The 57,671-nt window shown below is 34.6% G+C and carries 36 protein-coding genes (2 of these 36 running past the window's edge); 21 read left to right on the top strand and 15 right to left on the bottom strand.

The window, feature by feature from the left end:
* The 10 genes from Q0X14_RS03910 to Q0X14_RS03865 all read right to left on the bottom strand — a co-directional run.
* Positions 1-818: the 5' portion of an endonuclease/exonuclease/phosphatase family protein gene (locus Q0X14_RS03910; protein WP_297842699.1), read on the bottom strand. Its footprint begins 655 nt before the window's first position; only the first 818 of its 1,473 coding nucleotides appear in the window; the start codon lies at positions 816-818; its stop codon lies off the left edge, out of view.
* An 8-nt stretch (positions 819-826) separates the two neighbouring features.
* Positions 827-2,356 (bottom strand): hypothetical protein, encoded by a 1,530-nt coding sequence (locus tag Q0X14_RS03905; protein WP_297842696.1) that lies wholly within the window; start codon positions 2,354-2,356, stop codon positions 827-829.
* On the bottom strand, positions 2,357-5,779 hold the full coding sequence (locus Q0X14_RS03900; protein ID WP_297842693.1) for a hypothetical protein: 3,423 nt from the start codon (positions 5,777-5,779) through the stop codon (positions 2,357-2,359). It lies immediately after the preceding gene.
* A 14-nt stretch (positions 5,780-5,793) separates the two neighbouring features.
* Positions 5,794-8,457, bottom strand: coding sequence for a choice-of-anchor J domain-containing protein (locus Q0X14_RS03895; RefSeq protein WP_297842690.1), 2,664 nt, complete (start codon positions 8,455-8,457; stop codon positions 5,794-5,796).
* A complete protein-coding gene (locus Q0X14_RS03890) occupies positions 8,454-11,555 on the bottom strand; it encodes a reprolysin-like metallopeptidase (RefSeq protein ID WP_297842686.1) in 3,102 nt (1,033 codons plus the stop codon). Before Q0X14_RS03890 ends, Q0X14_RS03895 begins: the two co-directional genes overlap by 4 nt.
* Before the next feature lie 170 nt (positions 11,556-11,725).
* Complete coding sequence (locus tag Q0X14_RS03885) at positions 11,726-12,802, bottom strand: T9SS type A sorting domain-containing protein (protein WP_297842684.1); 1,077 nt, start codon at positions 12,800-12,802, stop codon at positions 11,726-11,728.
* Positions 12,803-12,870: 68 nt separating this feature from the next.
* Positions 12,871-15,435, bottom strand: coding sequence for a choice-of-anchor D domain-containing protein (locus tag Q0X14_RS03880; RefSeq protein ID WP_297842679.1), 2,565 nt, complete (start codon positions 15,433-15,435; stop codon positions 12,871-12,873).
* Between the two features lie 99 nt (positions 15,436-15,534).
* Complete coding sequence (locus Q0X14_RS03875) at positions 15,535-20,919, bottom strand: choice-of-anchor J domain-containing protein (protein ID WP_297842677.1); 5,385 nt, start codon at positions 20,917-20,919, stop codon at positions 15,535-15,537.
* A gap of 718 nt (positions 20,920-21,637) precedes the next feature.
* Positions 21,638-23,092, bottom strand: a complete 1,455-nt coding sequence (locus Q0X14_RS03870; RefSeq protein WP_297842674.1) for a T9SS type A sorting domain-containing protein — start codon at positions 23,090-23,092, stop codon at positions 21,638-21,640.
* Between the two features lie 72 nt (positions 23,093-23,164).
* Positions 23,165-29,407 carry a choice-of-anchor J domain-containing protein gene (locus Q0X14_RS03865; RefSeq protein ID WP_297842672.1) on the bottom strand — a complete coding sequence of 2,081 codons (6,243 nt, stop codon included), beginning with the start codon at positions 29,405-29,407 and terminating at the stop codon, positions 23,165-23,167.
* A 639-nt stretch (positions 29,408-30,046) separates the two neighbouring features.
* Between Q0X14_RS03865 and Q0X14_RS03860 the strand changes: the two genes are divergently transcribed.
* Genes Q0X14_RS03860 through Q0X14_RS03845 form a run of 4 tightly spaced genes read left to right on the top strand, consistent with a single transcriptional unit; the run spans position 30,047 to position 34,033 of the window.
* Entirely contained in the window at positions 30,047-31,702 is a 1,656-nt protein-coding gene (locus Q0X14_RS03860) for an OmpA family protein (RefSeq protein WP_297842668.1), read from the top strand.
* Between the two features lie 41 nt (positions 31,703-31,743).
* Positions 31,744-32,436: a cobalamin-dependent protein gene (locus Q0X14_RS03855; protein WP_297842665.1), complete on the top strand. Its 693-nt coding sequence runs from the start codon at positions 31,744-31,746 to the stop codon at positions 32,434-32,436.
* Positions 32,433-33,128: a vitamin B12 dependent-methionine synthase activation domain-containing protein gene (locus Q0X14_RS03850; protein WP_297842662.1), complete on the top strand. Its 696-nt coding sequence runs from the start codon at positions 32,433-32,435 to the stop codon at positions 33,126-33,128. The genes Q0X14_RS03855 and Q0X14_RS03850 overlap by 4 nt, the downstream gene beginning before the upstream one ends.
* A gap of 11 nt (positions 33,129-33,139) precedes the next feature.
* Complete coding sequence (locus tag Q0X14_RS03845) at positions 33,140-34,033, top strand: homocysteine S-methyltransferase family protein (RefSeq protein WP_297842659.1); 894 nt, start codon at positions 33,140-33,142, stop codon at positions 34,031-34,033.
* On the opposite strand, the gene Q0X14_RS03840 is transcribed toward Q0X14_RS03845, so the two are convergent.
* Positions 34,027-35,058 (bottom strand): uroporphyrinogen decarboxylase family protein, encoded by a 1,032-nt coding sequence (locus Q0X14_RS03840; RefSeq protein WP_297842657.1) that lies wholly within the window; start codon positions 35,056-35,058, stop codon positions 34,027-34,029. The two genes, Q0X14_RS03845 and Q0X14_RS03840, sit on opposite strands and share 7 nt — an antisense overlap.
* A 115-nt stretch (positions 35,059-35,173) precedes the next feature.
* Here Q0X14_RS03840 and Q0X14_RS03835 point away from each other — a divergent pair, with 115 nt between their 5' ends.
* From Q0X14_RS03835 to Q0X14_RS03825, 3 genes are all read left to right on the top strand, one after another.
* Positions 35,174-35,407, top strand: a complete 234-nt coding sequence (locus Q0X14_RS03835; RefSeq protein WP_297842655.1) for a hypothetical protein — start codon at positions 35,174-35,176, stop codon at positions 35,405-35,407.
* 121 nt (positions 35,408-35,528) lie between these two features.
* Complete coding sequence (locus tag Q0X14_RS03830; protein WP_297842653.1) at positions 35,529-35,930, top strand: HEAT repeat domain-containing protein; 402 nt, start codon at positions 35,529-35,531, stop codon at positions 35,928-35,930.
* Between the two features lie 107 nt (positions 35,931-36,037).
* Positions 36,038-37,387: an MATE family efflux transporter gene (locus Q0X14_RS03825; protein WP_297842650.1), complete on the top strand. Its 1,350-nt coding sequence runs from the start codon at positions 36,038-36,040 to the stop codon at positions 37,385-37,387.
* 74 nt (positions 37,388-37,461) lie between these two features.
* Here Q0X14_RS03825 and Q0X14_RS03820 read toward each other — a convergent pair whose 3' ends face one another.
* The 3 genes from Q0X14_RS03820 to Q0X14_RS03810 are packed head-to-tail and all read right to left on the bottom strand — an operon-like array spanning position 37,462 to position 40,223.
* A complete protein-coding gene (locus Q0X14_RS03820; RefSeq protein WP_297842646.1) occupies positions 37,462-38,250 on the bottom strand; it encodes a hypothetical protein in 789 nt (262 codons plus the stop codon).
* A gap of 5 nt (positions 38,251-38,255) precedes the next feature.
* The gene (locus tag Q0X14_RS03815; RefSeq protein ID WP_297842644.1) at positions 38,256-39,968 is read right to left on the bottom strand and encodes an exonuclease domain-containing protein; all 1,713 of its coding nucleotides are present in this window, start codon (positions 39,966-39,968) and stop codon (positions 38,256-38,258) included.
* Between the two features lie 15 nt (positions 39,969-39,983).
* Positions 39,984-40,223 (bottom strand): DUF2283 domain-containing protein, encoded by a 240-nt coding sequence (locus Q0X14_RS03810; protein ID WP_297842641.1) that lies wholly within the window; start codon positions 40,221-40,223, stop codon positions 39,984-39,986.
* An 86-nt stretch (positions 40,224-40,309) separates the two neighbouring features.
* On the opposite strand from Q0X14_RS03810, the gene Q0X14_RS03805 reads away from it, so the two are divergent.
* From Q0X14_RS03805 to aroA, 7 genes are all read left to right on the top strand, one after another.
* Positions 40,310-41,146 carry a TIGR00282 family metallophosphoesterase gene (locus Q0X14_RS03805; RefSeq protein ID WP_297842638.1) on the top strand — a complete coding sequence of 279 codons (837 nt, stop codon included), beginning with the start codon at positions 40,310-40,312 and terminating at the stop codon, positions 41,144-41,146.
* Complete coding sequence (locus Q0X14_RS03800) at positions 41,118-42,098, top strand: site-specific DNA-methyltransferase (protein ID WP_297842635.1); 981 nt, start codon at positions 41,118-41,120, stop codon at positions 42,096-42,098. The genes Q0X14_RS03805 and Q0X14_RS03800 overlap by 29 nt, the downstream gene beginning before the upstream one ends.
* 11 nt (positions 42,099-42,109) lie before the next feature.
* Positions 42,110-42,988: a bifunctional methylenetetrahydrofolate dehydrogenase/methenyltetrahydrofolate cyclohydrolase FolD gene (folD, locus tag Q0X14_RS03795; protein WP_297842633.1), complete on the top strand. Its 879-nt coding sequence runs from the start codon at positions 42,110-42,112 to the stop codon at positions 42,986-42,988.
* Positions 42,989-43,109: 121 nt separating this feature from the next.
* Entirely contained in the window at positions 43,110-43,763 is a 654-nt protein-coding gene (deoC, locus tag Q0X14_RS03790; RefSeq protein ID WP_366522796.1) for a deoxyribose-phosphate aldolase, read from the top strand.
* Positions 43,763-43,987, top strand: coding sequence for a hypothetical protein (locus Q0X14_RS03785; RefSeq protein ID WP_297842629.1), 225 nt, complete (start codon positions 43,763-43,765; stop codon positions 43,985-43,987). The genes deoC and Q0X14_RS03785 overlap by 1 nt, the downstream gene beginning before the upstream one ends.
* Positions 43,988-44,029: 42 nt before the next feature.
* A complete protein-coding gene (locus Q0X14_RS03780; RefSeq protein ID WP_297842626.1) occupies positions 44,030-44,620 on the top strand; it encodes an RNA methyltransferase in 591 nt (196 codons plus the stop codon).
* Positions 44,617-45,894, top strand: a complete 1,278-nt coding sequence (gene aroA, locus Q0X14_RS03775) for a 3-phosphoshikimate 1-carboxyvinyltransferase (protein ID WP_297842624.1) — start codon at positions 44,617-44,619, stop codon at positions 45,892-45,894. Before Q0X14_RS03780 ends, aroA begins: the two co-directional genes overlap by 4 nt.
* A gap of 16 nt (positions 45,895-45,910) precedes the next feature.
* Here the strand turns inward: aroA and bshC are convergent, their stop codons facing one another.
* A complete protein-coding gene (gene bshC / locus Q0X14_RS03770; RefSeq protein WP_297842622.1) occupies positions 45,911-47,539 on the bottom strand; it encodes a bacillithiol biosynthesis cysteine-adding enzyme BshC in 1,629 nt (542 codons plus the stop codon).
* Positions 47,540-47,678: 139 nt separating this feature from the next.
* Between bshC and Q0X14_RS03765 the strand changes: the two genes are divergently transcribed.
* The 7 genes from Q0X14_RS03765 to Q0X14_RS03735 all read left to right on the top strand — a co-directional run.
* Positions 47,679-48,695: a radical SAM protein gene (locus tag Q0X14_RS03765; RefSeq protein WP_297842620.1), complete on the top strand. Its 1,017-nt coding sequence runs from the start codon at positions 47,679-47,681 to the stop codon at positions 48,693-48,695.
* A complete protein-coding gene (locus tag Q0X14_RS03760; protein WP_297842617.1) occupies positions 48,692-49,681 on the top strand; it encodes a lysylphosphatidylglycerol synthase transmembrane domain-containing protein in 990 nt (329 codons plus the stop codon). Before Q0X14_RS03765 ends, Q0X14_RS03760 begins: the two co-directional genes overlap by 4 nt.
* Positions 49,674-50,810 (top strand): glycosyltransferase, encoded by a 1,137-nt coding sequence (locus Q0X14_RS03755; protein ID WP_297842615.1) that lies wholly within the window; start codon positions 49,674-49,676, stop codon positions 50,808-50,810. Before Q0X14_RS03760 ends, Q0X14_RS03755 begins: the two co-directional genes overlap by 8 nt.
* Before the next feature lie 125 nt (positions 50,811-50,935).
* On the top strand, positions 50,936-52,309 hold the full coding sequence (locus tag Q0X14_RS03750; protein ID WP_297842613.1) for a DUF6600 domain-containing protein: 1,374 nt from the start codon (positions 50,936-50,938) through the stop codon (positions 52,307-52,309).
* 102 nt (positions 52,310-52,411) lie between these two features.
* Positions 52,412-53,170 (top strand): queuosine precursor transporter, encoded by a 759-nt coding sequence (locus Q0X14_RS03745; protein WP_297842610.1) that lies wholly within the window; start codon positions 52,412-52,414, stop codon positions 53,168-53,170.
* A 205-nt stretch (positions 53,171-53,375) separates the two neighbouring features.
* Positions 53,376-55,646 carry a phosphate acetyltransferase gene (gene pta, locus Q0X14_RS03740; protein WP_297842607.1) on the top strand — a complete coding sequence of 757 codons (2,271 nt, stop codon included), beginning with the start codon at positions 53,376-53,378 and terminating at the stop codon, positions 55,644-55,646.
* Positions 55,647-55,766: 120 nt separating this feature from the next.
* Positions 55,767-57,671: the 5' portion of an adenylate/guanylate cyclase domain-containing protein gene (locus Q0X14_RS03735; RefSeq protein ID WP_297842603.1), read on the top strand. The gene runs 39 nt beyond the window's last position; 1,905 of the gene's 1,944 nt are visible here — the first part of the coding sequence; the start codon lies at positions 55,767-55,769; its stop codon lies beyond the right edge, outside the window.

Below are 57,671 nucleotides of genomic sequence, written 5' to 3'. Positions count from 1 at the left end.
CCATCATTACCGTATGCTGCATAAGAACCAGGAATAAATTGTATTCCACCTGAATCCATTACTGCTTGTGACATTAGAATCATATCAAACCTGTCATCAAGTCCACCTGGAGTACCATCACCGAATTGTCTTGTTCTTGTAGATTGTGTATGATGAATTGAGTAAGCAGAATTGTTCCAGGTTCCAACAAGTGTCAATGGGTCAAGCACATAACCGCTCGAACTCTGATCAAGCAATTTTTGATATGCAAGCTCTCCCGATCTGTAAATATTAAAATCACCGAGTACAATAAAATTTGTATTTGGCGGAAGCGAGTTAGTTCTTTGTCTTAAGCTATCAACTTCGGCGGCTCTAAGTAATTCATTTTGCAGTGAATCACTTGCTTTAAGATGTACTGAGTAAATAATAATTGTATCGCCGGTGAGATTATAAACAAGTTTAAATTCATTGATATCACGTAATGCAGTTCTTATTGGAGTATTACTTATAAAAGTGAACAAATTCGATTTGAAGAAAATAGCATTGTCTGTATCAAAGCCATCAATAAAAGTTCCTGCCTGATATGTCGGATTATTTGGAAGTAAAATTTTATTTAAAAATGCATTTACACCTTGCTGCGAAATCATTTCCTGCACTACAAGAATATCAGGTTGAATGTTTGCAAAGATTGTTCTGAAATAAGGATTACGGGAAGTAGTATCGGTAATCGGATAATTAAGAATATTATAAGTCATAATTGTATGCTGATTCTGTGCGATTAAAATCAGGCTTGAGATTAAAAATATCAGAATGATTTTATTTAATAATTTGTTCAACATTTATTTTCTTATCTTTCTGAAACAGGTGATTGAGGAGTTATTTTTTGAACGCCCATTAAATTATTAACAAACACTTGATGTAAATCGTAGATTTCTGTTAATAAATCATTATTTAAATCAGTATTAGAATATCCTGAAATTCCGTTCACATTGTCCAAATAAACTAAATTCACATCCGTTGAATTGACAAATCCATCCTGATTTACATCGCCGCTGTAAATACACCATTTACCATTGATAAGTTTCAGATTATTTCCATATGCTTTTGATTGAGAATCGGTAAAATCATAAGTAAGCTGATTTCCTGAAAAAGTCAGTGGGGAAGAACTCCAGGTTTCAATCGAATTACGGTGTTTTATAACAATGTAATATGGAACACTGTTCTGAAGCCCATAAAATCTTGCGCTGGCTTCGCCATTAGAATTTAATACTACTTTTGTTTGCTCAATTAGTGCGAAAGGTGAAGTAGAAATTCTTATCTCAACTGTTATTGTGTCAGGAGTGATGCTTGTTCCATTGAAAGAACCCTCCAACAAAACTTTTAATGAAGTCAAATCGAATACATTAAAGTAAGGTGATTCAAGTTTATAAAATCCATTTCCCTGAGCAGCAAAATGTGTCATTGAATCAACTATAACATACTGATAATTTGTTGAGCTTATTGGAATTTGTGTCCAGGTTAAACCTCCGTCTTTGGTTCGCCAGCTGGTGTTGCAGGAATAACAACCTGCGATAACATGATTTCCGTTATCCGGTTGAGTGTGAACTCCCCACATATTTATTCCATTGAACAACGGCTGAGGTTGCCAGGTTTCACCATAATCAGTTGATTTAAGAAAACCTCCTCCGCCACCCCATTTCGTAGCCCAGGCAGTTCCGGGATTTGTAAAATCAATTGCGATTGTTGGAATTTCTCCGCTAGTAGAAAATTTTTGTGACCACGTAAATCCACCATCAGTGCTTTTAAAAATTCCTGTGCCGTTATCACCAATCAGAATTATGTTCGTGTCCGGAAATACCTCAATATCACAAGGTGCATTGATTGGACCAAAGTTAGTTGCAATTGTTGTCCAGCTGCTTCCGAAGTCAGTTGATTTTTTGAATTTAGTATCAATCATCATATAAAGTATATCAGGATTTGAGGGATCTTGAGTAACAGGAATGCCAAAATATGACATTTGTCCTTCGTCATTAGTTAAAATCCAGGTATTTCCATCATCAGTGGTTTTATATACCTTATCATTTGGTGAGGATTCAATGGCAACTATAAAAGTACCTGGATTGTAATCATCCAGAATTATACATTTTATTTTTGATGCACCAGGGACAGTTGTTCCTGTTACAAAAAAATTCTCACCTCTGTTTGTGCTTTTGTAAATTGTATTATTTGAACCGTAATAAACTATATTTGAATTGAAGCGATTAAAATCAATTGGTCCACCCAAACTGCTGCCAGATTGCTTCAGCGTCCATTGATATGAAGTTTGAGAATAAATAAATGAAGTGAATATCAATAAACTTATCAGTGTATTTATCATTTATTCTCCAGTAATATTTGTTGATGGAAATCCAGTTGGTCTTTTGACCTGGATATTCGATGAATAATTAATAAATGCAATAACCAAATCTTTAATTTCAGTATAACCATCGCCGGTTAAATCAGTTGAAGAATAACCGAAATTACCTGTGATGTTATTTGAGTAAACTAAATTCACATCCGTTGAATTGACAAATCCATCCTGATTTACATCACCGCTGTAAATACACCACTTACCATTGATAAGTTTCAGATTATTACCGTAAGCTTTACTTTGTGCTGAAGTAAAATCATAGTTTAATATTCCTGATGTAAACTGAACTGAAGTTGAACTCCAGGTTTCAATAGAGTTGCGGTGTTTTATTATCAGATAATATGGTGTTGCTTCAGAAACATTATTTAAAGTTGTCGTTGCTATTCCGTTCTGATCCAGAAAAACTTTTTTGGATTCTACAAGTGAATAAGGAGAAGTTATGTTTCTGAATTCAACAGTAACCGAGTCTGAATTCATAACTGTTCCATTAAATAGTCCTTCTATAAGAACAGTGAGATTTAAAGTTTTTGTTTGAGGGACTAAATCTCTCATCAAATATCTTACGCTGTTCTCAATTAGATTTTTTGCAACATTTTGATCAGCGAATTGAGCGATAGCAAAAGAGTAAAAAATATTTTTGCAAACATTCGTATCACCATTTGGATTGTAGATAAATATTCCTCCGTTAGCTGCATTGCCACCACTCCAATTGGCAATTCGACTAATTCCGGTTACACCGGGCAGTACAGTCATTTCATCTCTGGCACCGTATCCTGATGTTCCTCCATTATTCACTGCAATAGGAGTTGGGATAGAATTTGGTGTCGTAAAGATTGAGTGATTTACGGTAGCAATTTGTAAACTCGCACCGCTGCGATCACTTACCCAGTTGCTGTCTAAAAGTAAATTTCGTCTGAAGTTAATATCAACTTCAGTAGTTTGTTTTCGGTAGATGTAACCAACTTCTCCGCCTTCAACTAAAAACTTACCACCATTTGCAGTGAAGTTAACTAATGCTGTTCTCTTTGTTGCATCATTAAAAATTGATGATTCTTTAACGCCGGCAGATAATATTACCACATCGTAATTTGAGAGAGTTGATGTATTAAGTGCAGAAAAGCTAACCTGATCAACTGTGTATCCTCGTTCTGTCAAAGCAGTACTAAATAAATTTGCTGATGCACCAAGTGGTATATTATATTCTCCGTATGAAATCTTTTCTTTTGAAACTCTATCTTCCAACGAAACATCATCATCAACAACAAGAATATTTCCAAGCGAAGGAATAATGTTGAAAGAATAATATCCTGAAGAAGGACTATATGAAATATTATTTTGTTGTGAGATGTCTGTAGCTTTAATTCGGTATTCAATTACATCGCCGGGATCTACAATTATTGAAGGAAAATTCCCTGAATAAGTATTGCCTGAAGTTAAATTCAAATTAAAAGAACTTAATGAGCCACCATTCTTTCTGTATTCACAGATAACTGACTGAATTCCAAGGTTATCTGTGATAGTCGCAGTGACGGTTGGCGGAAATCTCGATGGTGGAATATTTGATAATGGAGTATGTACAATAGTAGGTGGAGTGTTATCTATAAAAGTTTGAAATGAATAATAGCTTATTGGTGCATTAAAAGGTGATGTTGCTTTAAGTCCCTGGTTATCAGTTGCTGATATGTAGTAGTTATAGGTCGTTGCAGTTCCGTTACCAGGAATATTTGCAACATAATTGTTCCCACCAGTATTCGTCATAGTAATACTATCCGAAATCACACCAACTCCTCGTCCCCAATAAACTTTTATTGATGATGCTACAAGAGGATTCACAGAAGTGATTGTCGCATTAACTGTGTAAGGACCATTCAGGTTTTCTGTATTCGTCAAAGGAGTATGAATGATTGAAGGTCCAAAAGAAACTATTGTTGACCATGCCTGATAATTTCCGGTTCGATCTTCTGCCCATACAGGATATGCTTTACCGTTTCCAGCAGTTATTCCGATATAGTCACCCTGATACCCTGAAGCTAAACCTGAAATTGGTTTTGGTTTAAAGTTTGCATCGCTTACCTGAAAATTATCGAAAGTAACTCCACCATCAAATGAAGTTGCCATCCAAACACCAGAACTATCAGCAGTTGTATTTCTGTTATCATAGAAAACAATATGTAAAGCTCCATTTGATTGATCGACTGTACACCAGGGATAGTATTGGTCTTTACCGTTATTTAGTGCATCATTATTTACTCTTACTGGTGAGCTCCAGGTAGTTCCACCGTTAGTTGAACGAATTAAAACAATATCAGGATCACTACCGGCAGGAGAAACTCCTCTTTGTGCCCAAACAATATAAATGTATCCATTCCTTGGTCCACCTGATCGATCAACAGCCATTGAAGGAAAAGAAGATACTCTGATGTTTGTTGATTTTAAATTACCTCTTATTCCAAAATTTGGTGCAGAATAGATTCGTGCTTTAGTAAATGAAACACCACCATTTGTTGATTTGGCAAAACCAATTGCATCTTCGCCATAAACCCCTGTGCCCCAATTATCATAAATTGCAAATGCTGCATAAACTTCTCCATTTGGTCCGGTAGATATATTAACTCCCTGAGCATGACTTCCGGGTGAGAGTGATGCAGACAAATCAACAAAACTACTCCAGCTAACGCCGTTATTTGTAGAATAAATTAAGACAACCTGATTATCGCTTGGACTGCCTGTGACGAAATGTGTCCATGCATCATAAACTCGATTTACATAAGGACTTGTTGATTGTTTGTCAACCCAAAGATGATTTTTATCCAGCAAATCTCCGGAAGATGGATCGGCAGCCGCAACATAATTTGACCAGCTCGTACCATTATTTGTAGAAACTGAAACTCCCTGACCACCACCACTTCGAATGTAACCAATATAAAAATTTCCATTCGGTCCGATTACAGCAGCCGGATCTCCACTATTCGAACCAATTGGTGGGTTATCATAACCGGTCCAGTTTGTTCCTCCATTTGTTGACCAATATAAACCGGTGCCATATAAAGTAGTTACAGGCCAGTTTGTTGAGTTCGCACTTGCAAATAAAATATTTGGATTTGTTGGATGAATATCGACACTAATTTCAGATTGAGTAGAATTTGAAGAAGGAAGAATTCTGAAATTTGGATTTACAACTGCTTCAATGTCATTACTTAACTTATATATTTGAGTAAAATGGTTTTCGATGTATCTATAGTTTTCATCAATTGGTATGAAAAAGTCCGGATTGAGGTTTACCCGTGTCCATCTTTTATCTTCTTCCGACAAATTCTGTGAGAATATTCTTAATGAACCAGAAGTAATCAGAATTGAAATAATTATAAATATTTTCAAATAGTTTTTCATTTTATTGTAAACCTTTATTTGATTAAAATCATTTTCTTAACAGAGCTAAATTCTCCAGCTGTTAATTTGTAGAAATAAATTCCGCTTGTTATCTGTTTATTCAGAAATGATGAATTAGAAATATTCCCATTCCCAACAGTGAATTCCACTTCATATCTTCCGGCAGGTTTCTCTTCATTAACAAGTGTTGCTACTTCATTCCCAAGCAAATCATATACTTTCAATTGAACAAATTCTCTACTGCTTATTGAATATTGAATTTTCGTAGTTGGGTTAAATGGATTAGGATAATTTTGTTCAAGTGTAAATTCATCAGGAATCAATTGATTAGAAATAAATATTTTTTTTATGGATGGATTATCAATTACTATTTCACCATCAGAATTGAGATAGTTATTCAAATTATTTCCATTCTCATCCGTTAAAAACAGAGAAGGATCAGATAATTTAATTTTAACAGGAAAATCAACTGCCTGAAGTTGAATTACAGACTTAGCAGAGAGAGTTTCGACAAGTCTGTTAGAAGAAAATCTAATATCAAAAATGTCAGAAAAGGGAAGAGGAGGAAGTTCGAAGAAATCAAAATTAATTTTTTCATCAGTAAGATAAAGAGTTTTTAATCTTTGCAGATTATCAGTGATAATTATCTTATCAGAAAATTTTTCTAAATAAAATTCCTCATCAACATCTTTTTGCATTGAAGGAGAAAATACAATCTTTCCTGCAGTATTAAACTTAATAAAATATCCTCTACCTGGCTGTAAAGTATTAGTTGAATAAAATCCGGAAAAAATATCATAACCATAAGCATAACTGGAAATTATATTGGGCGGAGATGTAATATTTGAATTAATGAAAAGAGGAGTTTGATAAACTCCAATAATATTCCAACCTGTTGTAACATTGATTGGAAGATTCGGAGCTGAGAGCAAACCGCTGCCCGGCCATTCATCTCCGGTATTATAAATTCTATTGCCACTATGTTTAAGCCAGTATCCTTTACCGGTTGTAACTTCAGTAGTCGTTTGATATCGGTTGTTTGTTAATTCATAAACATTTGTTGATAAATCACGATACTGCCACCAGGTATTTATATTTTGATTATTTGGATGAGCACCAGGTACGGAAACTAAATTCCAGCCATTATTAATATTTTGAGTGAAAGAAAATGTAGTTGGAACAGGAATATGAACTGCTCTCATTATCCACGCTCTTTCACTCCCTGCGACGATTAATGGATACCAGAGTGTTGTGTCTGTGCTGCTTTGATAATAGCTATGAGTATTGATAAATCCGTTACTGTGTACTCCAGCAGGGAAAAGTATTCCAGATGGCAATTTGATTGTAATCCAGTAATCAGAGCCAGCAGATATGCTCGGTGCATTATCATCAAAAGCAAAATGGATTAAATCGCCTGCACCAGTAAGATAATCAGAAGTTGAATATGTTTTTGTGTAAAGCACTGCACCAGGTGAATTAATCGTACTACCAGCAGCACGAATTTGAATTTCGAATTGTCCGCTTGTTATGTATTCTGTCTGATAAAGAAAATCTACACCTGCAAGTTTAATATTTCCTTCAGCTTCAAATCTTACTGCGGCTTTGAATCGAACATTCGGATTTCCATAACCCATCCAGGTATCAGCAAAGTTATCACCGCGATCATATTTTGTAATAGAATAAGCATTTGGATAAACTTTTATCTTTTTCTTCTGACTATTGTTATGAAGATTTTCATCACCAGATAAAACCAGATTTCCTGTAACTGTAAATGTTCCTCGTCCAGTTGGTTGATATTTGACGCTAAAACTATCCCTTGCATTTGGATTTACATAGTTTCCTAAAAACGGTGTTTGTGTAAAGCCGTTAACTACCCAATTTAATTGGTACGAAGTTGAAGTCCGTCCGAAATTTCTTACTATACCTGAGAGATATAGATTATTATATTCAATTGGTAAATCTTCTGCAGGGATGTTTATGAGAGTTGAATTGTTCACATCACTTTCTTTAGCAGGAAAAGAAGAATAATCAACTGTCAGTAAGTTTTTTGCTAACGAAATTTCCTCAGTTTGTAACTCAGAGTTTGAATACATAGAAAAAGAAGGCAAGCCACTTGATTGATAGAAATTTACAAGAGCTATGTCATTATTTGGGGTAACAACAGCAGGTCCGTTTACATCATCAATAAATAAAAAGTATGCATCTTTACTTCGGTTTACGAAAGCGATATATACTTGCTGACCAGCATAAGCATTAAGACTATACTTTTTATATTTCCATTCAGTAGTGTTATCATAAATCACAGCAAGATTTGTCCAAGTGCCGCTATTTGGATTATTCGTTGTACCTATTTTTACATAAAGACTTTCTGGAAATGCAGCACTTATTATGCTATGATAAAAAGTCAGGCTGTCACCGGCTGCAACCTGAACTTTAGGAGAAATTATCCAATCATCATTCTGCAGAGTTGAAGATTCAAATCGGCAGGCAATCGAATAGGGTGGGGTTTTGTATTTCAGGTTTGATTGTGCCCAGGTCTGAATTCCGTTATCTCTGTTTACAATTCTCCAACGATAAAATAATTCTGAATCAGAAAAATTTTCATTAAGTCTGTTTTGGCTATTAACACTGACTATAAATATTAATAAAATCAAAAATATTTTTTGTAGTATTTTCATTTAAGTAAAATCATTTTCTTAACAGAGCTAAATTCTCCAGCAGTTAATTTGTAGAAATAAATTCCGCTTGTTATTTGTCTATTCAGAAATGATGAATTAGAAATATTCCCATTCCCAACAGTGAATTCCACTTCATATCTTCCGGAAGGTTTCTCTTCATTAACGAGTATTGCTACTTCGTTACCAAGTAAATCATATACTTTTAATTGAACAAATTCTCTACTGCTTATTGAATATTGAATTTTCGTAGTTGGGTTGAATGGATTAGGATAATTTTGTTCAAGTGTAAATTCATCAGGAATCAATTGATTAGAAATAAATATTTTTTTTATGGATGGATTATCAATCACTATTTCACCATCAGAATTGAGATAGTTATTCAAATTATTTCCATTCTCATCCGTTAAAAACAGAGAAGGATTAGATAATTTAATTTTAACAGGAAAATCAACTGCCTGAAGTTGAATTACAGACTTAGCAGAGAGAGTTTCGACAAGTCTGTTAGAAGAAAATCTAATATCAAAAATGTCAGGAAAGGGAAGAGGCGGAAGTTCGAAGAAATCAAAATTAATTTTTTCATCAGTAAGATATAGAGTTTTTGATCTATTTCTGGAATCAGTGATAATTAATTTTGTCCAATCTTCTTTAATAAAATTTGTTGTTTCGTTAGAGTATTTCTCTAAAGCTGAAGGCAAAATCAAATTACCAGATGAACTGAATTTTACCCAATACCCATAACCCGGAACAAGAGAATTTACAGTCTGATATCCACTGATTGAATTAAATCCATAGAATGATGTTTGAATAATTCCGGGAGGATTTGTTGTTACACCCAAAACAGGAGCAGAATTTTCAAAACCACCAACAATATTCCAACCTGCATTAACAGGAATTGGATTATGAGCTACATAAAGAATTCCACTTGAAGGCCATTCATCGCCGGTATTATAAACTCTGTTACCAAGATGTTTCATCCAATATCCTTTACCTGGTTCCAAAGAATTTACCTGAAAGTAACCATTGTTGAAGGAATAAACTGAAGCAGTTGGATCCAGAAATGACCACCAGGTTTCAGGATTTTGATTCGTTGGATGAAGACCGGGAATTGAAACCAGATTCCAACCATTTTCAATCGCTACAGTTAACTGAAATGCAATTGGCGTATAAGTAATCGTAAAATTCTGATTTGAAATATCAAAGAAAATATTATTAACTGCTTCAACTTTTATTCGTGCCTGATTCGTAGCGATATTTGGTACAGTAATAATTTCAGAACCGTCATTGGGAGTTGATGAGAGAATAGTATCGTTGAAACTATATCCTCCATCAGTTGAAAGTAAAATTCTTACATTAGAGCAATTTACAGGAGAGAGATTTGTGTTTGCTACATTCCAGGATACAGTTTGTTGAGAAGCTCCAGCCCAGATAACTGATGTATTTGGTGAAGTTACAGTAAACGGTCCTGAATTTCCATCAACTGCAAAATTTACTTGTTTCCAATCAACACCACCACCAGCAGCTCTGTTATCTCTTACCGTTAAACGGAATTTCAGATTTCTACTATATGATGGCAAAAGTACTCCATATGTTGAAGTGTTATTAATTAGATCCTGAAATCTGGGTACAAAACGAATTTTAGAAGTGTCAGGATTAAAACTTCTGATTATTGGTGCATCTCCCGAAGGAGAATTAGGATCACCGGCAGGACCTAAGTCAAATTCTTCCCAACAATATGTTAATGCATCACCATTTGGATCAGTTGCATTTCCTCTCAGTGCAAAAGGTGTGTTTTTCGGGATATAAAATCCTCCAACAGGAACAGTTATGTTGGGGGCATTATTTCCTGTAGCGGTAATTTGCGCACAGGAGTTTCCCGAACCAAAATTTGTATAAGCTACAATTTCATCAAAACTTATTGTATGAAAATATGCATCGCTGTTACTTTGTAGATTTTGCGGATCACAAATTCCTGCATAAGCCATTATTGTTGATCCACTTCCAGGTTCATATGCTGTTGATGCATTTCTGTTTCCAGAGCATGAACCGGTATTCCCGTTAAAAGTATGATTTGCACCAAACTGATGACCCATTTCGTGGGCTACATAATCAATATCAAACGGATCACCAATTGGATTTGGTGAACCCGTTACACCTCCTGCTTTGTTACTCGTACACACACATCCTAGATAAGCGATGCCACCACCACCTGTACTGAAAACATGCCCTATATCATAGTTTGCACTACCAATTACTGCATTAAGGTTAGAAATATTTTGTGATAACATCGCTGAACCATTATTATTACTGTAAGGGTCAGTGCTTGGGTTAGTGTAGATTATAAGATTATTGTTTGCAACCAGAACCATTCTGATTGCAAGCTCTTTCTCATAAACACCATTAACACGATTAACGCTCGTGGTTACAGCTGCTAATCCTAATCCAACAGTCCCGCCATGATATTGAGTATATTCTCCTGTGGCAGCATTTGCAAGTCTGTAAGTTCTCAGCTGAGGTCCTGTTGGTGTTAATAAAGACTCATAATAATTTGGAACGGGTACAGTGTATTCATCGTGATAAAGAACTTCACAGTCAAACAAGACATCTTTTTTTACAAAATCTTTTGTGTAATAAGACAGATAATAATTTGTTTCCCCCTTTGCATAAGGGTCAATAAATATTCTTCCTTTTGGTGAAAGCACCATAGCGTGAAATCCGTGCGGAGTTATATCCATTTTCAATGTGGCATAAGGGTCATCAATTCCTTGACCTGTATATGTCCGGATGTCAGGAAATTTTTGTTGAAGTTCCGGTTCCATTGTTGGTGATTCCCAAAAACTAAAATTCTGGAATTTACCATCAGGCATTGGAAGTGGAATGATAGCGGGATTATTTACAGCTTCCGTTGTGAATTCCATCGGAGCAGAATTAAGAAGTTCTTTTAATAAATGAATATCTAATTTTATTACACGATATGAGTTTGGGATAATGACTCTTTCTCCGGTGTATGAAATACTATTTTCAGAAATATCATTCCACAAACCTTGAGGTAAAACAGTTGCGGCATAAAAAAATATTATAAGAAAAATTTTTTTTATCATATTTCTAAAACCCTCAGAGAATATTAATAAAACTAATGACCTCAAGCCGAGGTCATTAGTCTTACCAATGTGCTTCCCAAACAATTAGAACTTTAATAAGCGAAGAGCTATCAAAGATTAATTTATTGTTATGATTTAAATTTATCCTCTCAAGCTCTTCCTCTGATATATTATTTCAGGAGACTCATTTTCTTTGTTTGCTTAAAACCATCGGCTTGAAGTTCGTACAAATAAATGCCTGAAGAATGTCCTTCAGCATTCCAGTTATAGATGTAAACGCCAGCTTCAAGCTGTTGATTAACTAATTCTTTTACTACCTCTCCTATTTGATTATAAATTGTCAGTTTAACATTCGATGACTTCGGCAAAGTAAAGGAAATATTTGTCGAAGGATTAAACGGATTCGGATAATTCTGTTCAAGAGTAAAATCCTTCGGTGAGCTTATATCAATTTCAATTACATTTGAAAAGCCGAATGTTCCATCAAAGTCATTCTGTCTGAGTCGGTAATAATATTTATTATTTGAACTTACAGAATTGTCGACATAAGAATAACTCTGAGGTTGAGTAGTTGTACCGTGTCCTTTAATAAAAGCAAGTGTTTGCCAGTCAGTGTTGTCAGTTTTTCTCTGAACCTCAAAACCACTGTTATTTAATTCAGTAGCAGTTTTCCAATTCAGATGAACTGAAGTACCAACAACAGAAGCAGAAAATGAAGAAAGCTCAACAGGAATGATATTAACAAAATTGATTAACATCTTTAATCTATTAAATACATTGGGATTTGTAACTGTATAAGTTCCTGAATCTTCCATAGTAACATTGATCAGAGTACCGGTAATTATATCCTGCAACACTCCGTTTGCCTGATTATGAGGAAGGTTCCAGGAAACATTTATAACTGTACCAAAACCAGGTTGATAAGCAAGACGAAATTCTTTCTGTCCCGTAAAAGGGAAAGTTGCATTTCTTATATCAATATAGGAACCAAGTGAACCAGAGAAATTATTCTCAGGTAAAAAGAATCTTGCTTCAAATGCACCTATTGGTGGGAAAGGCGGAACATCACTTTCACCGAAGATAATATCAATTCCATCAGTTCCAAGTGTGTCCAGTCCAAAAAATAGTGTTCTGCTCGCACCAGCACCATCATCAATAGTAAGAGGCAGTTTGACGGTTGGTTCCTGCTGAGCAAAATTATAAGTTGCAAACAGAGCCGTAATTATTAAAAAGAATATTTTATTCATACAGTATCCCTTCAGTTAATAAAAAACATCCGCTCTTCATATTTCAGAAGAGCGGATGAAGCTTTGGTTTATTTAATTAACATCATCTTTCTTGATTTAACAAAGTCACCGGCAACCATTCTGTAAATGTAATTACCACTTGCTACATAACCACCTTTATCAGTCAATCCATCCCAGTTAACTGTGTAAACGCCTCTTTCAACGACTTCGTTAACCAAAGTTGCAACTTCCTGTCCGAGCATATCATAGACTTTTATAGTTACAAGTCCATTCTTCGGTACAGTGAACATTACACTGGTTGATGGGTTGAATGGGTTCGGGAAGTTCTGGAACAATTCATAATCATACGGAAGCGGTGCATCACCATAGATAATTTCAACTTTGATGTTTGTAAGTTTTCTCTTGTCTAAGCTTACAAGAATTAACTTATCAATTGATATATCCTGAGGTCTCTGAATTGTGAATGGAATATTACCAACATAGTGTCTTCCTTCTTCAATATACTTCTGACCTGCCTGATCATACATAAGCACTCTGAGCAAATCAACCTGATGGAAATAATATCCACCACCAAGTTGAGATTCCATATTTACATTGCCCGGATTATCTGGCAATTGTCCAAAGTGAACCTGAACTCCACGAATTGCAACCTTAGAGTCAAGATGCATTGCAATTCCATTCTTATTCAAATATAGAATAAGTTTAGCTTCTTCATCACCGTTGGATTTTGCAAGAATATCCTGTTGAGCAGTCGGTTTGTTATTAACCTGAACACCACTTGGATAGAATCCGGTGAGAATTATGTTCTGGATAACAGCAAGGTCCTGAACATTAACGAATCCATCAGGAGAAGGATCAGGTGCACCTATTGTCCAGGGTGCAATATCTGCTCTTACAAATTCAGCTGCATCCAAAGAATCACGTCCAACGATATGATCAACAACATCAATCAGGTCAAGAATGTCAATGAAACCATCGCCGTTAACATCACCATAGCTTCTTACTCTGTTAGTTGCTAAAACTGTAAGGGTATTTCTTGATGGAGTTATGTTAATCGGGAATCCCTGATATGTTGATGCTTCAGCATTTGTGATCTTAAATGTTGATCTCGATGTGTCAACAAGAGCAGGTAAATCAGCAACTCGATATTTTACAGTGAACAAATTGTTGTAATCGCCGGGGTCAAGTCCACCGTTTTGATTTAAGTTATAGAGTAAAACATAAATTGAATCAACAGAAGCACCGTTAGATGTAATTGGACCTCGGAATACATTGTATTGAAGTACCCAGCTTGGATCACTTACATCAGAACCTTTCTGAATGTTCTGGAATGTTAAGAATACATTGTCGCCAGCTGATTTGTTTACAAGTAATCTGAACTGCAATGCTTGTGCTTTGGTTCCAAGACTCTTCAATTGCATTGTTTCGGTGTATGAAGAATCCTCAAGATTGTAAACAGTATCCTGAGCGAAAATTAAACCGAATACAGCAACTCCATTACCTGTAAGGTTTACTGTATTTGGAGAACCAGGTGCATTGTGAGTAAATGTCAATGTACCATTAATCGTACCTCCGGCACTTGGAGTAAATGAAACGGTAAATACCTGACTTCCCAATGGTGGCACTGTAGCTGAAGCAGGTGATACAGAGAAATCACCAGGTGATGTAACTGCACTTGAAATCACCAGTGGATTGCTTAATCCGTTATTTGTTACTGTTACATTTGCTGTAACTGTGTTCCCAACAGAAACATTTCCGAAATTAACAGAAGCTGGAGAAACTGCAAATGTTGGTCCTGCATCTGCGCCTACACCCTGAACAGGAAGTGAAGTTGGTGATCCGGGAGCATTATGTGTGAAAATAATATTTCCTGATTGATTACCTAAAGAAGTAGGAGAGAATGTAACATCAACAGTTGTATTACCACCTGCAGGTACTGTAATTGGTAATGCTGCAGAAGTGAATGTAAATTGTGCATTATCTGATGTGATGTTTGTTATCGTTAAATCCAATGTTCCTGTATTTGAAACCGTAACAGTTTGAGCTGCAGAGCTTGAACCAACAGCAACAGGTCCAAAGTTTAATGATGACGGATTTAAGCTAAAACCCGGCGAAGGAACATTTCCAATATTTGTATAAGTAACAGTCATTCTTGCAGATGTTAATGGTGCAGTAATGTGATAAGTACCTGAACCGCTTAATGTACCACTATTGAATATTATTCCTCCAAGTTCATCTACAATTTGAATTGTTGCTTCAGGCGGTAAATTGTAACCAATATAGAAACCTGTATTTCCATCTCCCAGCTGCCAGATGATTCTGTGTTCAACTGTTCCACTGAATGGGAAGGCAGCTGCAGGTCGGTAGTCCTGATAAGAACTTAAAGCAGATCCAGCATAAGGTGTGAGGTCAAATCTTGCCTCAAAGGCACCGGCTGGTGGGAATGGAGGAAGATCACTTTCGCCTAAGCTCGGGTCTATTCCATTAGTAGCATTTAAATCCAGACCGAATCTTATTTGATTATTCAGTGCAACACCATCCCCAAATGTCATTTGGATATCAACGGCTGCTTGTCCGTATGCTAAACTTACGAACATTACAACCAGAGCAAGGATTGAAAATAGTTTACGCATAGAGCACCTCGTGATTGTTATGAAATTATTTTGTTAAAGTATTGGTTTATTAAAATTAACTGCAGTCCCTCATACAATGAGAGACTGCAGGTTATTAAATTACTTCAACAACATCATCTTCTTAACAGAAGAGAATTTGTTTGTCTTAAGTTCATAGATATACAATCCTGTAGCAACATTTCCAGCATTCCACTGATATCTGTATCTGCCTGCTTCCATCTTTCCGTTTACTAACTCTGCTACCTTCTCTCCCAATGCATTGTATATCGTCAATCTTACATTCTCTACATCCTCCGGCAACGAGAACTCTATCGTTGTCGTTGGGTTGAATGGATTCGGGTAGTTCTGTTCAAGTGAATATTTATCAGGAATAATATCACTCATCACATTCAACTTGCTTATCTGTGAGTTGCTGATTGTTATCTCTTCGCCTGACTTAACTCTCTCATTTATTGCTTTTCCTGTCTCATCTGTTATCCTAAGCATCATTCCTTCTACTCTTACTCTTACAGGATATTCAACTCCCTGCATCTGTATTGTCTTCATTGCACTGCCCAAATCTTCAACAAATCTTCCCGATGTGTATCTTACATCAAACATATCTGTAAATGGCACAGGAGGAAGTTCGAATAAATCAAGTGAAGTCTTCTGAGCCTGTTTACCCTGAGCAACATAGAGAGTATAAGACTTACCTGCATTATCAGTGATGATAATCTTAGCGAAGTCATCAGGGATAAAGTCAGATAGTTTGAAGTTGGCTTTAGGACCGGGATTAACATTAATCTGACCAGCAGCAGTAAGTTTAACCCAGTAGCCATAGCCAGGCACAAGGTCAGATGCAACCTGATAACCAGTGCCAGGAGTGTAACCATAGACAAATCCAGAGATAAGTCCGGATGGTGTAGTAGTAAGAGCCGCAGTAGGAGCTAAGAACTCATAACCACCGATGAGGTTCCAACCAGCAGTAGCAGTAAGAGGATCGTGAGGAACGATATTGATACCGCCAGCAGGCCATTCATCACCTGTGTTGTAAGTATTAGCACCAAGATGTTTCATCCAGTAACCGAGACCGGGCTGAACAGTAGTGACAGGTTGATAAGCACCCTGGAACTTAAATACATTTGCAGCAGGGTCTTTACCAGACCACCAGGTAGTAACATTCTGATCAACAGGATGTTGACCAGGAACAGAAACCATATTCCAACCATTTGATACATTAACTGTAAGTTGGAAAGTAGAAGGTGAACTTGTATGTCTGTGAATTTCTACAGCATCAATTCCGAAGTAATCAGAATTATTACCACTTGGGCCACCGTCATAGATTAAATATCTGAATGCAATGTATCTATTTGCAGAATTTGGTAACTCAAATGCCAGTCTTGTCCAACCGGTTTTTGGTACTGCAATATAGCCAAGGACAGTGGTAAAATCTGCTGTATCGGTACCAGTGGTCGATACGAGAATTTGTAATGAGTCCGGGTAAATTGAGGGATTCGAGTAAGCCCAGAAGACCAAGGAATCAACGGAAGTGCCTTCAACCAAACCACCAGTATTTGGAGTAATTAAATAATCATCAATATAGAAACCATTCGCGGTATTAAAATTATCAGCAGCATAACCATTTCCTTCAAAAGCAACAAAAACTGCTGGATTACCTGCAAACCAGGGACCTATTAACCCTCCACCATCACGATTGACAGTTAACCATCCTGCTGGTGGGAAAGTTCCTTCAAATCTTTCTGAAAAAATTGTGTTTGCAGGAGAAACATAGAAATTAACTACAGCAGAAGTATCATTTAACGGATTTTCATCACCTGCTAATACTACCCAGGCTCTTGTCTGATGGAGACCTTCGGTAGGTGAAGCCCAGGTTAAAGTTAATGTATCAGATGCACCAGAAACTAATGGTTGGGTGTTCGAAACAGGAGTTTGTACATTGCCATCTATCGTCCAGGCAACCTGGTAACTATTTTGTGTCAAAGCACCGAAATTCTTAACAACAGCTTTAAAATTAACAGGTGCTTCTACAGTTAAATTAGCTTTTTCAGTCGATAAAATACTTAGCTCAACTCTGTTAAGAGAAAGTATCTCTGAATTAGATTGATCATTTTTTAATTTTGCTGAAATATCTCTGCTGATTCCCGTGGGAGAAAAAATATTTTCTCTTAGGGTTCCCTGAGATTCTTCATATGCGATGATTCCCAGGTCATTTTGCGTTACATATTTTGTAGGACCAATAATATCATCAAGATATACTGTGAATTGATCTAATCCTCTGTTAACAAATGCTATATAAACATTCTGACCGGCGAAGGCATCTAAACTGTAAGATTTTCTTTCCCACGAGGTTGAGGAAACTATGATAGAATCAATAGTTGTCCATACACCATTAGGATTTGCAGAATTACCTACTTTGAGCACTAATTCTTCTGGAAAACTTATTGATGCAGCACTTACCCAGAAAATAATCGAATCACCTGAAGCGACTGACAATTTTGGTGTAATCAGCCAATCATCGTTTCTTAATGTAGAAGATTCCCAACTTGATGATGCAGAAGCGGGAGCAGAATTAAATTTCCCAGTATTTCGCACCCAATTTTTTGTACCACCATCATTATTGATTGTTAACCAACCTTCAGGTGGAAAAGTTGTTCCAGTAAAATCTTCAAACAATATCCCTGCAGGTAATGCATTTCCTGTCAGAGGAACTACTGCAGGTGAACCGGGAGCATTATGAACTATTTCCAGATTTGCAGATTTACTACCTGCACTGGTAGGTGCAAAGTCAACCGTAATTTGAGTGCTTTCTCCATTATTCAGGTTTATTGGATAAGTAATACTTCCTAAAGAGAATTGATCAGCATTTGCACCTGTAAGTGTAATACCGCCAGTATTAATTGTTAGAGTAACAGAACCTGTATTCGAAATAGTGAAATTCCTTGATACAGTATTGCCAACTATTGCGGTACCAAAATCCTGAGATGTTGGCGTAATTACGAATATAGGCGTAGCAGGAATTTCTTCAATTGTAATCTGATCTAAACCTGTACCATAAGCACTGGAGGTACCGTTGCTTTCATCTCGCCACCTGAAGCTTACTGTTTGATTTGCATAAGAAGTCAAATCAACAAAAACTTCAGAATAAGCTGATTGTGGACTTGCAGCAGAAAGGAATGCTAAAGAAGTCCAGGTAGTTCCTGCATCAGTTGATATTTCAAAATATGTTGTATCCTGTCCAATTATTTCCGGACCTTCCTCTGAAGCTTCGCCATTATTGCTTAAAGGTCTTGCGAAGATATCATTATCTTTCCACCAGAATTTAATTCTATGTGGAGCTGCTGGTAAAACTACAGGAGGTGTTTGCAAATTAGCAGAACCTGCCGGAGTATAAGAAACTCTGGCCCCTTTACTTCCGCTTAATCCACCGGTGAGAGTTTGAGTCCATAGTTTAGTACCGTAGTTCGACCAACCTGTTGGCGGGAATGAACCCTCAAAGTCCTGAACATAAGGGAATGAAGTAATTGTAGGATCAGCTCCAGTAGTGAATGACCATATTGCATTACCTGTTGCGTCACCACTTCCGTTATAGGGCACGATCATCCAGTAATAAGTTGTATTATATGATAAAGGGGACGCTGGTGTATAAGAAGTGACCAACCCTAAATCAACATTGTTAAGAATATTAGTTGGAGGTGTAACTCCACCACCGTCTGTTCCAAAATAAATTCTGTAACCTGTTTCAGGTGCACCACCGCCACTTAACCAGTTGAGACTTGTATTTATATCAACATTTGTGGCATTGTCAGCAGGGGAAACAACAATTGCCGGATTTGGTGGACCGAGGGGAGTTTCTCTTATTTTCACATTATCAATGTCAAAGTAATAATCTCCTGACGCCCATTGCAAATCCCACCTAACAACAATATTCTGACCTGAATAAGCTCCAATTGGAATAGTGATTGTAGCGAAACTTGTGCTTACGACATGATTTGATGAATCAATAGTATAAACTGTGTTATATGTGTTACCATCATCAGTACTAATTCTTATAAAAAATTGATCAGCGCCCAGTGTAGTAGCATTATTGGGGTAACCTGACCAATTAACAATTCTGTAATCAAAGACAAGTTCAGAGTTTGAAGTTATTGGACCTACAATTGGAGTTGTTGAATTTGCAGTAGTTACACTTGAGTATAAGTTTCTTGTTAAGCCATTACTTCCACTTGTACCATGGTTTGCTAATACTAACATATTACCGCCCCAATCAGGAGGTAACGAAGTCCCTGCATTAAAGTCCTGTAAGTAAGGCAAAGCAAAAACCTGAAGTATTCTGTAAGATTCAAAATTTGCAGGAGGATTTATTCCAGGAGGAGTACCACTTCCACCAACAGGATTTGTTGTAGTTTGTCCAGCATTATCTTGAGCTGCAATATAATAAACAATTGTATCTCCACTTACAACTGAACTGCTTAGTAATGAATAATCAAAAGTGAATGTATAATTATCACCAACAACAGAACTTGGATTCACATAAACAAAAGATACATCACTTTTTTTCTTAAAATATAATCTTGGGTCATTAGGAGCACCTGCGATGCCAAAATCATCAGTAATTTGTGCAGTCAAAACTCTGTTTGATGTACTACTTGTATTGGTTAACGGTGTAAATGAAATTGTTGGTGGTAAATCTGAGGGAGTCGACCATTCATATGTCAAACCTGAAGGAGGAAAAACAGTACTTGATAAAGTCATTGAAGCTGAATTAGTTGTACCCGGACTTGAGGCAGTCCAATCGGTAGTTGTTGTTCTATTATTAAAATCACTTGCTGTAGATCCGCCAATACCTACTTGTGCTGTAGCCGAAGTAGCGTTATTTGTCATCGTACCATATACAATTTCAACGGTGTTGCTGGTTTCGTTTAATCTGATTTGAAAATTATAATCATCTCCTGTAGCTCCAAATTTTCTGTAACCTTTCCATTGTATGACCAAAGTTCGGTTAGGAGCAGTACCTAATAATTCATATCTTAATTCAGCTCCAGTTTGTGCTTGTAAGTCTCTTCCTAAACCTGCTATTCTTGTTCTTAGCTCGGGAGGAGTAATAGCTGTAGTAGAAGATAAAGGATTATAAGAGCTACTTGTATTCATATCGACCGAAGGTGAAAGAGCTGATTTACCTAATGAAATCCAGCCATTGTTGTTAATACCGAATCTATCGAAAGTATTTCCGTTGATTACGAAATCAAAACCAATTGGGAATCCAGGACCAGTTCTGGTTGTTCCACCTAAAGGAACTCCAGGGTCAACAAAATATTGGTCATCAGATGTGGTTGAACCGAGTAAAGTTCCTCCGGTTATTTCTGAGTATGTTCCTGATGAAGAAGTAAAGTTCATCACACTTACTTGTGCTGAGGATTCTAATTGAAAGAGAATCATCAGTACCATAATCAATAAATGAAACTTTAATATTATTTTTTTATTCATAACTTTCTCCTTAAAATTTACTTATTCCAAACTTCAATTAAATTATAATTGATTTTTGTTAATTGAATTAATAAGAATAATGAAATTAAAGGAATGGAAGATGAATATTATATCTCCAAAGCATAACATACCTCCGTGTGATTGTTGATTGGATAGTTTATTAGAATAGTTTATTCCTGTGGAATAAAAATTTGCTAAATGAAATTTGATAAGATGGTCAAGGTAAATAAAGATCATAAGCACCAACGATTAATAACAAAATAAATTTAAGAGTTTTGTTAATTGCCCTCGATTAACATTCCCTCAGGTGGTTTATATCGTTGATCAAAACAATAACAAATAGTCGCTGAGTAAAAATATTTTATTTGGGTTAACTCAGGATTTTGCAGTAATAGTTTGCCCTCACGGGGGCTAAAATAGAAAGTTCAAATTCATTTGTCAAATTAATTCGTGTTAAATTTTCCTTGTGTTTTTACCAAGTAACTTTAAATGAATTTTTATAACTCATTTAATAACAAAGAGGTAGCTTCAAAAAAAAATTTTAAAAAAAAATTTTCGATTTTTTCCCTGAAATGTTTTTAATTTAACAAAAATTTAATCTTTGCAATCAGAAGTGTAAAAAATTTTTAAACTGCTGGAATGATAGTTGAAGAATAAAAAAATCCCTCTCAAAGAATCGTTCAATGAGAGGGAAGCGAAGAAATGATTTTGATAATTTCTATTTGAGTAAAGTCATCTTCTTTGTTTGAACAACATCACCGATCTTAAGTTGATAGAAATATGTTCCCGGTGCTAAATCTTTCATATCAAATCTTATTGAATATTTGCCGGCATTTCTGAATTCATTAACGAGTGTGGCGACTTCATTTCCAAGTATATCATATACTTTTAGTGTTTGCCAGCTATCAATCGGAGATTGCCAGCTAATTACAGTGCCCGGATTAAATGGATTCGGATAATTCTGTTCAAGTAAATATTTGTTTACTGGTGTTACCTCCACTTCAATTATATCGCTGTATTCGAACTGTCCGTTGAAATCAATTTGCTTTAATCTGTAATAATATTTTCCTGCTTCTAAGTTTCTATCAATGAATGTATATATTTTCCTTTCTATAGTTGTGCCGTTTCCTTTTACAAATCCAATTGAAGTGAAGTCAGTGTTATCGGTTTTCCTTTCTACTACAAAACCGTGATTATTAATTTCAGTCTCCGTAATCCATTCTAAACTAACATCTCCATTCAGATTTACTGATGCAGTGAATGAAGTAAGTTCAACTGGCAGAATGTAATTGTTATATTTGAAAGCAGCCGCATCAGCTGATGTCTGAAGATCAGCTAAGTTAGTTCCAACTACAATAGCAAAAGCAACATTTAATGTACTACCCGGAGAAAAAGTATACGGACCACTTCCTATAAAAGAACGAAAGTCACCTAATCTTGTGCTTGAAGTACTATCATAAATGTTGCTGATTAATAAATAAATTTCATTCCTGATAGTATTAACATCACCCGGAAATACATCAGTGCTGGTTCCTCCTGTCAAACCACTCAGAGCAACAACACCGTAATAATTTGGATCTTGTGAACCTTGTAAATACTGATAAACAAGATTTCGTGAAATATCCATTCCTCTTCTATTATTCATAAAAGCTGCTGCACCTACATCCCAATCAGCAAAAATTCCAACTCTGAAATTAGAATATGTAATTGAAGAATTATTGGTTAGTTCGTAAGTGATGATTACGAATTTATCACCAGTGTTAGAATAAGATTTTTGTTTGATTGTTACATTGTATGGTAGAGGTGCAAGCCCATCATTCATTCTTGCCTCAGTTATCTGGTTGAAGTATGGATCGGAAGTAAATGGAGTAAACGGAACTGTATTTTGTAGATCAGCAATAATTGGCTGCTGTGGTGTGCCCTGTACGAAGCTACCAACCATTCCATTAACTCCTCTTACATTATCGCCAAACATCACTCCTGCAGTAAACATTGCATCGGGAGCTGAACCAAACACTACACCACCACCTTGAGTAGCATCAAAGTTATGTCCGATGTAACCATTGTCAAAGATGCTTACTTGCAATGTGTTCGTGTTGTGAGTTACAAAAGTTTGAGAAAAGAGAAAAGTAAAATTAAAAACCATCAGGAAGAGTAAAGTTAATTTTTTCATATTTACCTCACTTTTTGGTTTTATAAAAATTAAACCCGAACTGCTGCTCTGGCAGTTCGGGTTTGAAAAAAATTACTTCAACAACATCATCTTCTTAACAGAAGAGAATTTGTTAGTCTTAAGTTCATAGATATACAATCCTGTAGCAACATTTCCAGCATTCCACTGATATCTGTATCTACCTGCTTCCATCTTGCCGTTTACTAACTCTGCTACCTTCTCTCCCAATGCATTGTATATCGTCAATCTTACATTTTCTACATCCTCCGGCAACGAGAACTCTATCGTTGTCGTTGGGTTGAATGGATTCGGATAATTCTGCTCAAGTGAATACTTATCAGGTATTATATCACTCATCACATTCAACTTGCTTATCTGTGAGTTGCTGATTGTTATCTCTTCGCCTGACTTAACTCTCTCATTTATTGCTTTTCCTGTCTCATCTGTTATCCTAAGCATCATTCCTTCTACTCTTACTCTTACAGGATATTCAACTCCCTGCATCTGTATTGTCTTCATTGCACTGCCCAAATCTTCAACAAATCTTCCCGATGTGTATCTTACATCGAACATATCTGTAAATGGCACAGGAGGAAGTTCGAATAAATCAAGAGAAGTCTTCTGAGCCTGTTTACCCTGAGCAACATAGAGAGTATAAGACTTACCTGCATTATCAGTAATGATAATCTTACCGAAGTCATCAGGGATAAAGTCAGATAGTTTGAAGTTGGCTTTAGGACCTGGATTAACATTAATCTGACCAGCAGCAGTAAGTTTAACCCAGTAGCCATAGCCAGGCACAAGGTCACTGGCAACCTGATAACCAGTGCCAGGAGTGTAACCATAGACAAATCCAGAGATAAGTCCGGATGGTGTAGTAGTAAGAGCCGAAGTAGGAGCTAAGAACTCATAACCACCGATGAGATTCCATCCGGCAGCAGCAGTAAGAGGATCGTGAGGAACGATATTGATACCGCCAGCAGGCCATTCATCACCTGTGTTGTAAGTATTAGCACCAAGATGTTTCATCCAGTAACCAAGACCGGGCTGAACAGTAGTGACAGGTTGATAAGCTCCCTGGAACTTAAATACATTTGCAGCAGGGTCTTTACCAGACCACCAGGTAGTAACATTCTGATCAACAGGATGCAAACCAGGTACTGATACCATATTCCAACCATTTGATACATTAACTGTAAGTTGGAAAGTAGCTGCAGCCGGAATATGAACTGCTCTCATTATCCAGGCTCTTTCAGTAGTAATAACTAAAGGAATCCAAACAGTAGTATCGGTAAAATCTTCATAGAAGCTTCTACCAGCTGTAAATCCTGTGTTATGGACAGCACCGGGATAAAGAACACCTAACGGAGCTTTAACAGTAATCCAATAATCAGAACCACTTGCAATTGTTGGTGCATCATTACCAAATGGGAAGAAGATATAATCACCAGCACCGGCAAAGTAATCGTTGGCTGAATAAACCTGAGTGTAGAGGACTGCACCAGGTGCACCGGAAGAATCACCAGCAGCACGAACCTGAACTTCAAATGATCCATTGCTAACTGCTTCTGTTCTGCAAATGAAATCAACACCAGCTAATTTTATCTCAGAAGGAGCAGTGAATCTTACACCAGCTTTCATTCTGATTGTACTATCAGCCCAACCAACCCAGGTATCAACAATATTATCACCTCTGTCATAGATGGTTCTGGTGTATGAGTCAGGATATACTCTCATCCTGAATTCTCTTGAATCATTTCCCGGGACCTCATCACCACTGGCTGAAACTGTTCCTGCAGTAATAAATGTACCAGTAGCAGTCGGAGAGTAGTTTATTGTAGCTGTATCTGTTTGACCGGGATTAATTGACGGACCGCTGTATGGAGATTGGTTAACACCACCAACAGAATAATTGATTGAATAATTAGTTGAGTTTTGACCTAAATTTTTAACAGCAGCTTTAATTTGGATATTATTGAGTTCGAATGGGATATTGGAATTTTCAACTAGTAATGTATTATTTGAATTGCTTGCTTTTACACCAGTATTTGAATTTGACAGTACCTCTACAGGTTCTTTCTTGCTTGAATTTTCATTTTGCTTAATATAAATATTGTAATCCTCAAATTGAGCAATGCCTCTTGGTACAGGTAATCCACTTGATTGATAGAAGCTTTGTAAAGCGACATCAACAGCAGGAATATAAACCTGCGGACCTACTATGTCATCAATATAAACTGTGAATTCATCTAGCCCTCTGTTTACAAATGCTACATAAACATTCTGACCTGCAAAAGCTGATAAGCTATATGCTTTTCTTTCCCAACCCGTATTATTTGTTAAAATAGAGTCCAGAGTTACCCAGCTTCCATTTGGGTCGTTAGATGTTCCAACTTTAACTACAAGTTCCTCTGTCCAGTTAGTGGATGCAGCACTTATCCAGAATATTATCGAATCTCCGGATGATACTACCAACTTTGGAGTGATTAACCAGTCATTGTTTCTTAATGTGGAAGATTCCCAACTAGAAGAAGCAGAAGCTGGTGACGAATTAAAATTGCCAGTATTTCTTACCCAATTCTTTGTACCACCATCATTATTTACTGCAATCCAGCCATCCGGTGGGAAAGTTGTTCCTGTAAAGTCTTCAAATAATATTCCTGCAGGTAAAGCATTACCCGTTAAAGGAACAACAGCCGGAGAACCAGGAGCATTATGCACGATCTGGAGATTAGCTGTTTTAACACCTGCGCTTGTTGGTGAAAAATTAACTGTAATTTGAGTGCTTTGACCGTTGGAAAGATTAATCGGATATGTAATGCTTCCCAAACTGAATTGATTTGCATTAGTGCTGGTTAAAGTTATTCCGCCGGAATTGATTGTCAAGGTACCAACACCAGTATTAGTAATTGTAAAATTAGAAGAAACTGTATTACCTGAAATAACAGTTCCGAAATCTTTTGATGTCGGACTAATCGTAAATAAAGGTGTAGTCGGAACCTCTTTAACCTCAAAATTATCAATCATTAAATCGTTATCAGCATTGCTTACAGTTGATTCACCGTAAAACCCTATTTTTACAATACCAGTATAACCGGTAAGATTCAGGACGATATGTTCGCCCAGATAATTTATGTTGTTATAAACATACGGTGAACCGGCATTATCCCAGAGTCTAAGTGTATTTGCAGATAACCAAGTTGTTCCACCATCAGTTGAAATTACCACTGCGAATTTATCATCAACACCAGAAGTTCCGGGAGGGTTAGAAGTATTATATGCGTTCAGAGTCAAATCAAATTCAATCTGATAATTTGTTGAACCGCTACCTAGATTTATTGGTGGGGTTACCAACCAGTATTTAGTTGTAGTTGACCAAATATTTAATTTGGCAGCTTTGTTTACTGGCGAGGTTATATTTCTCCAATCATCCTGTATCCAACCAGATGTTGTGGAAGTAAGAATGGATGTATCTGCTAATAATCCAGTAAATCTCGTCCAGTTCATTGGAGGGAATGTACCTTCAAAGTCCTGAGCATAAGGTGGTGTGATTGTTGGATCAGGCATTGTGGTAAATCTCCAGATTGGCGTGCCGGTAGCATTTCCACTGCCGTTATAAGGAACAATCATCCAATAGTAAGTTGTATTATAACCTAGTGGAGAAGCTGGAGTATAAGATGTTACCAATCCTAAATCTATATTGTTTAAAATATTTGTTGGAGGTGTAACTCCACCACCGTCTGTACCAAAATAAATTCTGTAACCTGTTTCAGGTGCTCCACCACCACTTTGCCATTGTAAAGATGTATTTACAGCAACATTACTAGCACTATCAGCAGGTGAAACAACAATCGCAGGATTTGGTGGACCGACAGGTACAGGTTCCCAAACAACATCATCAATCAGGACGCTATTGGCTGGTGACCCGGAATGTCTGAATGCCAATACCTGATTGGAACCAGGTGCAGTTCCCAAAAATTTAGTGAACTGTTGATATGTCAGCGAGTTTGCAATTATTGAATCAACTTTAACAAAACTGTTTGCATCATTTGGATTGGTTAAATAACCAATTTGAATAACACCACCAACAGTGAAATTAGCTCTTGCAAAAAATCTTAATCTATGTGTGCCGGCACCAGCGTTACTTAATGGAGGTAGTGAGACTACTGCTAATGATGTTGTGCTACCTGAATAGATATAGAGACAATTTGGTGATGAATTTGCATTTGATGCTTGAGTAGACGCAGAGCCTCCCGAACCAACTTTATACCAACATCCAGGTAATGCCGGTACAGTTACCGCATCAAAGTTTTCATTGAGCGTTGTTACCGGATCACACAGAGTTGTTGCAGATGTTGTTAATCCGGGAGAATATAATGAACCGTCATAAGAAAAAGCTTTGTAAAAATATTGTGTGTTAGGTGTTAATCCTGTGTGATTAACTGGAGATACAATCCCATTATATAGTAATGTACCACCTGCAAATGGTTGACCTATTGACGGCGGAGTGCCTGATGGTACTGTAAAAGTTCCAGTATTATTCCAGACAATCACAACATTGTTATTACTGCTGTTTGTTGTGAAGGTTAATTGAATTTGTGATGAACTTAAAGGATTAGCAGCAAAAGAATTTGGGTTATCAGGTGAAGGACCTCCGATGTAAATATCATCAAGATGAAAATCATAATCTTGAGGATCATCAATCGGTCCGTCAGTAGCATAAAAAGCAACTTTTATTTGCTGACCTGAATAAGCTCCCAGGGGTATTGTAAATTGTGTTAATGTATTTGTCAAACCAGTTGTTGCGTCCATTGTAAAAATTGAATTCCAACTGAGTCCGCAATCCGTACTTATCATTACTTGAACTTTATCATCCGAGCCCATTGTATCAGGAACAGTAACAGAATTCCAATTTGTAACAGCAGCGTTAAATTTCAATACTGTATTTGATTGAGGTATAATCTTTGGACCAATTATCCATTCATTTCGTGAAGTTGTATATAGATTTATTCTAGCTGTAATGTTACCCGTTCCACCTAATCCTGTTTGCGATGTCCATAATGAACTTGTACCACTTGGTGAAGCGCCGGAAGCTTCCTTCCAGTTTGGAAAAACTGTGGTTAAATTTGTACCATTAAAGCCAGTGAAATCCACAAATTCAGGAAAAGAAGCAGGTGAAACATTTGTTCTGGTCTGTGGGCCCATTGCATCATTTCCGGAATTACCATCTCCGCTTATACTCGTACTTGCATTAAAAGTATATGTACCAAATGCACTCATATTATACGTTGTAGTGATAGTAACATCCTGTGTTGCACCGGGAGCTAAAGTTCCTGAATTCAAAACAACAGGAGAAAATGTTTGTGGATTTGGTCCGGTAACAGAGGCATTTACTGTTGCAGGGGTTACAGAAAAATCAATCGTGGCTGAGCCGAAATTCTGAATTCTTATGGTTACTGTTTCAGTGGAACTAAAACATTCCAAATTCGGAGGAGAAATTAATGCGATAGCACCTAAATCAACTGGAGCAGGTGGTTGCCACAAATATGTCAAACCTGATGGAGGAAAAACAGTACTTGATAAAGTCATTGAAGCTGAATTAGTTGTACCCGGACTTGAGGCAGTCCAATCGGTAGTTGTTGTTCTATTGTTAAAATCACTTGCTGTAGATCCGCCAATACCTACCTGGACTGTAGTCGAAGTAGCGTTATTTGTCATCGTACCATATACAATTTCAACGGTGTTGCTGGTTTCGTTTAATCTGATTTGAAAATTATAATTATCACCAGTGCCCGAGGTTCCATACTTTTTATAACCCTTCCATTGTATAACCAAAGTTCGGTTAGGAGCAGTACCTAATAATTCATATCTTAATTCAGCTCCAGTTTGCGCTTGTAAGTCTCTTCCTAAACCTGCTATTCTTGTTCTTAGCTCGGGAGGCGTATTAGATGCTGTAGAAGATAAAGGAGTATAAGCGCTAGTTGTATTCATATCAACAGAAGGTGAAAGAGCTGATTTGCCTAATGAAATCCAGCCATTATTGTTAACACCGAATCTATCGAAAGTATTTCCGTTGATTACGAAATCAAAACCGATTGGGAATCCAGGACCAGTTCTGGTTGTTCCACCTAAAGGAACTCCAGGGTCAACAAAATATTGGTCATCAGATGTGGTTGAACCGAGTAAAGTTCCTCCGGTTATTTCTGAGTATGTTCCTGATGAAGAGCTGAAAGTCATACTACTTACCTGAGCATAAACATTCATACTGACCAATAATAATATCAGTATGGATAGAAAAGTTAAGAATTTTCTCATAGCTTTTGCCCTCTTATGATTGGATAGAATTAATTTTTGATTTGATGGGATAAGCTGTCTGATATGTTTAATAATAAAATTTCAGAATTAGATTTTTTTCCTCGACAGCTTAATTTCTAGATAAAGAGTTAAAGATGTTACGGAATATTCAATAAAGCTATGTTGGATAAAAATATCCTTTACAATTAAGCATAGCGCCCTCTCATAATATTAATTGAACAAATTCCAGATATTTTTTAACAGGTAGGTGATAACTCTATTATATTTAAATAGTTGAATCATAAAGCATCGTTCCAAATTAATTTGTTATAAAATTTTTACTGAACGTGCTGAAATTAGAAAATCAAAAGACCTCAATGACAGTGCTGTTCAAAATTAAATTTTACTTTAAGATTTGTCAACTATTATGAGGAGTAAATTTGTATTTTTTCAAAACTTATTTTTAAAATGGAAAGAAAGTCATCTGATAAGTCGCAAAAAATTTGTAAAATTTTGATTTTTTGATGGCATAATTATTAGAACTAAAAGAACTTACTTTGAAAATTATCTGAATAATTAAAGCTTAACATTAAGCTTTAATATATTTGCTATCATATATAATATCTTTTTTCATTCTAGTTTTGTGAGGGAACATATATAATGAAAAAAATTTTTTTACTTTTATTTTTTATTCTATTCTACGAAGTAGCTTTACCTCAGGATAATTTTAAGCATTGGGGACATAAAATAGGTATAAGGTCAAATCTTTTGTTCCCTCAAAATGAGTTTACAAACTTCGGAATTTTTGGAAACGATGATTTATCATTCAAGTGGTTCAAATTCTCTCATTTATTTCAGGCATTTTATGGATATGAAATTTCAAAAACCAATGAGCTTCATATTAATGTTGGACACGGTTTCTATGCAGGAAGAGCTTATGATAAAAAGAAAGATGTCGTCAATGGTTCATTTGAATCTTCAATAACACCAATAGATTTAAGACTAAGAATTGTTCCAACAAATAAACCTAACTGGAATCCCTATTTTTATCTTGGCATTGGTTTGATGTATTATGAAGTAACCAAGAGTCCGGATATTCCTAGTCCTGTTAATCCCAAGCTAAAAGGTTGGACCGGAATTTATCCGTTCGGTGTAGGTGCTGAATTTGTATTGTCAGAAAAGTTTGTTTATGATATTTCTTTTGGTGGTGCACTTTCATCTTCTTTAGACCTTGATGGATACTGGGGCGAAAATAATTTTCTTTGGGATGGATATTTTAATATATCAATCGGAGTAAGTTGGCGAGGCGAAACCTGCCAATCTGATCGTGATAATGATGGATTAACTAAATGTGAAGAACAGGAACTCGGTACTGATATAAAAAATCCTGATTCAGATGGTGATAAAATCTCTGATGGCGATGAAGTAAAAATATATAAGACTAATCCATTAATTGTTGATTCTGATAACGATGGGTTAAATGATTACGATGAAATTTTCGTTTATAAAACAAATCCGGTTTCAACTGATACTGACCTCGATCAAATCGATGACAGAACAGAGATTTTTGTGTATAAAACTGATCCGCTAAAGACAGATTCAGATTCTGATGGCCTATCTGATTATGAAGAAATTTTTGTTAATAAAACAAATCCAAATAATAAAGACACTGATGATGATGGGCTGTCTGATGGAGATGAAGTATTAGTTCATAAAACAAATCCTTTGGAAAAAGACACTGATGGAGATAAACTTACTGACGGAGATGAAGTCCTTCTTTTCAAAACTGATCCGACACTAGGTGATAGTGATGGAGATACTTTAAGTGATTTCGAAGAAGTTAATGTTTACAAATCCGATCCAAATAAATTAGATACTGATGAAGGTGGAATTGATGATGGGACAGAGATTGCAAATGATACAAATCCACTGAATCCTAAGGATGATATTAAGAAGAAAGAAGTTATTGAAGTTGGAGTTCCAATTGTTCTTGAAGGAATTACTTTTGATAAGAATAAAGCCATTATAAAACCTGAGTCTGAACCAGCGCTTTGGAATGCATACACAACTTTGAAGAATTATCCTGAAATGGTTGTTGAGATCAGCGGTCACACAGATAATGTCGGCTCAAGAAAGAGTAATATTGAGCTATCAATCCGCCGCGCAAAAGCAGTTAAAGATTGGTTAGTTAAAAGAGGAATTGAACCAGAAAGGATTCAAACGAAAGGATACGGACCTGATCGTCCTGTTGCACCAAATAATTCAGAAGAGAATAAAAGAAAGAATCGTCGTATAGAATTTTTGAGATTGCAATAGTTATGTTTGTGATAGATGATTATTAATAATTTAATTTTAATATGAATCCATCATTTGATGAGAATTACTATTTAGCTCAGCTTGCTTTATGCATAGAGCGCGGCAAAGTAAATCTATCCTCAAAATTTCCTTCTGATATGATAGATCAACCAGGTGTTGAAGAATTATTAGCTGAACTACTTTCCAGAAACATCGCACCAAAAACAATACTTGATAATGCATTGCTTGTTGGAATGAGCAGAGTTGGAGAAAAATTCCGCGACGGAAAAATTTTCATTCCCGATGTTTTGATATCTGCCAAAGCTATGAACGCAGCGATGGAAATATTAAGACCTTACATTGTAAAAGGAGATTTGAAATTAAAAGGAAAAGTTATTCTGGCAACAGTTAAAGGAGATTTGCATAACATCGGAAAAAATCTTGTTAAAATGGTTCTTGAAGGCGGTGGTTGGGAGGTGATTGATCTTGGAATTGATGTAAGTTCTGAAAAGATTATCAATGCACTGAAACATTATGATATCAAAGCAGTTGGATTATCTGCATTGCTCACAACGACAATGATTAATATGAAAGATATAGTGAGAGATATAAAAAATGATTTCCCCGAAATTCCTGTTGCAGTTGGTGGTGCACCACTCAATCAGAAATTTGCTGATGAAATTAAAGCAGATCTTTATTCTCCGGATCCGCAGGGAATGCTCGATTATTTGAATAAAAATTTTAGTTTGAATTGATTAAAGATATCAATCAATATTTTTTCAGTTTTGATGAACTGAATTTTAATGAAGAAAAACTTATTGAAGCATTCAGAGATTTTTCGACTCAAAATGTTTCTCTTCTAAAAGATACTTATCATTATCTTTATCCATTCTTAATTGAGAATTGCAAATCTGTTGCAGGATATAAATACATAGACGCAAAGCATATCTCATTTCAAAAAAATATTCTGATTATTGATAATATTGAATTTAATTTAGGTCCAATCATTTATCGTGATTTGAAAGATGTCTCGGATATTTTTCTTTTTGTTTGCACAGTTGGAAACAGACTGGAAGAAAAAGTACAGGAGTTAGTCTCAGACGGAGATACGATATCTGCATTTATACTTGATAGAATTGCATCCGAGTTGGTGGAGTTGACAGCAGATTTACTTGAACTTCAAATTCAGAATGAGTTGGAAATTAATAATTATAATATGACTCATAGATACAGTCCGGGCTACTGTGGATGGTCAGTAAGTGAACAACAGAAATTATTTTCACTTTTACCAAAAGACTTTTGCGGAGTTCACTTGACGGAAAGTTCATTAATGTTGCCGATAAAATCTGTTAGCGGAATTTATGGAGCAGCTTTTAATCTTATCAGAAAAGATTATCATTGCGAAATTTGCGATGATGAATTTTGCTATCGGAGAAAATCTGATTAAGGAATAAAACGATGAAAAAATTTTTCGAACAATTAGAAACTAAAAAAATTATTGTTTCCGACGGAGCGTGGGGAACAGAATTATTCAAGCTTGGATTGCGAACAGGTGAGTGTCCCGAACTATGGAATGAAACGAACAGAGAGGAAATCTTAAAAATTGCAAAAAGCTATATTGATGCCGGCTCAGATATTATTTCAACAAACAGTTTTGGTGGAAGTTCGATAAAACTTTCTCATTACAATCTTGAGAATAAAGCTTATGAATTAAATAAACTTGCTGCTGAGATATCAAGAGAAGCTGCTGTTGATAAACTTGTTATGGGCTCTGTAGGACCAACCGGTAAATTTTTAATGACAGGTGATGTATCAGAAGAAGAATTAATCGAATCTTTTACGAATCAGATAAAAGCTTTGATTGATGGTGGGGTTGATGCAATTCTTATTGAGACATTTTATGATATTGATGAAGCTGAATGTGCAATAAAAGCAGCCAGAAGTTTTGCCGATGTGCCATTGATTTGTTCCTTTACTTTTGACAGAAACACTTCTGGTGAATACCGAACAATGATGGGTTCAACTTCAAAAGATGTTTTGCAAGCTATGATAACTCTTGGCGTTGATGTAATAGGTGTTAATTGTGGTGGTGGCTACAATAATATGATTGATTTAGTTAAAGAACTTCGGGATTACTCGCATAATATTCCTTTGCTCGTTCAACCAAATGCAGGATTACCCGAAACGATTGATGGAAGAATTGTTTACTCAGAAACTCCTGAAGTAATTTCAAACTTTGTCAAAAGCTTTCTTGCGATTGGAATTAATATCATTGGTGGTTGCTGTGGTACTACTCCGGAGCATATCAAAGTAATCAGAAAAGTTGTTGATGATTATTTAAGCAATCAATAATGATAAGATTTTACGGTTTCAATCATAGCAATGTAATTTTCTAAATTAACATACTCAGGAATTGAATTTCCTGAACCGACACAGTATCCGCCATTCACACCAACTTTTTCAATATTGAACAAAACATTTTTAATCACCTCTTCTTTAGACCCTCTGGCAAGTAAATCAACATCAATATTTCCAATCAAACAAAGCTTGTTTCCAAAACGCTTTTTAACTTCTACTATATCCATTGCTTTAGGTTCAATCGGGTGTAAAGCATTTACTCCGCAATCAATTAACTTGTCCATTACATCAAATAATACTCCATCACTGTGATATATCAATGGTTTGTCCACAGATTTAGCTATCTCTCCAATTTTTTTTAACCAGGGAAAAAAGTATTTATCTAAAGTTTCAGGTGAGACCATTAGTCCATTCGTATAGGCAATATCGTCACTGTACCACAGAGCTTTCACTTCGTCTAACTGCGACATATTTTCAAACATACTCAGAACAATGCTTCCGACTGTATCATTAATCATTTTAATTAGTTCATCATCTTCGAATAAAGCTAAAGAAAAATTTTCGAAGCCCATCATTTCCCAGGTCATTGTAAAAATATCACCATATTGTCCAACGATTCCCATACCTTCAGGAAGATTTTTTACAGCATCCTCAAATCTTTTGTAATCGATTTCATCTATTGCCGGAAAAACATACTCTTCAAATTCTTTTAAAGAAGTTATTACTCCACTGCTTTCTGAAGCCCATTTTCTGAAAACTGTTCCATCATCATTATAAGTAAGGTTTGTATCTAAGTTGATCTTTGCAGGATTAAAATCAACTATTGGCTGAAGTTTAACATAATCATAACCGGCTTTGTACCAGAATTCAATTTCATCTGATACATTCAAAATTTTTTTTCCAATAAATTTTTCTTTTATTATGGGATGAACACCGAGTTCAGCGAGTGGAATAAAATCAGCTCTTTTATTTCGAAGAGTTTTTATGAATGAATTTATATAAGGATTTGGAATAATCATTTTTTCTCCTGCACAAAAATTTTCAAATGGACTAATTAAAACAAATATCTTTAATCTTGATTTTGATTATTGGTTTGATAATCTTGCAACCGCCTTTCAAAACTATGCTTAGACTATGAGAACTTTTTTAGCTTTAATATTAACACTTTTCCTTTTTGCGGGAATTTTAGGTTCAGCAAATGAATTCTTCATCTTTGCGGGTGAAAAAAAAGGGTTGCTTTCTGCAAAACTCTCTAATGAAGAAATTCGTAAACCTTCAATTAAAGAAATAGAAGATTTATCATCAAAGAATAATCTTCGGTTTACAATTTATAATTCTCTAAAATTCGGTAAGCCGGAACAAAGATAATTTCATATCTGATTTTCAATCCTTCATCACTCACTAAACCCTTCTGTCAATAATCGCTATCGCAGTTATTGTTTACACATTATAATTACATCAGAAATTAATTTCATTACAGGAGGTCGCTATGAAAAATGTTCTTTTAATTTTTGTTGTATTTATTGTTACAGGTTTTTGCAGTATCACATTTGGTACAAATTCTCCCGTTAAAAAATCTACTGTTAACAGGGAAGCTATCATTAAAAATCTTATGGTGGGAATAAAATCTGATAACTACGGTTTGAGAACAAGTTCTGCATTCCTGCTTGGTGAATTTAAAGCTGATGAAGCTGTAATTGAATTATTGTCAATGCTTCATAAAGAAGATTCTGATGATGCAAGAATACTGGCAGCTTTGTCATTGCTGAAGATTAATGATTCCCGTGGAATATATGCAATCAAACAGGCAATCAGGTTTGATAACAGTGAAAGAGTAAAAAGAATGTGTGAAAAATTTTATCATCATTATCTTGAAAACAAACTGAAATGATTTTCCCTCCTAATAATACCTCTCATTGGTTGGTTAAGGTAAGCCCCGACAAATGTCGGGGTTTTTTATTAAGTCAGTGAATAAAAGTATTTTTGTTTGAAATTATTATGATAAAATTCTTTAAAGAAAATAAGAGTCACATAGTTAAAACTTTATCATTAGCTTATCCTGTAATTATCGGACAGCTTGGTTTGATAATGATGGGAGTAGTTGATAGCATTATGGTTGGAGAGCTTGGTGCTGTTCCGCTTGCTGCAGCATCACTTAGCAATAGCTTGATATTTCTTGTTCTGATTATTGCAATCGGAAATTCAGTTGCTGTTACCCCGCTTGTTGCAATCCTTGTCGGTGCAAAAAAGTTAGATGAATGTGGAATTTATTTCAGACAATCTTTGATTGTTAATCTTGCGATGGGACTGATTGTCTTCCTGATAATTTTAGCAGGAGTAAATTATCTTCATCTTCTTGGTCAGTCTTATGCAGTTCAGCAGAAAGCCAAATCATATATGATTATTGTCGGACTTTCGATATTTCCATTGATGATTTTTCAAACATACAAACAATTCATTGAGGGACTTTCAATTATGCGTCCTGCAATGATTATTACTCTTGCTGCAAATTTTATAAATGTTTTTGCTAACTGGGTTTTAATTTTTGGCAAACTAGGTTTCCCAAGATTGGAACTTGATGGTGCCGGATGGGCAACTTTCATTTCCAGATTGTTTATGGCATTATCACTTTTAATATTTGTTATGAAAAATAAACGATTCAGAATATATGATGTTTCATTTCATTTTAAGAGTATAAATTTTCCTGTAATTAAAAAAATATTGAGCGTTGGTTTGCCCAGCGGCTTTCAGTATTTCTTTGAAGTCGGAGCATTCTCTTTTGCGGTTGTTATGATTGGCTGGATTGGTGCAAATGAATTGGCAGCTCATCAGATTGCAATTTCTCTGGCTTCCATATCATTTATGGGAGTACTTGGAATTTCTCAGGCAGGTGGAATATTAGTCGGAAATTCTGTTGGTGAACAAAACATAAATCTCGTTCGCAAAAATGGTTTTACAGCAATCATTCTTGGAATGATGTGGATGACTGTTTCAGGTTTAGTCTTCATTCTCTTCAGAAATTATTTGCCATACATTTACATTCGTGATGAGGTTGTTATTCAGATTGCATCTCAGCTACTTGTCATTGCTGCGTTGTTTCAATTATCCGATGGAATTCAGGCAGTGGGAATTGGTATTCTACGCGGACTTACCGATGTAAAAGGTCCTACTGTTATTACATTCATTGCTTATTGGGTAATAAGTCTGCCGGTGGGTTATTTGCTCGGATTTAAATTCGGACTTGGTGTAATTGGAGTTTGGATTGGTTTGTTGATTGGTCTTTCTTGTTCTGCTATTATGCTGACACTAAGATTCAATTACAAAAGCAGGAAATTAATTTCAATCTGATATTATTGTTCTTTCAATATTTATCAACAACAAAGCTATTTTGAAAAACTTCTCTAAATCCCAAGCTAAATAATCTAACTGATAACTTTAGTAATTAACTCTTTAGGAATTTCTTCGAAGTAGAAGTTTGTTAACTTTAATTTTCTATGTCTAAAGTTCCATACTTCTGATTCGGATTTCTCTTTAGGAACGAATTTATCTGAATTAATGAATTTATCTTTTGTGGTAATTACCAATAAAGGTTTTTTGTTTTCATTTGCACAAAGAGCAAGAGGATAACTTCCGATTTTATTCACGACATTTCCATTTTCCAAAATCTGATCTGCACCAATTAACACCGCATCAGAATTTCTTACAGCATAATTCATCATCGCATCAACAAGCAACTCACATCTAAATCCAATTCTGATTAATTCTTTAGCGAATAATCTGCCTTCAAAATTTGGTCTTGATTCGAGAATAAAAATTTTCATTTCAGGATTTAGATTAAACCAAAGTTTCATAACCTCAAGCAGAGTCTTACTGAAAGACAAAGTTGTTACAGTCTTAAATTTACTAAGATATTTTTTATTCGATTCAAATAAATCTTCTATTTCTTTTGAATGACTTAAAATTGCATTTTCTAAAAATTCTTTTAGCTGAGAAGAATCAGATAAATTCAATTTAGTTTTTAATTCTTTCAAAAAATTTTTTACAGAGGCAAAATGACTTAAATGAATATCAGCTTTAGTAATAATTTTTTTAATGTATGCTTTGTCATTGAGATTTTGCAGAATATGCTTCTGCAAGTGCAACAAAATTTTTGATGAACCTGATTTAGTATCATTAAGAATTTTATTGAGTTGCTGATTTCTGTTGGTCATTTCGATCAGATATTAAAATCATAAATGGGGTCTTTGCAGTTATTATCAATAACTTCTTCAGTATAAACTGAATTATTAATTTTGTTAAAAAGTTCCTGCCTGGTTTTGTAATCCTTCAGATAGTAAACTTTAACACGATTTCTGTTTTTGATTAACCATTGTAGTACAATTTTTAATTTTTCCAAATCTTCTTCTGATGGCAAATAATCAGTATGAATTGTATCTGAATAAAAGTCATCTAAAATTTCTTCAAACTTATTTTTATTATCATATAAATAACCTTTTATAAAAACCTTTCCTTCAAAAAGAACCAGATAATCATTACCCAATGGAGAAAGTATCTCAATCAGTACTTTAGCTTTATTGATTGGTTCAGAAAGTAAAGAAGATTTATGAATTTCTTCCATTAAAAAATCTATCAGGTGTTTTGTATCTGCAGCTTTTTCATACATCTGTTGTTCAGAGTAAAATTTCATTTTGTTCAGAAGTCGATTCATTGCGTGCTGATTTTCGCCGTTCAGAAAACGATAAACTTCTTCCAGCTCTTCATTGTGTCGGGATAAGTTTGTTTCAATCCCAAGACAGGGTGCAGTGCATCTTTGAATATCAAAAAGAAAACACGGACGTGATTTCAAATATTCTTTGTCATCACATTCCCGTATCGCAAAAGTCTTATTAATGAATTCAACAATTTTTTGTGCATCTCTTTTCGAATGATACAAACCAAAATAATCACAACCATCGAAATCAAATTTGTTTGTGATATCAAGATGTGGCGCTGATTTATTTCTTAAAACTTTGATGAAATATTTATTCCCATATCCCTTCAACATTTTATTATGTTTTGGATTTTTTACTTTTATCGACTCGGCTTCTGCAAGCAGTGCAGTTAATTCTGAATTAGTAATTACGTGATGAAGTCGCTTTGCTTGCCGGATAATCTTCCTGACTCTTGAATCAGCATTTGCAGAAAAATAACTCTTAACTCTCTCACGCAGCGATTTAGCTTTTCCGATGTATATGATTTCATTTTTATTGTTGAGGAAATAATATATTCCCGGCGCATTTGGCAGATTATAAAAATCATTCTGAAGTTCTTTTTTAATCTTTAAACTCTGAAGTGTTTTAATTCCACTTTGATAGGCAAGAAGTTCATCAAGAGTGTTTATGTCCTCATTTTCTTGAAGATGCTTAATCAGCTTAATCAAGACTTTTGCTGTGGTTTCAGCATCACCCAAAGCACGATGGGAATTTTTAGCTTTAATATTCAGATGATGAGCTAGAGGTCCAAGTGATCTGCTTTTCAGGTGTGGAAATAATTTTCTTGCTAACTTTAGTGTACATAAAGTATGAGCAGGATTGAAATCATCACCAAGTAATTGAACTTCATTTCGCAGGAAAGACAAATCGAATTGAAGATTGTGTCCGCACAAAACCGAATTTTCTGTCTTTTCAAGTATCACAGTAAAAATCTGATGAAACAATGGAGCATCTTTTACATCAGAGTTGGTAATTCCTGTAAACATCGAAATGAATGATGGAATAGGTCGTTGAGGATTTATTAGTGTAGAAAACTTTTCAACAATTTTTAGATTCTTTACTTTAACCAGAGCTATTTCAATTACTCTTTCATTCCTAGCTGAAAGTCCTGTTGTTTCAACATCAACTACTGTGAAACAGGTATTAAATATCTGTTGTTGTGAAAGCTTTATATCCAATTTAATCTTATGATATTATCTTTTAGATGCTTCCAGAACAGTAACTCCAACAAGCTGATTGTCTCTATACCTCAGCAATATGCCATCACTTAGCATTTCAGTTTCGGTAGCTTTTTGTGGTCGCTTAAAACTTATATATAATGTATCCGCTTTTTTATCATAATCAATCCACATCTTTGTTTCTGGTAATTGAATCAGATGAGATACCATTTCAACAATTTCATTAACTGTCTTTTGAATTTCTATTTCTGCCATAAGCGATTTCCACTCAACTAACTTTCATTACTCAGCTTAAAAATAACTAACATTTAGATATATTTATATTCAAAAAAAAGAAAATCATGTCTTCTGTTAACATACTGTTTATTGGCGATATTATTGGTAATCCGGGACTCGAGATTACACAAACTTTTTTACCAGGTCTTATTCAAAAATACAAAGCTGATCTTGTAATTTGTAATGGAGAAAATGTTGCCGACGGGAAAGGTTGTACTGAGAAAGAAGCAAAAATACTTTTTGACTTAGGCGTGCATGTTATTACTGGCGGAAATCATACCTGGGATAAACATCCTTCGCAGGAATATTTAAAGACAGAACCTCGTTCACTTCGTCCGTTAAATTATCCGAAAGGTACTCACGGTAACGGTTATATTATCTGGGAAACTTCCAAAGGAAAAGTTGCTGTAGTTAATCTGCAGGGAAGAACATTTATGACGGCAATTGATTGTCCATTCAGAAGTGCTGAATGGGTAATTTCGAAAGTGAAGAATGAAACTAAAATTATTTTTATTGATTTTCACGCAGAGGCAACTGCAGAAAAAATGGCTCTTGCAAATTTTCTGGATGGAAAAGTTAGTTGTATTGTTGGTACTCATACACATATCCAAACTTCTGATGAAAGAATAATGCCTAACGGAACTGGTTATATAACAGATGTTGGGATGACTGGTCCTTATGATTCTGTGATCGGTATGAAAACTGTAGCAGCAATAAATCGTTTTCTGTATCAGACTCCGCAAAAGTATGAAACTGCGAAAGATAATGTTCATCTTTGCGGTATGTTCTTTAAGGTTGATTCCGAAACCGGAAAAACTCTTGAGCTGGAAAGAATTTTTTTTCCGGAATTTGAAAAGATAGCAAACAAACAAGATGCTGAAACATCCTCTTCCAAGACTTGATAAAGATGATGAATTAAAAAATCTGCTTTTACCATATTGCAGATTTTCTGAAGGTACAATTTGGATTGATGAGAAATCAGGTCACAGAATTGCTTGCGGAGATTCAACTGATAAAAATTTTGTAAAAAAACTTTTTGAAAATAAAAAAGCTGCTTTAGCTATTCACGATCCACCTTATAATTTTATCGCATTTCAGAAATCTGATGTAACTAATTTTATAGAATGGAGCAAACAATGGATTGAAATTACATACGAATATCTCAAAGCAGATTCTTCACTTTACATCTGGCTTGGGGCTGATCAGAAAAATAATTTTCAACCATTAAGCTCTTTCATCGAGATGATGTCATCGACAAAATTCAAATCCAGAAGTTTTATAACGATGCGTAATCAAAGGGGATTTGGCACACAAAAAAACTGGATGTCAATCAGGCAGGAGTTATTATTTTACACGAAAGGCAATCCTTATTTTAATGTTGAAGCTGAATACACAGATATTCCAAAAGTATTAAAAGGTTATTATAAAAATGTCAGCGGAAGAGTTACTGAAAATATTGAGAGAAGTAAATCAGAAAATATTCGTGCAGGAAATGTTTGGATTGATATCCAACAAGTCTTCTATCGAATGGAAGAAAATGTTAATGGCTGTTATGCACAGAAGCCATTAAAAGCAATTGAAAGAATTATTCAAGCCAGTAGCAAAAAGAATGATATCGTCCTTGATTTTTTTGCTCACTCAGGCACGACTTTAATCGCTTCAGAAAAACTGAAAAGGAAATGTTTTACAATAGATATAGATCCTGTTTTTTGCGAAATTAGTCTCAGACGATTAGAAAAATTTCGCAACGAAGGTAAAACAGGTTGGCAGAATTCAAATCCTTTTGCGGATGAAATTCAAAATGATAAGAGACTTAAAACTTATCTTAATAAAAAATATAACTTAGAATATTAGTGAGAAATAAAATGCAATTGATTGATGGAAAAAAAATAGCATCGGATATCCGGAAAGAACTAAAAGAAAAAATTGATAAGCTAAAAGCTGAGAGAAAAAATGTTCCCGGACTTGTTGCAATAATTGTTGGAGATAATCCGGCATCACAAATTTATGTTGCAAGTAAAAGCAAAGCGTGCGAAGAAATAGGAATGAGAACCAAAGTTGAAAAATTTCCAGCGACTTTTCATGAAAAAGATTTGATTGATGTAATTGAAAAGTATAATTCTGATAAAGATTATCACGGAATATTAGTGCAACTCCCTTTGCCAAAACATATCAATGAAAATAAAATTATCGAAGCCATTTCTCCGCAAAAGGATGTTGATGGTTTTCATCCGATGAGTGTTGGGAACCTTGTTATTGGTAAAGAAACTTTTGTTTCGTGTACACCTGCAGGAATTCAGGAATTGCTGAAAAGATATTACATCAACACACGAGGTAAACATGTTGTCGTCGTCGGAAGAAGTAACATTGTAGGTAAACCAATTGCAAATCTTATGCTTCAGAAAAATGATTATGCAAATTCAATTGTTACAGTTTGTCATTCTGCAGCGTCAGATCTTTCATATTACACAAAGCAAGCGGATATTCTGATAGCTGCAATTGGTCAACCTGAATTGATTAAAGGTGATATGGTAAAAGATGGTGTAGTTGTAATAGATGTAGGAATAAATCGCATTGAAGATAAATCATCTTCAAAAGGTTATCGGATAGTTGGTGATGTGGCATTTGATGAAGTTGCTCCTAAAGCGTCATACATAACTCCGGTTCCGGGTGGTGTTGGTCCAATGACAATTGCAATGCTGCTTAGCAACACTTACAAAGCATATAAACTTTATGGTGAATAGAATGAAGAATCTCTCAGAAGTTATAAATGATAAATTGATATCTGAAAAACTTAATGAATTTAAAATATCTTTTCAGGAAGAATTGAAACTGCCTGAAGTCAGCGACAAAGAACTTGCTAAAATGATTGACCACACACTACTTAAACCTGATGCCGCAGAGATAGAAATTAAAAAACTTTGTGATGAAGCCAGAGAATTTGATTTCGCTTCGGTTTGTGTGAATCCCTGTTGGGTTGATTTTTGCTTTAATCAACTTAAAGAAACAAATGTAAAAGTTTGCACAGTGATAGGTTTTCCACTTGGTGCAAATCATTCAAATACAAAATTACAGGAAGCAGAAACCGCAATTGCTGATGGTGCAGAAGAAATTGATATGGTAATAAACATAGGACAACTTAAATCAAAAAATTATGATTATGTATTTAATGAAATTGAAAAAATTACACACATCGCTAAAAGAAGTCTTGTTTTAACAAAAGTAATTATTGAAACCTGTCTTCTTACTGATGAAGAAAAATTTATTGCATCAATACTTAGCAAAGAAGCAGGAGCTGATTTTGTAAAAACTTCAACAGGTTTTTCAAAAGGTGGTGCCACCATTTATGATGTTGCTTTAATGAATTTTACAGTTGAAGGAAAATTAAAAGTTAAAGCAAGTGGTGGAGTTCGCTCAAAAGATGATGCATTAAAAATGATTGCTGCTGGTGCAAGCAGAATCGGAACAAGCAGTGGTGTAAAAATTATTCAAGGCGAAAAGGCAAATTCAGGTTATTGATGGTTGTTGATATTGTAATTAAAAAAGCTATTGATGGTTACTCTGCTGAAATCCCTTCAATCAAAGGATGTGAAAGCTGGGCTCACGATGAAGAAACTGCTCTTGAAAAAATTCTTGAACTGGCTTCATTTTATCTCAAGCTTCCAAAAGATAAATTCAAACTTGATAAAGCAAGGAAAGAAGAAGATACTATCATTTACAAATTAATTTTTCATAAAAGTTAATTAACATCTTAATCCATTTATCATTTAATAATTGTTTCTGTTGTGAAAAAATTTAAATCTGAAAAAAGATTAATTAAGATTACTAATACACTTAAAAGACGCCAGTATGATTTAATGGTTGTGCTTGAGAATATTCATGATCCGCACAATGTAAGTGCAATTTTCCGAACTTGCGATGCGGTTGGTATTCCAAAAGTTTCTCTCGTTTATACAATAGAAAAATTCCCAAAGATTGGAAAAAAATCTTCTGCATCTGCATTCAAATGGGTTGAAAGACAAAAGTTTACTTCAATTGATTCTTGTTATTCCGAACTGAGAAAAAATGGATTTAAAATTTTTGCCTCCTCGATTAGCAATGATTCAAAAAGTATTTATGATATTGATTTTACCGGAAAAGTCGCAATAGTTCTTGGTAATGAACATCGTGGAGTTTCTGAACAAGCAGAGAAATCAGCCGATGAAAGAATAATGATTCCTATGTTTGGAATGGTACAAAGTCTTAATGTTTCTGTTGCTGCTGCAATTATTCTTTATGAAGCAGCAAGGCAAAGAATCGGAAAGGGTAAGTATGATAAGCCACAACTGAATCATTCTGAATTAGAAAAACTCATTGAACTTTGGTGCAGCAAATGAAAAGATATTTTCAAAAAATAAATTCTGTGAAAGGTGAATTGAATTTCGCAGGTGACAAATCAATTTCACATCGTGCAATTTTCTTTTCTTCAATGGCAGAAGGTAAATCATCAATTGAGAATATTTCTTTAAGTGAGGATGTTAAATCAACTCAAAAAATATTCAGTCAATTAGGAGTAAATTTTATAAATGATAAAAATAAATTGATTGTTGTGGGAAAGGGAAAAAGAAAATTTAATGCTCCAAACTCTTTTTTAGATTGTGGTAATTCAGGTACTACTGCAAGATTACTATCCGGTTTGTTGATAGCTCAAAATTTTCCATCTGAATTGATTGGCGATGAATCACTTTCCAGAAGACCAATGAAAAGAATAATAGAGCCGTTGACTCTGATGGGTGGTAACATTGAATCAGTAAATTCAACTTTACCTATAAAAATATTTCCTTCCAATTCATTAAAAGCTATCGAGTACACATTACCTGTTGCAAGTGCTCAGGTTAAAAGTGCAATACTGATAGCCGGTTTACATTTGAGTGAAAAGACAAAAGTGATTGAAAAATTTATTACACGAGATCATACTGAACGAATGCTTGGTTTACCGTTTAATGAATCTGAAAATCTGAAAGTTATATCTTCGTCTGATAAATTTTATCCAACTGCAAAAGATTATTTTATTCCTGGTGATATTTCTTCTGCAGCATTTTTTATTGTGTTAGGTCTCTTAACTAAAAATTCGGAATTGGTAATCAAAGATGTTTCTCTCAATCCAACACGAACCGGATTTCTTGACATTCTGAAGAAAATGAATGCTGATATAAAAATTGAAAATGAAAAACAATCAAGCAATGAACCTTATGGAGATATAATTGTTCGTTCTTCAGATTTAATAAATGTTTCGATTGATAGTTCGGTCATTCCAAACATAATAGATGAAATTCCGATTTTGAGTGTAGCCGGAATTTTTGCTGAAGGTGATTTCGAAATCAGAAATTGTGAAGAGTTACGCTTTAAAGAATCAGACAGAATAAATGCAATCTGTGAGAATCTTAAATTAACCGGACTAGAGGTTGAAGAATTTCCTGATGGTTTTCGAGTCTCTGGTAAATTTAAAAATATACAAGGGAGTTTTAACTCATTTAACGATCACAGAATTGCAATGGCTTTTTCTGTTTTATCGATGTTAATTGGAAATGAATGTACTGTCGAAGGAATTGAGTGTGTCGGAATTTCCAATCCAAATTTCTACGAACAAATAGAAGCAATAATAAATTAGTCCTTCAAAAGTAAAATCAGATTTCAATTACCTGATGTTCAAATTCAGAAATTGACAATTCTTCAAAAAGCTTTTTATAAAATTCTTCACCAAACTTATTTGCAAAGTAAAAATAATTTAACTCGCGTTCCTGTAGGTTTTCATTCGGATATAAAAGATTTGAAAGCTTTGATATTTGTCTTAAAATCGTTTCAAATCGTGATTCATGTGCCTTCTCAGCTTTGGATTTTAATTCATTAAGCGAGAACAAAACTTTCTCTCGATATCTGCCAGTTGAATCAGAAATTGTTTTATCCACTGCAGAAAGTTTTTCTTTAAGATCATCGAAAATCAGATTTAAATTTTTCGTAGCATCTTCAAAGATCAAATCAATATTGTTCTCTGCAACTGATGAAAGAATTTTTTCTTTCAAATGATCAACGCCAAGAATTACATCTCTCATTGAAAGATCATACTTTTCCATAAAAGTTAACACAGATTTTTCTACAAGTGTAGCAGATGAGCGCGGATAAATAATTGGCGGCTCAATATCAAAGAATTCATATAAAGGATGAATTTGTGCGAAGTATGAAATTTCACTTGGTCCGGCTACATAAAATGCAGTGGGGAAAAGATAATCCTGAGTAATCGGTCTAAGTAATACATTTGGGCTAAATCTTTCCGGATGCTCATTAATTTCCTGAATGATTTCTTCTTTTGTGAATTGTTTTCTCTTTCGTCTTAACTTAAAAATCTCATCAACTGGTTCTATAGCATATCTTCCATTTTCTATATGATAAAACAAATTGACTGGTTTCACTTTCACTTGTGCGTGATATACTTCCTCAAGTGTAGCACTTACATAAACAAGTTTTTGAGTGTGCGTTCTGAAATTATTAATTTCATTAAGAAATATTGGCTTCAAAACTTTCTTAACTTCATCCTGAGATGGATCAAAAATTACCAAACCATATTCGTCGAATAGCCAGAAAAGTAGTTCGCGGAAACTTTGCTTGAATGTTTTTCCTGTCTGATAAATTTCTTTCAGCTTTGAAATTATTTTCCCTTTGAATTCTGTATTTCTCAGATTTAATTCAAGCTGATTAAAAAAGTCATTAAGTGATTCATCAAATATTAAATTACCAACACTTGAACGAATCTCATCATCACTAACATCATCTTTATATTTAATTGTTACAAGATTGTTTTCATTATTCAAAATATTTATCTGATGAACTTCATTAAAATCGTGATCATCACTTTCCATCCAAAAAACAGGGACGAAATTGTAATCAGTGTATCTCTCATTAAGATTTGAAGCTAATTTTATTGCTGTAATTATTTTATAAAATGTGTAAAGTGGTCCACCCAAAATTCCAAGCTGCTGACCAGTAACAACAGCTAAAGTTTTTGGTTGCTGGAGAAACTTAATGTTATTTTTTGTTTTTTCTGATGCGGAATTAAAAGTTTCATATTGGTTAGAAATCAAATCAGAAATATTAAAATTCGAATTGGTTTTCTTTTTTAAGACTGCTCTAAAGACTTCAGAATATTTTTCCTTATCTCTGAAATTATACTTGTAAAACTCTGCTACATTTTCAAATTCATATAGATAATCCAAAAAGAGATTATGGTTTTTTGGTATATCACCAAAATTGATAAACATTTTACCTCACTATTGAAAATTTTATATGCTAAACTATGAAAAAGAGATAAGGTTGACAATAATAGTGAGCTTGTTAGTGATTTATCTTTTCAATCAAGTTTTAGAATTACTATCTTCGCAAAGAAAAAAACATCTGAAGATGGAAATCAATTTATTAAAATATTTTACTGTAAAAAGATTATTTAATGCTATAAGAATTCTTTTATCTTTTTGGTTATCACGAATTATCAGGAAACCAATCGTGTGGGGAATGCCAATTTCATATTCTATTGAACCGACAAATCATTGCAACTTAAAATGTCCTGAATGTCCGAGTGGTCTTGGGATACTGACTCGTCCACTTGGTTTGCTAAAAACCGATGACTTCAAAAAATGGATTGATGAAATTAAGGAAACAGGTTTTTATGTTCAGTTGTTTTTTCAGGGTGAACCTTACATTAATAAAAATTTGCCTGAAATGATTAGATATGCACAGGACAATAAAATTTATGTATCAATCAGCACCAATGGTCATTTTATTAATGAAAATAATGTTGATAAAGTTCTGGAATCAGCACCTGATAAACTAATTTATTCAGTTGATGGGCTTGATGAAGAATCATATCAGAACTATCGTGTTGGAGGAACTTTTGCCCAGGTGGATTCGGCTTTGAGAACATTGGTCAGAAGAAAAAAAGAGCTTAGGCAGAAAAGACCTTTTATCGAATTTCAGTTTATCGTGATGAAACAAAATGAACATTTGCTTGAAGATGTAAAAAGATATTGTAAAGAAGTTGGAGTTGATAAACTCGTATTTAAAACAATGCAGATCTCCTCTTATGAAAATGCTGTTAAATTTCTTCCAACAAATAAAAAATACAGGCGATATGTTATAGAAAATAATTCATTCAGAATTAAAGCTGAGATTAAAAATCATTGCTTTGCTCTATGGCGTACTGCAGTAATAACCTGGGATGGAAAACTTGTTCCTTGCTGTTTTGATAAAGATGCTGAATTTTCTCTTGGTGTACTTAATGGAAAATCAGTGAAAGACATTTGGTTATCGGAAAATTATAATAATTTTCGGCAGTCGATTTTAACTGATAGAAAACAAAACAAAATGTGCACAAACTGTACTGAAGGATTAAAAATCAACATTCTTGAAATTGAGCAATGACAGAACCATTCAAAAATAATTTTGTTTTGAGTGAGCAGGTTGTAAAGTATAAAAGTTTTTTAATTCTATCCGGAAAGATAATAATCGCATCAGGACTGCTTTATTACATCATCAGCTCAGTTAATTTTAATGAAATCATCTCTGCAATTTATGATGCTGATGTTAGTTTGATAATTCCTGTCTTATTGCTAAGCTTTTTGAATTTATATCTTCAGTATTACAAGTGGAAGCTAACTTCATCTTTAATATTAAACAATTCAGATAATCGGAAAGTCCTTTATTCATTGTTCCAGGGATTTTCTGCTGCGGTATTTACGCCTGCAAGAATAGGAGAGTATTTTGGGAGAGCAATTGTATTTAAAGATCATTCTTTATTAAAAGTTACATTAGCAACATTACTGGATAAATTCTTTCCACTTTTAATTGTAGCGATTTTTGGATCAGTATCGAGTGTATTGTTTATACATTATTTTTATGAAGTAAGTATTTATGTTACTGTCAGTTTGTTTATTGTTCTTTTTTCACTTTTCTATTTTGTAATATTAGTAATCTTCAATGAAAAGTTCTGGGATAATTTTCTTTTTAATAAACTCAGAGATTCAAAAAGATTATCAAAATATTTTGAAAAATTTTCTGTACTTAGAAATCTTGATAAAAATTATTCAGCAAAGATGATTTTGCTTTCGATACTTTTTTATGGTTGTTACATTTTTCAGTATGCAATTTTAGTTGCTGCATTCTCGCACAACTCATCTTTTCTGAATTACCTCTGGGCAGGAAATCTTACTATGTTTTCCAAAACAGTAATTCCACCAGTAAGTTTTAGTGAATTAGGAATTCGTGAAGGTGCTTCGGTATTTTTTATTCAGCAATTTGGTGAGTCTGCTTCAGTGGGTTTTAATGCTTCAATATTTTTATTTCTAATTAATGTTTTATTGCCGTCTTTAGTCGGTTTGATTCTAATCTTCAGAAAAAATGATGATTGAAAATTTACTGCTTCTGTTCTTCCTTCTATTGTTGATTCATTATCTGCTTTTTCTTTTCAGAGTTTATTTAGGTTTGAAAAAATTAAGTTCCGACACTCAGATAAAAATTCCGGATGAATTTGTAACAGTACTTATTCCCTTTAGAAATGAGGAGAAAAACATATTACAAGTCTTGAAGTCTGTTGAATCTCAAGATTATCCTACAGATAAATTTGAGGTAATTTTTATTGATGATAATTCAGTTGATAAATCAAAAGAGCTTCTGGAAAAAAATATAAGCAGATACAACATCAGAGTGATTACGGTACCTGATGATTATTTAGTTAATGCTCATAAAAAGAGAGCGATCAGATTTGGAATAGAAAATTCTAAAGGAGAAATTATTGTCACTACAGATGCTGATTGCATTCATAAAAAAAGCTGGCTCAAAACTTTATTATCTTTTTTTGATGATAAGACAGGATTTGTTTCCGGTCCTGTTAAATTTTTCGAAGGAAAAAGTTTGTTTAGCCGACTACAGGAATTAGAATTTGCTGGTTTGGTTATTACAGGAGCTGGTCTTATCGGAAGTAATAATCCGACTATATGCAATGCTGCAAACATAGCATACAGAAGAAAAGCTTTTGATTTAGTTGGAGGTTTTTCATTTCAAATGAATCTTTCATCTGGTGATGATGAACTCCTGATGCAAAAAATTTTCAGGGATACAGATTATCAAATCAAATTTGCTCTTAATAAAAATGCTATTGTAGAAACTGAACCAAATGAGACTTTGAAGAATTTCTATCAACAAAGAAAACGCTGGGCAAGTAAAGGATTATTCTATAAAAATAAAATGCTCGTTATGAAATTAGTTCTGATTTACCTGTTTTACATTGCTCTTGTTATTCAACCAATCCTTGGATTGACAGTTCATTCAATATTTTTAATCTCTTTCACTGTTTCATTGATCGCCAAAATTTTAGTTGAATTTTTAATTCTAAAAAAAGGTATAGAATTATTATTTGATAAAAATATTCTTAATGTATTCTTACTTGCCGAACTATTTCACATTCCTTACATCATAATTGCTGGATTAAGCGGAGCTTTTGGCAACTACAGATGGAAAGACCGTCGCATTAGCAGATAAATTAAACACTTTTGTTTAGTTAAGCAGACAATTCATTTCATCTAATTATCTCTTTATTGAAAATAAAACATTTTTAACTGGCATGGTTATTGGCTTTTAAGAAATGCAAATGAAAGGAGAAAATTATGAAAAAGTTAATTGCAATATTAGTTTTCTTATTTATCGGTTTAACTGCTAATGCAGAAGCCAGCACAAATTACTACCAAAGAGTTGGTGGTTATTTCTACACTAATTTAAGTCCCTACGGCACCTGGATAGAAATTGATTATGGAGTTGTTGCCTGGAGACCTACCATCATAAAACGAAATTGGGCTCCTTACAAAATAGGAAGATGGATTTGGACAGATTACGGCTGGTATTGGGATTCATACGAGCCATTTGGACATATAGTTTTCCATTACGGAAGATGGTATTATGATGACTATTATGGATGGATATGGATTCCTGATGACGAGTGGGCTCCAGCCTGGGTAGAATGGAGATATGATGATGATTATATAGGTTGGGCTCCTTTACATCCTTATGCTGTGTTCTCAATAAATTTCGGAATCAGAGTTACTTATGAATATTATGTTCCTTACACACATTGGCATTTTGTAACTTATAAACATTTCTGCAATCCTTATGTTTATAATTATTATGTTCCTTCTAAATACAAATATAGAATTTATGGTCGCACTAAAGAACGATATGAATATAAGTATCACAATGGAAGAGTAAGAAATGAAGGTGTTGATTTTGACTTTGTAAGAAAGCGCTCTGGTCAGAAAATCGAAAAGAGAGATTTAATTACTTCTAATGATCCTCGTGAATTTGGAGACATTAAAAGAAGAGATGAAGATAGAATCAGGACATTTATAGCTGATAGAAATGAAATACAAAGAGATAGGGAATCATTAAAAGATGTTAAGATTGAAAGATCTGAAAGAAGACCAAAACTTGAGTTAGAGAAAGTTGAACTTACAGAAGTTAAGAGGACAAGAACCAATGATCGTAATGAAGTTAATGACCGAAGACAAACTGAGCAGGAAAGAAATATAAATCGTGATGATAAGGTTAAAGACAGAACTGATTCTAATGAAAGAGAGAGAAATCAGGATTTAAGAAATAGGGAAGAACAAAGAAGAACTATGGAACAGGAAAAATCCAGAACAAATGATTCAAGAGATTTGGAAAGAAGAAAAGAAGTTGAAGTCAAATCCAGGACTGACAGAGATAGTGAATTCAGAAATGAAAGAAATAATGTAAACAGAAATGATAACCGTTCATTCGAAATGAAAAAGAATGAAGGCAGAGTAAATGAGCAAAGAAATGAAGTCAAACGAAATGAACAGATTGAAAATCGCAATTTTGAACAAAGAAGAACTGAAACCAGACAAATTGAGTCAAAAAGAAATGATAATGAAAGAAAAGTTGAGACAAACAGAAATCAGAATCAGCAAAGAAATGATAATACAGACAGAAGACAAAACACTTCCCGAACAGAAAGAACAAGGTAAAATATAACTCATCTCTCTCCTAAAGCGGTATCAAACTTTTGATACCGCTTTTTTGTTATTGCACATGCTAACAATAATTTTGTTGAAAAAATCGGAAATTATATGCAGGATAAATCAAACAGACTTTTTTATATACTTGGCGCTTTTTTCATCGCTAATGCAATACTTGCAGAATTTATAGGAGTTAAAATATTTTCACTGGAAAAAACACTTGGACTAGAACCACTGAATCTCACCTTATTCGGTTATGAGAATTTATCATTTAATTTAACTGCCGGCGTTTTACTCTGGCCAATAGTTTTTATTATGACTGACATCATTAACGAATACTTTGGCAGGAAAGGAGTAAGATTTTTGTCTTTTACCGCAGCAGGATTGATAGCTTATGCATATGCAATGGTTTATTTTTCTATATCTTTAACTCCTGCGGATTTCTGGATAATCAGAGATACACCATCAGGTCAGTTAAATATGCAATTAGCATTTAATACAATTTTTGGTCAAGGATTGTGGATAATTATCGGGTCATTAGTTGCGTTTTTAATCGGCCAATTAGTTGATGTAACGGTTTTTCATTATTTCAAGGCAATTACAGGAAGTTCTAAAATATGGTTAAGAGCAACTGGCTCAACACTAGTTTCTCAGTTTATTGATAGCTTTGTTGTTCTATTCATTGCTTTCTATATCGGTGCTGGCTGGGATTTAAAATTGGTTCTGGCTATTGGTGTAGTTAATTACATTTATAAATTTTTCATTGCTGTATTTTTAACACCACTTTTATATATCATCCATTTTGTAATAGACAAATATCTTGGTAAAGAGCTTTCGGATAAACTGCAGATTGAAGCTACATTAAAATGATTTCTCCATTCTTTTAAAGTAGAAAAATATTTCCGTAATTTTGTTATAGTAAATTGTTGAGTTTATCTAAACTTGCTTAATTAAGGATAAAAGTGCATCTCTTATCATCGATACGGCCTTCGTTATGGTTTTCAATTCTGAATCAGACAATTCTAAAATTTTTTCAATCAACAAATCAAACAAATGAAATGCAAAAGGAGCTAATATGAAAATCACAAAAGAGGAAGCTCTGTTGTATCACAGTTCTGAGAGAGTTGGTAAAATTGAGGTTATACCAACTAAACCTTGTCTTACTTCAAGAGATTTATCGCTTGCTTATACTCCCGGTGTTGCTGAACCTTGTCGGGAAATTCATAAAAATGTTGAAGATGTTTATAAGTATACAGCTAAAGGTAATCTTGTTGCTGTTGTTTCAAATGGAACAGCTGTATTAGGTCTTGGTGATATTGGTCCCGAAGCAGGTAAACCTGTTATGGAAGGGAAAGGAGTTCTGTTTAAAAGATTTGCTGATATTGATGTGTTTGATATTGAAGTAGCATCTCACGATCCAAAAGAAGTTATCAGAGTTTGTCAGTTATTAGAGCCAACATTTGGGGGAATCAATCTTGAGGATATAAAAGCACCTGAATGTTTCGAGATTGAAGAGACACTTAAAGCAACGATGAAAATTCCGGTGTTTCATGACGATCAGCATGGAACTGCAATTATTTCTTGCGCAGCATTAATTAATGCTGTTGAACTGGCAGGAAAAAAATTAAATGAAGTTAAAATTGTTGTAAATGGAGCCGGAGCTTCTGCTATTTCTTGTTGCAAACATTATATCAGAGCAGGAGTAAAAAGAGAAAACATCTGGATGTTCGACACAAAAGGTTGTATTACAAAAGACAGAAAAGATCTTAATAAATACAAAGAAGAATTTGCTCAGGAAAAAGGATTTGCTTCACTTGCCGAAGCAATGAAAGATGCAGATGTTTTTATCGGGCTTTCAGTTGGTGGTGTCGTTAATAAAGATATGGTTAAATCAATGGCAAAAAATCCAATCATCTTTGCAATGGCCAATCCTGATCCTGAAATTATGTATGATGATGCAGTTTCGGTTCGCGATGATTTAATTATGGCAACGGGTAGAAGTGATTTCCCGAACCAGGTTAATAATGTTCTTGGATTTCCATTTATTTTCAGAGGTGCACTTGATGTAAGAGCTACACAGATTAATGATGAAATGAAAATGGCAGCTACGAAAGCTTTAGCTCAGTTAGCAAGAGAAAAAGTTCCTGAAATGGTTATCAAAGCTTATGGTGGAGAAGAGTTTGAATTTGGTAAAAATTATATTATTCCAAAACCTTTTGATCCGCGAGTTTTATGGTATGTTGCTCCTGCAGTAGCAAAAGCTGCAATCGAAACAGGTGTGGCTAAAATTACTGAAATGGATTGGGATGCTTATCGTGAAAAGCTTAAAGAGAGATTGGGTCTGTCTAAAGAAATAATTCGTGTTATGATTCACAAAGCTCAGCAGAAACCAAAGAGAGTTGTTTATCCTGAAGGAGAAGAAGAAAACATTATTCGTGCTGCACATGCTGTTTATAATGATGGAATTGCTAAACCAATTTTGCTTGGTAATGAAAAAATCATTAAACAGGAAATTGAAAGAATAGGCTATGATTTGAATGAATTTACGATTATCGATCCTGAAAATTGTGACAAATGCGAAGATTACGCAAAAACATTCTTCGATAGAAGAAAACGAAAAGGTGCAACTCTTTATGATTCAAGAAATCTGATTAGAAAACCTAATTATTATGGTTCAATGATGGTTGCACAAGGTGATGCTGATGCAATGATCAGCGGATATACTACAAGCTATCCAAATACAATAAGACCTGCTTTGCAATGTATCGGAGTTAGGGAAGGACTTACAGTTGTTTCAGGAATGTACATTGTAATAGCAAAGAAGGAAACCTACTTTTTTGCCGATTGCACAGTAAATGTTAATCCAAATAAAGATCAGTTAGCCGAGATTGCAATTTCTACAGCTGATGCAGTTAAAGAATTTGATGTCGAACCTAAAATCGCACTTCTTTCTTTTAGTAATTTTGGAAGCGCACCTTATCCGGAATCCGTAAAGGTAACAGAAGCGGTTAAGCTCATCAAACAAAAAAGACCGGAATTAATTGTTGATGGAGAAATGCAGGCAGATACGGCTGTTGCTCCGGAAATCATCGAAAAGACTTTCCCATTTGCAGAAATAAGAGGTGGCGCTAATGTTTTAATATTCCCAAATCTCGATGCTGCTAATATTGCTTATAAATTAATGGCAAGAATTGGACAGGCAACTGTTATCGGACCAATCCTATTGGGAATGGCAAAACCTGTTCATGTTTTACAAAGAGGAGCATCTGTTGATGATATCATTAATATGACAGCTATTGCAGTTGTTGATGCTGAATCAAAGAAAAACTATCTGAAGAACAAGTAAAGATTAATTTTTCCTGACAGAGCCGGTCCAGATGCCGGCTCTTTTTTTACCATTCATAAAACTTTTTTTGTCTTTTGAAATGTAAAAGAATATTTTTTGACGGGAATAATAAAAAATGTTATGATAGCCAGAAACGGAATAAGAATGCTTGCATCAGTTATGTTCACCGATATGGTGGGCTATACTTCTTTGATGCAGGAAGATGAAGAACGAGCAAAACTACTTCGTGACAGGTATAGAAAAGTGCTTGAAGAAAAAGTATTTGAACATCTTGGAAAAGTTATTCACTACTTTGGTGATGGTGCTCTTACCATTTTTGGCAGTGTGATTGAATCTGTTATTTGTGCAAAGGAAATTCAAGCTGAGTTATTAAAAGAACCTAAGGTTAATTTGAGAATTGGAATCCATGCTGGGGAAATAGTATACGATGATGAAGGTGTTTATGGAGATACTGTTAATATTGCTTCACGAATAGAATCACTGAGCAAAGGCGGTTGTGTTCTATTCTCATCCAAAGTGAATGATGAACTAAAAAACCATTCTGAATTCAAAACCAAATCATTAGGATTATTTGAACTTAAGAATGTAAAGTATCCTGTTGAAATTTTCGCTCTTCAAAGTGAAGATATAGTTGTTCCAAACAAAAATGATTTTGAATCAAGATTTAATCTGAGAAATGAGTCAATTGCTGTCTTACCATTTGTTAATATGAGTAATGAACCTGATAATGAATTTTTCTCTGATGGAATAACTGAAGAAATCCTGAATGCACTATCTAAAATTGAAGAACTTAAAGTAACCTCAAGAACATCGTCTTTTGCATTCAAAGGAAAAAATTTTGATATAAGGGAAATAGGTAAACAACTGGGAGTTAGAAACTTACTTGAAGGAAGCGTTCGGAAAGTAGGAAACAGAGTCAGAATTACAGCCCAGCTAATTGATACTCTTGATGGTTATCATAAATGGTCTGACACATTTGACCGTGATATAAAAGATATTTTTCAGGTTCAGGACGAAATTGCAACGACAATTGTAAGCACTCTAAAAAAATCACTTAAGATTCAGGATTCACAGAAGAAACCACTGGTAAAAATACCAACGACGAATCTTGAGGCATATCAGCTTTTTTTGAAAGCAAATTATTTCTGGAATAAGTGGACACCAACTGATATAAGAAGATCACTTCAACTTCTGAAGAAATCTGTTGAAATAGATTCAAATTTTGCTCAGGGATTTTCAGCATTGGCTGCTTGTTATGTTTATCTTGGTGCTATTGGACAATTACCAAATCAAATCGCAAATGAAGAAGCCAAGAAATATGCATTGAAAGCTTTATCAATGGATGATCAACTTCCTGATGGTCATCTTTCACTTGCGATGGCAAACTTATTTGATTGGAAATGGGATGAATCATATAAATCATTTCAAAAAGCACTGGAACTAAGCCCGAATAATGCAGATGCACATCATTATTATGCTTATTACATGATGGCAATAAACAACACCCGCAAGGCAGTCATTGAAGCTGAGAAAGCTCATGAACTTGATCCGCTCTCATTGCCAATAAATGCATTCCTTGGTGATATGTACTTGAATGCGGGAATGATTTTAGATGCAATTGAGCAGTATAAAAAAACGCTGGAAATTGATTCAACATTTCGTGCAGCGATTAACGGATTAGGGTGGGCTTACTATCAAAGTGGAAATATGGAAGAAGCTTTAAAGCTATTTAAGAAATCTCAGGAGATTGCAGGTGATGAATTTAAATCAACAGCAAATCTCGGATACATTTACGCTAAGTCAGGAGAATTAGATAAAGTCAACGATTGCCTTGATAAGATTAAATTTCAGGAAAAGAAGTTAACAGAAGTAAATTATACCATCGATTATGCTTTAGTTTATCTTGGTTTGGGAAATTATGATAAAGTATTTGAATACTTAAATAAAGCTTTTGAAGACAAATTAGGTGCACTAATTTTTATCCGTAGCAGATCGTGGAAGGAAATTCATGACGACGAAAGATTT

It is taken from the genome of Ignavibacterium sp., assembly GCF_025998815.1.
Taxonomy (GTDB): Bacteria; Bacteroidota; Ignavibacteria; order Ignavibacteriales; family Ignavibacteriaceae; genus Ignavibacterium.
The sequence above is the reverse complement of the archived record's forward strand: the minus strand, read 5'-3'. Positions and strand labels throughout refer to the sequence as shown.

Coding starts and splice junctions, on each gene's coding strand:
- Q0X14_RS03905 (WP_297842696.1), bottom strand. CDS start 2,356: ATGATAAATACACTGATAAGTTTATTGATATTCACTTCATTTATTTAT.
- Q0X14_RS03900 (WP_297842693.1), bottom strand. CDS start 5,779: ATGAAAAACTATTTGAAAATATTTATAATTATTTCAATTCTGATTACT.
- Q0X14_RS03895 (WP_297842690.1), bottom strand. CDS start 8,457: ATGAAAATACTACAAAAAATATTTTTGATTTTATTAATATTTATAGTC.
- Q0X14_RS03890 (WP_297842686.1), bottom strand. CDS start 11,555: ATGATAAAAAAAATTTTTCTTATAATATTTTTTTATGCCGCAACTGTT.
- Q0X14_RS03885 (WP_297842684.1), bottom strand. CDS start 12,802: ATGAATAAAATATTCTTTTTAATAATTACGGCTCTGTTTGCAACTTAT.
- Q0X14_RS03880 (WP_297842679.1), bottom strand. CDS start 15,435: ATGCGTAAACTATTTTCAATCCTTGCTCTGGTTGTAATGTTCGTAAGT.
- Q0X14_RS03875 (WP_297842677.1), bottom strand. CDS start 20,919: ATGAATAAAAAAATAATATTAAAGTTTCATTTATTGATTATGGTACTG.
- Q0X14_RS03870 (WP_297842674.1), bottom strand. CDS start 23,092: ATGAAAAAATTAACTTTACTCTTCCTGATGGTTTTTAATTTTACTTTT.
- Q0X14_RS03865 (WP_297842672.1), bottom strand. CDS start 29,407: ATGAGAAAATTCTTAACTTTTCTATCCATACTGATATTATTATTGGTC.
- Q0X14_RS03860 (WP_297842668.1), top strand. CDS start 30,047: ATGAAAAAAATTTTTTTACTTTTATTTTTTATTCTATTCTACGAAGTA.
- Q0X14_RS03855 (WP_297842665.1), top strand. CDS start 31,744: ATGAATCCATCATTTGATGAGAATTACTATTTAGCTCAGCTTGCTTTA.
- Q0X14_RS03845 (WP_297842659.1), top strand. CDS start 33,140: ATGAAAAAATTTTTCGAACAATTAGAAACTAAAAAAATTATTGTTTCC.
- Q0X14_RS03840 (WP_297842657.1), bottom strand. CDS start 35,058: ATGATTATTCCAAATCCTTATATAAATTCATTCATAAAAACTCTTCGA.
- Q0X14_RS03835 (WP_297842655.1), top strand. CDS start 35,174: ATGAGAACTTTTTTAGCTTTAATATTAACACTTTTCCTTTTTGCGGGA.
- Q0X14_RS03830 (WP_297842653.1), top strand. CDS start 35,529: ATGAAAAATGTTCTTTTAATTTTTGTTGTATTTATTGTTACAGGTTTT.
- Q0X14_RS03825 (WP_297842650.1), top strand. CDS start 36,038: ATGATAAAATTCTTTAAAGAAAATAAGAGTCACATAGTTAAAACTTTA.
- Q0X14_RS03820 (WP_297842646.1), bottom strand. CDS start 38,250: ATGACCAACAGAAATCAGCAACTCAATAAAATTCTTAATGATACTAAA.
- Q0X14_RS03810 (WP_297842641.1), bottom strand. CDS start 40,223: ATGGCAGAAATAGAAATTCAAAAGACAGTTAATGAAATTGTTGAAATG.
- Q0X14_RS03805 (WP_297842638.1), top strand. CDS start 40,310: ATGTCTTCTGTTAACATACTGTTTATTGGCGATATTATTGGTAATCCG.
- Q0X14_RS03800 (WP_297842635.1), top strand. CDS start 41,118: ATGCTGAAACATCCTCTTCCAAGACTTGATAAAGATGATGAATTAAAA.
- folD (WP_297842633.1), top strand. CDS start 42,110: ATGCAATTGATTGATGGAAAAAAAATAGCATCGGATATCCGGAAAGAA.
- deoC (WP_366522796.1), top strand. CDS start 43,110: ATGATTGACCACACACTACTTAAACCTGATGCCGCAGAGATAGAAATT.
- Q0X14_RS03785 (WP_297842629.1), top strand. CDS start 43,763: ATGGTTGTTGATATTGTAATTAAAAAAGCTATTGATGGTTACTCTGCT.
- aroA (WP_297842624.1), top strand. CDS start 44,617: ATGAAAAGATATTTTCAAAAAATAAATTCTGTGAAAGGTGAATTGAAT.
- bshC (WP_297842622.1), bottom strand. CDS start 47,539: ATGTTTATCAATTTTGGTGATATACCAAAAAACCATAATCTCTTTTTG.
- Q0X14_RS03765 (WP_297842620.1), top strand. CDS start 47,679: ATGGAAATCAATTTATTAAAATATTTTACTGTAAAAAGATTATTTAAT.
- Q0X14_RS03760 (WP_297842617.1), top strand. CDS start 48,692: ATGACAGAACCATTCAAAAATAATTTTGTTTTGAGTGAGCAGGTTGTA.
- Q0X14_RS03755 (WP_297842615.1), top strand. CDS start 49,674: ATGATTGAAAATTTACTGCTTCTGTTCTTCCTTCTATTGTTGATTCAT.
- Q0X14_RS03750 (WP_297842613.1), top strand. CDS start 50,936: ATGAAAAAGTTAATTGCAATATTAGTTTTCTTATTTATCGGTTTAACT.
- Q0X14_RS03745 (WP_297842610.1), top strand. CDS start 52,412: ATGCAGGATAAATCAAACAGACTTTTTTATATACTTGGCGCTTTTTTC.
- pta (WP_297842607.1), top strand. CDS start 53,376: ATGAAAATCACAAAAGAGGAAGCTCTGTTGTATCACAGTTCTGAGAGA.